The following is a 55978-nucleotide window of genomic DNA, read 5'->3' as shown; positions in this document are numbered from 1 at the left end:
TGCCGTCGGCGAACCGGTCCATATAGGCCAGCCGGTCGGGGATGTACCGGGCCGTGTGCTGGTAGAGCGTCCGGATCCGCACCCCGCGTTCGATCAGCGGCTTGTCGCGTTCCAGGGCCTCCAGGAGCCTGTTCTCAGGGCTGCGGCGGCCGCTCGGCTGGACCGCGAGCACCTCGGTCTGGCACTGGGCCGTCGCCAGGTCGAGTGCCGTGTTGATGCGGTCCAGGCCCTCCAGCACCGTGATCGCGTGGGTAGGGGCGGTGTCCTGGGCGCCGAGGGCCATGAATGGCTCGAAGGCTTCGGCGAGTGCGATGGACATCCGGCGCTGCTCGGTGATCTCGCGCTCGATGGGGTTGAGCCGCTGGGCCAGGGCGACCGACGGGGGAACTGGGCGCAGCCATTTCGCATCATCAGGATCGGGGTGAAGAAGGGCGAACTCCATCAGACATGGAGCAGGCTCGACATCCGCCCGCAGAATGCGCCCCGTGCGCAGCGCGCTCGCATAGAGGCGGCCACCTTCCTCGCACAGCTCGGTCATCGCATGGGGATGTGTCGCCTTTGTCCCATTTGTTTCCAAATCTCCACCCCCCAGGGTCCTGAACATGCAGGAACATGATGCACCGATCGTGTGGCCATGATGTGCCTGAATGAGCCATCGTCTTATCCGACGGGGGAAGAGGGGACCTTCAAGTGAGGACGAAGCCGACTATGCGTAAGAGAATGCTTCGCTCGGTACTTGTTGCCGCCTTCTCCGCCGTTGTGGCCTTCGGAACGCTGGCGGGCCTCTCCGGTGCGAAGAGTGACGCGCACAAGGTGGGTGATGCTCGGTCTGTGATCGTCGCGGCCGACGGCGACAACGGGCCGGTCGTCCCTCTGGACACCAGGTGGGACTGATCGCGATGACCACTCCTCCTGATGATCGCTCCTTCCGCCGAGAAATGGCCACCGCCTACCGCTCCGGCTGGCACTTCATCGACTTGGTCACCGCGATCCCCCACCCCGGTGACTCGCTGATGGTGACCGTCTTCGGAGAGCCGGTCGTCGTGACGCGGGACGAGGAGGAGGACGTACGGGCCTACCGGTGTCTGCGGCGGCCTCGGGGGGCGCCGCAGCCTGTGCGATGTGCCATCCGGTACGGAATGATCTTCGTCAACCTGGATCAGCGTGACCACCGGCTGGTGGAGCCGGAGGCCCCGGCCCCAAGGACCATCTCAGCCACCCCCCGCAGTGCCTGACGCGATTCCCCCGTCGTAACAGATCGCTCAGGTGCTTCCCCCCGCAGCGGCGTCACCGTGACCTGAACACGGTGACGCCGCTGCAGTTTTCCGGGGACATTTCCCGGTATCCGTCCGTTCCGCCGGTGGCTGAAACCGGGCGCCCGGTATCCAGCCACCCCTCCCGGCAGTCCGGTCACCCCCGCCCCATCGCCCGGGTCAGCTCGATCTCGATCACCACCCGGTCGGGATTGGGCGTCGGCGTCCGCCCGTACCGCTCCGCGTACCGCCGCTCCGCGTCCCCGACCCGCTCCGGCTCGGTCCGGACGTACGCCCGCCCTTCCAGCGTCGCCCACCGGCCGCCGTCCACCTGGCAGACCGCTACGCGTGCCCCGTCCGGGCCGGCGGCCAGTACATGGCGCACCTTGGCGCTCGACTTGAGCGTGATCACCCGAGCAAGTCGTGCCTCGGGGTCGTATGTCACTCCGACGGGCACGACGTGCGGGGTGCCGTCCGGGCGCAGGGTCGTCAGGGTGCACAGATGTCTCTGCTGCCAGAAGGTGAGGTACGGCGCGTCCGGCGCGCCAGGATCCTGGGGGTGAGCTGCCATGGCCCGGAACTCTAGGCCCTCCTGTCAGGGCCTGGCCGCCGCAGGCCTCCCGCGACTACCTTGAGCGGAATAGACTCAACTTTGTGTACGCTGACGCAGTCAGTACGGGAGACGCTGACGCCAGGAGGAGAAAGCGAACGTGGACGCCGAGCTGACCAACAGGAGCCGGGACGCGATCAACGCGGCCAGCAACCGTGCCCTGACCGAGGGACACGCGGACCTCACCCCCGCCCACCTGCTGCTGGCTCTGCTCCAGGGCCAGGACAACGAGAACATCATCGATCTTCTGGCGGCCGTCGACGCCGACCAGGCCTCCGTGCGCGCCGGCGCCGAGAAGGTGCTCGCCTCGCTGCCGAGCGTCACCGGCTCCACCGTGGCGCCGCCGCAGCCCAACCGTGAGCTTCTCGCCGTGATCGCGGACGCCCAGGCGCGGGCCAAGGAACTCGGGGACGACTACCTCTCCACCGAGCACCTCCTCATCGGCATCGCCGCCAAGGGCGGCCAGGCGGGTGACGTGCTCACCCAGCAGGGTGCCGGTGCGAAGAAGCTGCTGGACGCCTTCAGGAAGGCACGCGGCGGGCGCCGGGTGACCACCGCCGACCCCGAGGGGCAGTACAAGGCGCTGGAGAAGTTCGGCACCGACTTCACGGCAGCCGCGCGGGAGGGGAAGCTCGATCCCGTCATCGGACGGGACCAGGAGATCCGGCGGGTCGTGCAGGTGCTGTCCCGCCGTACCAAGAACAACCCGGTGCTCATCGGTGAGCCCGGCGTCGGCAAGACCGCCGTCGTCGAAGGGCTCGCCCAGCGGATCGTCAAGGGGGACGTGCCCGAGTCCCTCAAGGACAAGCGGCTCGTCGCGCTCGACATCAGTGCCATGGTCGCCGGGGCCAAGTACCGCGGTGAGTTCGAGGAGCGGCTGAAGACCGTGCTCGCGGAGATCAAGGACTCCGACGGGCAGATCATCACCTTCATCGACGAGCTGCACACCGTCGTGGGTGCCGGGGCCGGCGGCGACTCCGCCATGGACGCCGGGAACATGCTCAAGCCCATGCTCGCGCGCGGTGAGCTGCGGATGGTGGGCGCCACGACCCTCGACGAGTACCGCGAGCGGATCGAGAAGGACCCGGCGTTGGAGAGGCGCTTCCAGCAGGTGCTGGTCGCCGAGCCGACCGTCGAGGACACCATCGCGATCCTGCGCGGGCTCAAGGGGCGCTACGAGGCCCACCACAAGGTGCAGATCGCGGACAGCGCGCTGGTGGCCGCGGCCACCCTCTCCGACCGGTACATCACCTCCCGCTTCCTCCCGGACAAGGCCATCGACCTCGTCGACGAGGCCGCCTCCCGGCTGCGCATGGAGATCGACTCGTCCCCCGTCGAGATCGACGAACTCCAGCGCGCCGTCGACCGGTTGAAGATGGAGGAGCTCGCGCTGGAGAAGGAGACCGACCCGGCCTCGCGCGAGCGCCTGGAGCGGCTGCGCCGTGACCTCGCCGACAAGGAGGAGGAGCTGCGGGGCCTGACCGCCCGCTGGGAGAAGGAGAAGCAGTCCCTCAACCGCGTCGGTGAGCTGAAGGAACGGCTCGACGAGGCGCGCGGGCAGGCCGAACGCGCCCAGCGCGACGGCGACTTCGACAGCGCCAGCAAGCTGCTCTACGGCGAGATCCCCGCCCTGGAGCGGGACTTGGAGGAGGCCTCGCAGGCCGAGGAGGAGGCCGCCAAGGGCACGATGGTCAAGGAGGAGGTCGGCTCCGACGACATCGCCGACACCGTCGCCGCCTGGACCGGTATTCCGGCCGGGCGACTCCTGGAGGGCGAGACCCAGAAACTCCTGCGCATGGAGGAGGAGCTGGGCAAGCGGCTCATCGGGCAGACGGAGGCCGTGCAGGCGGTGTCCGACGCCGTGCGCCGCACCCGCGCCGGCATCGCCGACCCCGACCGCCCGACCGGCTCCTTTCTCTTCCTCGGCCCGACCGGCGTCGGCAAGACCGAACTCGCCAAGGCCCTCGCCGACTTCCTCTTCGACGACGAGCGGGCGATGGTCCGCATCGACATGTCGGAGTACGGCGAGAAGCACAGCGTGGCCCGGCTGGTCGGCGCGCCCCCCGGGTACGTCGGCTACGAGGAGGGCGGCCAGCTGACGGAGGCGGTGCGCAGGCGGCCGTACAGCGTGGTCCTGCTCGACGAGGTGGAGAAGGCGCACCCCGAGGTCTTCGACATCCTGCTGCAGGTGCTGGACGACGGGCGGCTGACGGACGGTCAGGGGCGTACGGTCGACTTCCGCAACGCGATCCTGGTGCTGACGTCGAACCTGGGCAGCCAGTTCCTGGTGGACCCGATCACCAGCGAGGCGGAGAAGAAGGAGCAGGTGCTGGAGGTGGTCCGGGCCTCCTTCAAGCCCGAGTTCCTCAACCGGCTGGACGACCTGGTCGTCTTCTCGGCGCTGGCGAAGGACGAGCTGGCCCGGATCGCCCGGCTCCAGATCGACCGCCTCGCCCAGCGGCTCGCGGAACGGCGCCTCAGCCTGGAGATCACCGACGAGGCCCTGGCCTGGCTCGCCGACGAGGGCAACGACCCGGCCTACGGCGCCCGCCCCCTGCGCCGCCTCGTCCAGACCGCCATCGGCGACCGCCTCGCCAAGGAGATCCTCTCCGGCGAGATCAAGGACGGCGACACGGTCCGGGTGGACGCCTTCGGGGACGGTCTGATCGTGGGGCCCGCGACCGGAAAGACGCTGTGATTTGCGGGTACCCGGTTGGTCCGGGTACCCGGATGGCCTGATCGGATCGAGTCAGCCGACGGCTGACAGGCCCGGCGGGGCTTGCCACCCCCCTCCCCGCATGGGGGAGGATGACGGAATCCGTACGAAGGGAAAATCACGGTGAGCATCGACCCGTCCTCGATTCCGAACTTCGGGGGGCAGCAGCCGCAGTCCGGGCCGCCGCCCGGCCCCGTTGTCCCGGATCAGGACCTCGTGAAGCAGCTCCTCGACCAGATGGAGCTGAAGTACGTCGTCGACGACGAGGGTGACCTCGCGGCGCCGTGGGAGCAGTTCCGTACGTACTTCATGTTCCGTGGCGAAGGTGACCAGCAGGTCTTCTCGGTGCGGACGTTCTACGACCGGCCCCACAAGATCGACGAGAAGCCCCAGCTTCTGGAGTCGATCGACGACTGGAACCGCCGGACGCTGTGGCCGAAGGTCTACAGCCACACGCACGACGACGGCACCGTCCGCCTGATCGGCGAAGCACAGATGCTGATCGGCACCGGCGTGAGCCTGGAGCACTTCGTCTCGTCGACGGTCAGCTGGGTGCGGGCCGCCATCGAGTTCGACAAGTGGCTCGTCGAGCAGCTCGGCCTCGAGCAGGAGATCAACGACGCGGAGAAGCCCGAGGAAGAAGAGTAGGCATCTCCGTCACGGCGCCAGGTCGGACATGGTGACCACGAACGCGCCGTAAGTGAACGAGAGCCCGGCAAGGGCCGCGACCAGCACGGACGCGCGCCATGGCCGGGCTTTCGCCGTCCGTGCGAGCACCCCCGCGAGAGGCAGCAGGAGGGGGAAGGCGGGCAGGACGAAGCGCGGCTTGGACGCCAGATAGCCGGAGCCGCCCACCGCGATCAGCAGCAGGACGCCGCTGTAGACCAGCAGGGGCAGGGGCGCGCGGCCGGCGATCAGCCGCCAGAACAGCAAAAGGCCTGCCGCCACGATCACGATCGCCACGGCGAAGAGCACAAGGTGGGTGGTGGGGAGCCGGCCCCCGTGCACGAGCATGTGCTTGACGAAGCGCATGGTGTGCAGACCGAAGTCGAAGCTCGATCCCCACAGCCGCTGCACCTCGAAGTACCCGCCGAGCGTGTCGCCCGTGCGTCGGCCGACCCACAGCACGTACATGCCCCAGCCGAGCGGCGCGAGCGCGGCGCCGATCCACAGCCTGTGGGAAACACCGTCGCCCCGGCGGCGGGCGCGCCAGACCTCGTACGCCGCCGCGGCGACCACCGCCGCCGCGACCGCGAGCCCGTTGGGCCGGGTGAGTCCCGCGAGAGCCGCGAGGGTGCCCGCCCACAGCCAGCGCCCGGTCAGCACCGCGTACAGCGACCAGGCCGCGAGCGCGGTGAGCAACGGCTCCGTGTACCCCATGGACAGCACGATCGAGTGCGGCAGCAGGCCCCAGAGCACCACCAGCGCGACGGCCACCGCCCGTCCGCGCAGCAGGTCGCCCACCGCGTAGATGCCCCAGGCGGCGGCCGCCGCCGCGAGCCACGCCACCACCAGCCCCGCCGCCCCGCCGCTCAGCGCGGTCAGTTCCGTCACGGCCCGCACGAGCCCCGGGTAGAGGGGGAAGAACGCCAGGTCGTTCGCGATGACACCGGCCCCCATGCGCAGGGTGAGGCCGTACCCCTCCGAAGCGATCGACAGGTACCAGAGGGAGTCCCAGGACCGGCCGAGCATCCCCAGCGTCTGCCTGTCCTCGCCGCGGGTGGCCAGGGCGAGCACGGCGACCCCGGCCAGCCGGGCGACCACGAACAGCCCGATGGCGATCCCCGCCGCCGTGAGGGACATCCGGCGACGGGCGCGCCCCTCTGCGCCGGGCTCCGCGCCGGTCTCGCCGTCGGCGCGCCGCGGCGCCGGGGTACTGACGGGGGTGAGGACAGGGGCGCCGTCAGGGGCACTGATATGCGTCACATCAACAGATTTACGGCTGAAAGGGGCACATGCGGGCGAGGCGCGTCCGGGCGTCCGAGGAATCGCGCGCTTGGCGTAGCCGAGTCCTGGAGCAGCCGAGTCCTGGAGCAGCAGAGTCCCGGCGCGGCAGTGCGCTGTGAACGGCCGCCGCTCTACGCCAGCGTCTTCAGGCGCCGCACCGCCTCCTCCAGGACGGTGGTCTGCTTGCAGAACGCGAACCGCACGAACGGCGCCCCCGCCTCCCGGTGGTCGTAGAAGACCGCGTTGGGGATGGCGACGACCCCGGCCCGCTCCGGCAGGGCGCGGCAGAAGGCGAAGCCGTCCGTCTCGCCGAGGGGGCGGATGTCGGTGGTGATGAAGTAGGTGCCGGCGGGCTTGAACACCTCGAACCCGGCCTCCGTCAGCCCCGTGGCCAGCAGGTCCCGCTTGGCCAGCATGTCCTCGCGGAAGGCCGCGAAGTAGCCGTCGGGGAGGGCGAGCGCCTCGGCGACCGCGTACTGGAACGGCCCCGACGACACGTACGTCAGGAACTGCTTCGCCGACCGTACGGCCGTGACCAGCGCGGACGGCGCGGTCACCCAGCCGACCTTCCAGCCGGTGAAGGAGAACGTCTTGCCGGCCGACCCGATCGTCACCGTCCGCTCGCGCATGCCCGGGAAGGTCGCCAGCGGCAGGTGCTCGGCGTCGTCGAAGACGAGGTGCTCGTACACCTCGTCGGTGACCACGAGCAGGTCGCGCTCCACCGCCAGCTCGGCGATCGCGGTCAGCTCCTCGCGGGTGAGGACCGTGCCGGTGGGATTGTGCGGGGTGTTGATCAGCAGGAGACGGGTGCGGTCGGTGACGGCGGCGCGCAGCTCGTCCAGGTCGAGCCGGAAGCGCCGGTGGGCCACTCCGTCGCGTGACTCCTCGCCCGGCCGCAGGGTGACCGGCACGCGGGTCCCGCCGGCCATCGCGATGCAGGCCGCGTAGGAGTCGTAGTACGGCTCGAAGGCGATCACCTCGTCGCCGGGCTCCAGCAGGGCCAGCAGGGCGGCGGCGATCGCCTCGGTGGCGCCGGCGGTGACCAGGACCTCCGTGTCCGGGTCGTACGACAGCCCGTAGCGCCACTCCTGGTGGGCGGCGACGGCGGTGCGCAGCTCGGGGACGCCGGGGCCCGGCGGGTACTGGTTGCCGCGCCCGTCGCGCAGCGCCCGTACCGCCGCCTCACGGACCTCCTCGGGTCCGTCGGTGTCGGGGAAGCCCTGGCCCAGGTTGATGGAACCGGTCCGCAGGGCCAGCGCGGACATCTCGGCGAAGATCGTCGTCCCGAACTCGGCGAGCCGGCGGTTGAGCAGGGGGCGGGAGGTGGAGGTCATGCCGGTCATCCTGCGCTCAAGCTCCGGGGTTCCTCAACCTGCGTTCACGGATGAGCACAAGATCGGCGGTCCGTGGGCGGCTACCCGGTTCGTCAGGACCGGCAGGGCCCTCACCGGCGCGGTCGTCCATTCCGGGCGGTGCGTATCGGGGCTGCACCCTCCTCGGCGGGCTGCGTAGAGTACCCGCGGTCATCGATTGGAGAAGACGTTGGACGCGGTCGAGTTCCCTCTCAGCGCTCGGGTGCGTGAGGCCCGGCGATGGCTCGTGGCCACGAGCGCGGCGGGTGCCGTACTCGTGGGAGCCGCCGTGGCGTCCGTGGTCGCCAACGCTTCCGGGTGGGTGTCGGTGCCGCGGGCGATCCAGGCGGGTCTGGTGCTGGTGACGCTGTTCCTGCTGCCCGTCGTATGGGTGGGAGTGCACGCCGTGTGGGCGTTGCGCGGGCGGGCCGAGCTGTTCATCGCCGCCGGAGAGCACCCGCGGCGGCGTCCCACCGACCGGCAGTTGGTCAACCACCTGCGCAACGAGCACCCGCTCATGCCCCTGTGGGGGATGGTTGCCGTCCTCGGCGGCCTCGGCACGCTCTGCCTCGGGGTCGCGCTTCCCTTCGCCCTGGCGGACGGCGCCGTACTGGCCGGTGTACTCCTCGGGACCGGGCTCGCCGTGTCCCTGGCCGCCCTGGCCCTGGCCGTGCCCGGTTTCCGCCGCGCCGCCCGCCAGGGCTCGGAGGACCGAAGGCGGCGTACCGAGCTGTGGTCCCTGCCCGACGCCGTCGAACGCCGGCTCACGATCCCCCTCCTCGGCGCCGGCGACGGGGCACACCCCGGAGCCTGAACATTCGTTGGACAAGATCACGGCCCGCAGACGGCCCAATGAGCCCCGGACGGCCCCTGAACTGCGCTTCTGTGCAGGTCAGGGGCTGTTCCTCCGTTCGAACCCTCTGAAGTTCCTCAACTCTGCTTTGGCTCGTGAGACGGCAGGGCATCTCACTCGCACGCACCGAGCGGGAGGCGCCCACGGGGGGACGCCTCGGTCCGCTTCGGGGGAACGGAAGGAGCTGACGCCATGGTCACGATCTTTATCGGGGCGCTCGTCGCAATGTTGTTCGTGGTGATCGTCGTGTCCATCGCTCGCGCCGGCGGACGTTCGAGCCACCGTTCGTCAGCGCGCCGGAGCAGCTCGTACGACAGCGGAAGCGGCGGCTGGTGGGCCGGCGGGGGAGACAGCGGCTCGGGGGGTTCGTCCTGCGGGGGCAGCTCGTCCTGCGGAGGCGGGTCGTCGTCCTGCGGAGGCGGCGGCGGAGGCGGCGGCGGATGCGGTGGCGGAGGCAGCTGACACGGGGCAGCTGAGCTCCCCGAGCAGGGGGAACCGCATCCGGACGGAGCGGGGCCGGTACCTGGGACCGGCCCCGCTTTCCTGTTCCCCGTACGGTCGTCCGACGGGGCTCACAGTGAGGACTTCTGCGCCCAGGCGTACGCCGGAGTTGAACAGTTGAGCTGATAAGCCCTCTGAGGGATGGAAAGCCCACGAACTTGGGTAAAAACGCTGTGGCGGCGCCACAGTTCATGATTCAGTTAATTTCCCCAACGCAGCCCCTCGGACGTCCCGCGGAAACCCTTCTGACCGGCCGACCGGGCTGACCGGGCCGACTCCCGGTGTCGGCCGGGGGTGCGCCGGAGACCGAAACCTCCCTCTCTTTGCGTGCTTGCGGAGCCGACCCATGCTCACGACCCTGAACACCGCCTATACCGACACGCGCGCGGCCGACCTCGCCTGGACCCTGGGGCGGGAGCCGCTGCCCGCGCTGGCCACGTTGGATCTCGAACTGACCGGTGCGAAACTCCAGTTGAGACTGCTCGGCGCATCCCATCAGGTGCTGCTGGAGGAGGAGCGGGGCGACTGTTCGGAGACGGTGGCCTGTATGCCCGGCAGCAGCACGCCGCTTCCGCTCGGGGTGGCCAAGCGGGCGGACGACTGGGAGTACGAGTTCGCGTCCCGCGTGGAGATTCTGTCTCCGGGTCAGTTCGCGGGTCGTGCCCAGGAGTTGCTGGCCCTGGTCGCCGACCACCCGCACGGCCTCGCCGGCGTGTTCCCCGGCAGCCCGCACGCGTTCACCGCGCTGCTCGCCCAATATCACGAGGGTCAGGTCCACTGGCGGACGTGGCACGCGTACCCGCAGGACGGGCAGTTGGTGGCGACGCGGACGCGGGTGGGGGTGAGGGAGCCGGCGGCCGCCGTTCGGCGCCGGGCGGGGAAAGTCAGCCCGTCCGGCGTTTGAGGACGAGGCCCTCCGGGCCGAGGCGGGGGTCCGGCGGCGGCAGCCCTCAGTGACGGTCACATAAACGCCGGGCGCTTGACTGACTGACAGTTCCACACGTGTGGGTGACATAGCGTGCCGGAGGCGTAACGTACCGTCGGCAACGTGATCGACCCGCACGCACCCGCACCGCCCGGCGCCCCGCCACCCTGGCCCGGCCCGGCGCGGCTGCCGGTGCGGCCGGGCACCGGGCGGTTCCTGGTTCTCGCGTGCGTCTTCGTCTGCGCCGCCTGCGGACTCGTGTACGAACTCGAACTCGTCGCCCTCGCCTCGTACTTGATCGGCGACTCGGTCACCCAGGCCTCCGTCGTCCTCTCCGTCATGGTCTTCGCGATGGGCATCGGCTCCCTGGTCGCCAAGCGCCTGCGCCCGCGCGCCGCGGCCGGCTTCGGCGCCGTCGAGGCCGTCCTCGCCCTGGTCGGCGGCTGCAGCGCGCTCGCCCTGTACGCCGTCTTCGCCTGGACCGGCGACTGGGGCGGCATGTGGGCCGACGGACCCCGCTACCTCCTCGTCGCCTTCTCCCTCACCATCGGCCTGCTGATCGGCGCCGAGGTGCCGCTGCTGATGGAGCTGATCCAGCGCATCCGGCGCCAGGACGCGGGCGGCGCGGTGGCCGACCTGTTCGCCGCGGACTACGTCGGCGCCCTGGTCGGCGGCCTCGCCTTCCCCTTCCTCCTCCTGCCCCTGCTGGGCCAGTTGACCTCGGCCCTGATCACCGGCGCCGTCAACGTCGTGGCGGGCGGCGCGCTGGTCCTCGGGCTGTTCCGGGGGGACCTCACCCACCGGGCCCGCTGGCTGCTGGTGATCGCCAACGTCACGGTGCTCGGCGTCCTCGCCTCCGCCGCCGTACTCGTCGACGACTTCGAACGCGCGGCCCGGCACGCGGTGTACGGGCGGGACGTACGGGTGGCGCTCCAGACGGACGTCCAGGAGGTCGTCATCACCGGCGGCACGCACGGCCGTCCGCTCGACCTCTTCCTCGACGGCCGTCTGAGGGTCAGCGGCCGGGACGCGCGCCGCTACCACGAGGCGCTGGTCCACCCCGCGATGAGCGGCGAGCACACGCGCGTGCTGATCCTCGGCGGCGGGGACGGGCTGGCGGCGCGCGAAGTGCTGCGCCATCCCGAGGTGCACCGGGTGGACGTCGTCGAAGTCGACGCCGAAGTGGTGCGGTTGGCGCGCAGCGACCCTCCGCTGTCCGAGCTCAACGGGCATGCGTACGACGACCCGCGCGTCCACGTCATGACCGGCGACGCCTTCCACTGGCTACGGGCGGCGCCGCCGGCGACGTACGACGTCGTGATCTCGGACCTGCCCGACCCCGGCATCACCGCCAGCACGAAGCTGTACTCGCAGGAGTTCTACGCCCTCGCCCGCCGCGCCCTGACCCCGCACGGCCGCCTCGCGGTGCACGCCGGGCCGGTCTCCGCCCGCCCCCGTGTCTTCTGGACGGTCGACACGACCCTGCGCGCCGCGGGCCTGCGCACCGCCCCGTACCGCGTCACGGGCCACGACTCCGGCTTCGCGTCCGGCCCGGACCGCACGGCGGGCCCGACGCGGGCGCCGCACGACTGGGGGTTCCTCCTGGCGAGCCAGGGCAGGCGGCCGGTGCTGCGGCTCCGGGAGGGGCAGGGGGCGCCGCGGCTGGGGACGTTGACGGAGACGGGGCTGGTGGCGGGCGCGCGGGCCGCGCAGGGGACGCGGGTCGGGGGGTTGGGGGCGTCGACGTTGGTGCATCCGCGGTACTGACGGGGGTGGGCAGGGGGCCGCGTGGCGGGGATGGAGGGTTCGCCCCGGGGGAGCGGGCGGGGAGGATACGCCCGGCGGGAGTGCGGGTGGGGCGAATCCCTGGATGCACGGGTGCGTTTCGCGCCGTGCTGGGTAGGCTCGGTGACCATGGAGCATGAGGTGTTCGTTCCGGTTGTGGCCGCGCGGCTCAGGGAGGTCCTGGCCGACCCCGCGCGGGTCGCCCGGGCGGTTCCCGGGCTCCAGCAGGACGCCGGCGCCGAGCCCGTGACCGGGCGGCTGAAGTTGCGGATCGGCGGTCACACCATCACGTACCGGGGGGTCGTACGGCTCTCCGAGCGCGAGGACGGTTCGTACGCCGTCGAGGGCGACGCGACCGAGGCCCGCGGTACCGGCACGGTGAAGCTCGCGCTCACGCTGCGGCTGGTGGATGCGGAGGGTGGCTCCACGGCGCGGTTCGAGGGGGCGGCCTCGGCGGACGGGCGGGTCTCGGAGTTGCCGGAAGAGGCGGTCGGGGCGGCCGTGACGCGGCTGCTGAGCCGGTTCGTGGAGAACCTGGGGGCCGCGGCGGGGGAGGAGCGGGTGGAGGCTGAGGCTGAACCTGCGGCTGAGTCGGGGCCTGGTGGGGGCGGGGACGTGTCTGTGGAGTCCGTGGAGGAGGCCCTGGCGCCCGGGGAGTTCGAGCCGCGGGTGACCAGTGAGTTCGAGACGACGCCGGATGCCGATGACGCGCCTGTGCCTGCGCCGGAGCGGGAGCGGGCGCAGGCACCTGTGGGCGGCGAGGGCGCGGGCGAGGGTGACGGCGACGGTGAAGCGCCCGTTGCCGAGGCGGCGCATGCTCGGCGGACGATGATCGGGCGTAGTGCGGAGGAAGTGGATCATGCGCCGCCTCGGGGGCGGTATGCGCCGGTTCCCGCGCCGCAGACGGTCGCGCCCAGCTCCACGTTGCGGTGGGCGGCTCCGGCGGCGGCGCTGGTGGTGGCTTCGGCGATCGTGGTGGGGCGGATGTTGCGGCGGCGTCGCTGAGGGGTTTTCTCGCCCCCGCCGCCCCTACCCCCCGTCCCTGGGGGCTGCCGCCCCCAGACCCCCGCTTCGGCCCTGAACGGGCCTCGTCCTCAAACGCCGGACGGGCTGAAATACCTGGGCCGGCGTGGAAGGGGGTGTGGCTCCTTGCGGGTTCATGCCCTTGATCACCCCAGTAGGGTCGTCCCGTGAGTAGCGAAGACATCACGCTGACCGCGGGTGACGCGGAGGTGGACGTGCTGCCGGGGAACGGCGGGCGGGTCGGGGGGCTGCGCGTCGGGGGGACGGAGTTGCTGCGGCAGGGGGAGCGGTTCGGGTGTTTCCCGATGGTTCCCTGGTGCGGGCGGATCCGGGACGGGCGGTTCCTCGACGGGGCCGTCGTGCGGCAGATGCCGCTCAACGCGCCGCCGAACGCCATCCACGGCACCGCGCGGGACGGCGCCTGGAGCGTCGCCCGGGTTGCCGACGGCGAGGCCGTCATCACGTACGACCTGGTCGAGCCGTGGCCGTACGCCGGTCGGGTCACCCAGGTCGTCGCGCTCACCCCGGACAGCCTCAGTCTCACCATGTCCGTCGAGACGTACGACGCGTCGTTCCCGGCCCAGATCGGCTGGCACCCCTGGTTCAACCGGAACCTCGGCGGCGAGGGCGCCCAGGATGTGCGGCTCGACTTCAGCCCGGCATGGCAGGAGGAGCGCGGGGACGATCACCTTCCGACCGGGAACCGGATCGAGCCCGAGCCCGGGCCCTGGGACGACTGCTTCGGCATGCCCGGCGGCGTCGACGTCACCCTCACCTGGCCGGGGCAGCTGGAGCTGAAGGTCGGCAGCCGGGAGGAGTGGGTCGTCGTGTACGACGAGCAGGAGGCCGCCGTGTGCGTCGAGCCGCAGACCGGGCCGCCCAACGGGCTGAACACCCTGCCGCGCCTGGTCACGCCCCTGGAGCCGCTGGAGGCGACGACCGTCTGGAGCTGGCGGAGGCTGTGAGCGGGGCGCTTAAGCTGGCCGCATGACTGACGTACGCGACGAGCTGCTGCAACAGATCAAGGACAAGGCCGTGGTGCACGGCAAGGTGACCCTGTCGTCGGGTCTGGAGGCCGACTACTACGTCGACCTGCGGCGCATCACCCTCGACGGGGAGGCGGCCCCCCTGGTCGGGCAGGTGCTGCTCGACCTGACCGCCGAGCTGGAGTTCGACGCGGTGGGCGGGCTGACCATGGGCGCCGACCCGGTGGCCGGCGCCATGCTGCACGCCGCCGCCGCGCGCGGGAAGCGGCTCGACGCCTTCGTCGTACGGAAGGCCGCCAAGGCGCACGGGCTGCAGCGGCAGGTCGAGGGGCCGGACATCGCGGGACGGCGCGTGCTCGTCGTCGAGGACACCTCCACCACCGGGGGCTCGCCGCTCACCGCCGTCGAGGCCGTGCGGGCCGCCGGCGCCGAGGTCGTCGCCGTCGCGACCATCGTCGACCGGGCCACGGGTGCCGCCGAGAAGATCCAGGAGGGGGCCGGGGTGCCGTACCTCTTCGCCTACTCCAAGGACGAGCTCGGTCTCGACTGACGGACGGGGCCGAGGAGCGCTCGGAGCATCCCGGTTCGTCTGGAAAGATGGGGCCGACGATGACGTCACACCCCCCAAGGTCTAGGTCAGGGCCGTAAGAAGAACGCCGTACGCAGTACGTCAACCCGCACACTCCAAGGAGCGGACAGATGCCCATCGCAACCCCCGAGGTCTACAACGAGATGCTCGACCGGGCGAAGGCAGGCAAGTTCGCCTACCCGGCCATCAACGTGACCTCGTCCCAGACCCTGCACGCGGCGCTGCGCGGTTTCGCGGAGGCGGAGAGCGACGGCATCATCCAGATCTCGACGGGTGGCGCCGAGTTCCTGGGCGGTCAGCACAGCAAGGACATGGTCACCGGCGCGGTCGCCCTGGCCGAGTTCGCGCACATCGTCGCCAAGAAGTACGACATCACCGTCGCCCTGCACACGGACCACTGCCCGAAGGACAAGCTCGACGGGTACGTACGTCCGCTGCTCGCGGTCTCCGAGGAGCGCGTCGCGCGCGGTGAGAACCCGCTGTTCCAGTCGCACATGTGGGACGGTTCGGCCGAGACCCTCGCCGACAACCTCTCCATCGCGCAGGAACTGCTGGAGCGCGCCCGCGCCGCGAAGATCATCCTCGAGGTCGAGATCACCCCGACCGGTGGCGAGGAGGACGGCGTCTCGCACGAGATCAACGACTCCCTCTACACGACGGTCGACGACGCCATCCGTACGGTCGAGGCCCTCGGTCTCGGCGAGAAGGGCCGCTACCTGCTCGCCGCCTCCTTCGGCAACGTCCACGGTGTCTACAAGCCGGGCAACGTCGTGCTCCGCCCCGACCTGCTCAAGGAGCTGAACGAGGGCGTCGCCGCCAAGTACGGCAAGGCCTCGCCCTTCGACTTCGTCTTCCACGGCGGCTCCGGCTCCTCCGAGGAGGAGATCGCGGTCGCGCTGGACAACGGCGTCGTCAAGATGAACATCGACACCGACACGCAGTACGCCTTCACGCGTCCGGTGGCGGCCCACATGTTCCAGAACTACGACGGTGTTCTGAAGGTCGACGGCGAGGTCGGCTCGAAGAAGACCTACGACCCGCGGACCTGGGGCAAGCTGGCCGAGGCGGGCATGGCCGCGCGTGTGACCGAGGCCTGCGCCAACCTGCGCTCCACGGGCACGAAGATCAAGTAAGCGGATCGAGTAAGCAGATCGAGTAACCTGCGGTCTCCGAAAACGAGCCCGGCGCCACGGCGCCGGGCTCGTTTGGTATGTGGGGTATATGTGGGTCATGCCCGATGTCCGGCTGGCCTCGCCGCAAGGCAAGTGGATCCTGCTCACCACCGTGCTCGGCTCCAGCATGGCCATGCTGGACTCGACCGTCGTCAACGTCGCCCTCCCGCGCATCGGCGAGGACCTGGACGCCGACCTCGCGGCGCTTCAGTGGACGGTCAACGCGTACATGCTCACGCTGGCCGGGCTGATCCTGCTGGGCGGCTCGCTGGGGGACCGGTACGGGCGGCGCCGGATCTTCGTCATCGGGGTCGTGTGGTTCGCCGCTGCCTCGCTGCTGTGCGGGCTCGCCCCGAACGCCGGGGTGCTCGTCGCCGCCCGGGCCCTGCAGGGCGTCGGCGGGGCGCTGCTCACACCGGGTTCGCTCGCGCTCATCCAGGCGTCCTTCCACCCCGACGACCGGGGTCGGGCCGTGGGCCTGTGGTCCGGGTTCGGCGGCATCGGCGCGGCGGTCGGCCCCTTCGTGGGCGGCTGGCTGGTGGACGGGCCGGGCTGGCGCTGGGTGTTCCTCCTCAACGTCCCGCTGGCCCTGCTGTGCGCACCGATCGCCGTACGGCACGTCCCCGAGTCGGGGGGAGGCGGCAAGCACGGCCGCTTCGACGTGCTCGGCGCGGTGCTGGGCGCCCTGTCCCTCGCCCTGGTCACGTACGCGCTGATCGAGGCCCAGGAGGGCGGGCTGGTAGTGGCCCTGACGGCGGTCGCGGGCGTGGCCGCGGGCGTCGCCTTCGTGGTCGTGGAGAAGCGCCGCCCCGACCCGATGATGCCGCCCGACATCTTCGCGTCCCGCCAGTTCACCGCGGTCAACCTCGTCACCCTGTGCGTGTACGCGGCCCTCGGCGGCTTCTTCTTCCTCGCCGCGCTCCAGCTCCAGGTCGTCTCCGGATACTCGGCCCTCGGCGCCGGTACGGCCCTGCTCCCGACGACCGCCCTGATGCTGCTGTTCTCCGCCCGCTCCGGCGCCCTGGCCGACCGGATCGGCCCGCGCATCCCGCTCACCGTCGGTCCCCTGCTGTGCGCGGCCGGCATGCTCCTGATGCTGCGGGTGGGGCCGGACGCCTCCTACGTCGCCGACGTACTCCCCGCCGTCCTCGTCCTGGGCTTCGGCCTGGTCACCCTGGTCGCCCCCCTGACCGCCACCGTCCTCGCCTCCGTGGACGTGTCCCGGGCAGGACTGGCCAGCGGCATCAACAACGCGGCGGCCCGCGCGGCCGGCCTCATCGCCGTGGCCGCGCTACCGCTGCTGACCGGCATGGGCCAGGAGGCATACCGCTCACCGAACGCCTTCGACGAGGCGTTCGACCAGGCGATGGCCCTGTGCGCGGGGCTGCTGGTGGCGGGAGCGGTACTGGCCTTCGCGACGGTACGCCGCCTGCCCCCGGACTGCACCCGGCCCGAGTGCCGCACGCATGGTGGTGTGATGGCGCCGCCGTTGGAGGGGGTGCGGAGCGGGGGGCGGCTGGAGGTGGACGGTGGGGATGCAGGCGGACGGTGAGGACAAAGGAGGACGGTGACGGAAAGCTCGTCCGGAGCTTCGTGGGTCGGGCTTTCTCGACTCCGGCCTCGTATTTCAGCCCGTCCGGCGTTTGAGGACGAGGCCCCTCAAGGGCCGAAGCGGGGGTCTGGGGGCGGCAGCCCCCAGGGCAGGGCCGGGGTCGAAGGGGCGGAGCCCCTGGAGGATGGGACGGGTGGGGGCAGCGGGGGCGAAAGAACCCGGCGGTCACGAAGGCGCACCGCGACCTGCCGTACCCGCCCGATGGGCCAGACTGGACCCCATGGCCATTCACGAAAACCTCCTCGGGGGCCCGCCCCCGACCCACCTCCCCGACGACCCCGGCCCGCGCGAACTGCTCGCCGCCGGCACCGCCCCCGCGGACGTCGCAGCGAAGTACCCCACCTCCTCGCTGGCCTGGGCCCAGCTGGCCGACGACGCCTTCGAGCGCGGCAGCGTCGTGGAGTCGTACGCCTATGCCCGTACGGGCTACCACCGCGGCCTGGACGCCCTGCGCCGCAACGGCTGGAAGGGCCACGGCCCCGTCCCCTGGGAGCACGAGCCGAACCGCGGCTTCCTCCGCGCCCTGCACGCCCTCGCCCGCGCCGCGGGATCGATCGGCGAGCAGGAGGAGTACGAGCGCTGCACGCAGTTCCTGAAGGACTCCTCGCCGACGGCGGCCCAGACGCTGGGCTAGACAGCCCCCAGCGGAAGCGACTGCCGCCAGGGCCCGCCCGGCCGATGTGACCAGGCGGGCCTTGCGAGGTCCCGGGGCGATCCCTGAGGATGCCGAGTGGGGACCGGGGCCCCTTTGCCGATAACGGCAGGGCGGACCGCTACCCGGAGTTACACAGGAGACAGCAATGTCCCAGCAGGCTCACCCACCCGCGGAGACGTCGGTGGAGACGTCCGCGGAGACGCACGAGCCCGAGACCCCGAATCTCGACTTCGCCGGCACGACGCCCTACGAGGACTACGTCAAGGCGGATGTGCTCACCCACCTCCAGCACACCCTCTCCGACGACCCCGGAGAGATGGTCTTCCTGGTCACGACCCAGGTGATGGAGCTGTGGTTCACGGTCATCGTCCACGAGTGGGAGACGGCGGCCCACGCCCTGCGCGAGGACCGTCCGGGCGTGGCGATCGACGCCCTGAAGCGTTCCGTGCGGGAGCTGGAGGCCCTCAACGCCTCCTGGAAGCCGCTCGGCCAGCTCACGCCGGCCCAGTTCAACGCGTACCGCAGCGCCCTCGGCGAGGGCTCCGGCTTCCAGTCGGCGATGTACCGCCGGATGGAGTTCCTGCTCGCCGAGAAGTCCGCGTCCATGCTGGTCCCGCACCGCGGCGCACCGCGCGTCCACGCGGAACTGGAGAAGGCGCTGCACGAGCCGAGCCTGTACGACGAGGTGCTGCGGTTCCTGGCCCGGCGCGGCTGCGACATCCCCGAGGCCGTCGTCAAGCGCGACGTCTCGCAGCGGTACGTACCGTCCGACGAGGTCGAGGCCGCCTGGACCGCGATCTACGCGGGCGACCAGAACTCCGAGCTCACCCGCCTCGGCGAGGCGCTGACCGACGTCGCGGAGCTGGTGTGGCGCTGGCGCAACGACCACCTGGTCGCCACCCGGCGCGCGATGGGCGCCAAGGCCGGTACGGGCGGTTCGGCCGGGGTGGCCTGGCTGGAGAAGCGGGCGCGGAAGAACGTCTTTCCCGAGCTGTGGACGGCGAGGTCCCATGTCTGAGCTCATGGCGAGGGCGGGCGCGCTGGACGCCGCCGACGAACTGGCCGGGGCCCGCAAGCAGTTCGTACTCGACACGGTGTCCGATCATGCGGCTGACGCCGCGGGCGTCTATCTCGACGGCAACTCGCTCGGCGCCCTGCCCGCGAACGTCCCCGGCCACGTCGAGGACGTCGTACGGCGGCAGTGGGGCGAGCTGCGGATCCGGTCCTGGGACGAGAGCGGCTGGTGGACCGCGCCCGAGCGGATCGGCGACCGGATCGCCCCGCTGGTCGGGGCGGCACCGGGCCAGATCGTGGTGGGCGACTCGACAAGCGTCAATGTTTTCAAGGCGGTTGTGGCGGCCGTGCGGATGGCTGAGTCCACCGGTTCCGGCCGCGACGAGATCCTCGTCGACGCGACGACCTTCCCCACCGACGGGTACATCGCCGAGTCGGCGGCCCGGATGACCGGCCGTACGCTGCGACCGGTCACGCCTGCGGAAGTGCCGGGGGCGCTGGGCGACCGTACGGCCGCCGTCCTGCTGAACCACGTCGACTACCGCACGGGACGGCTGCACGACCTGCCGTCCCTGACCGCCGCCGTGCACGCGGCGGGCGCGCTCGCCGTCTGGGACCTGTGCCACAGTGCGGGCGCGCTGCCGGTCGGGCTCGACGAGCACGGGGTCGACCTGGCCGTCGGCTGCACCTACAAGTACCTGAACGGCGGCCCGGGTTCACCGGCGTACCTCTACGTACGCCACGATCTCCAGGACCGCTTCGACTCCCCGCTGCCCGGCTGGAACTCGCACACCGAGCCCTTCGGTATGCGCCCCGCCTACGAACCGGCCTCCGGCGCCCTGCGCGGCCGCGTCGGTACGCCCGACATCCTCTCCATGCTCGCCCTGGAGGCGGCTCTGGAGGTCTGGGACGGCGTGTCGATCGACGCGGTACGGGCGAAGTCCCTCGCGCTGACGGACTTCTTCCTGGAGTGCGTCGGGGCGTATGTGGGGGAGGGGCGCGTGGAGTCGTTGACGCCGGTGGCCCATGAGGAGCGCGGCAGCCAGGTGGCGTTGCGGTGCGAGGGGGCGGGGGAGGTCATGAAGCGGCTCATCGAGCGAGGGGTCGTGGGCGACTTCCGGCATCCGGATGTGCTGCGGTTCGGTTTCACGCCGTTGTACGTGGGGTTCGCGGATGTGGAGCGGGCGGCGCGGGTGCTGGGGGAGGTGCTGACCGGGGAGGCGCCGCGCTGACCTCGCCCGCCCAGGTCGCTTTCTAGGTGACGTACGCCCCCGCCACGGCAGCCGCATGCGCGGCCCGCGCGGCACGCTCCGCGGCGGGGGCGTCCGGGACCACCCCGGTCGTCAGCAACTGGTAGTAGAGGGGCGCCGACACCGCCCGTACGACCGCCTCCGCATCCGTACCGGCGGGCAACTCGCCTCTGGCGACGCCCTGTTCCACGCACGGCGCCCACTCCGCCACCCGCACCTCGTAGAACCGCCGAAGCGCGCCCGCCGTACGTTCGTCGCACGTCGCCGCGGCGATGACGGCACGGAACAGCGCGCCCTGCCGGGGATCCGCCAGAGTCCGCCGCACCAGCGCCGCGTTGGCCCGCAGATCCCCCAGCACGGACCCGGTCTCCTCGCGCGGCGACGACTGCTCGGCCATGTCGGCGAGCAGGTCGGCCACCAGTCCCGTCACCGAGCCCCACCGCCGGTAGACGGTCGTCTTGCCGACCTCCGCGCGGCGGGCGACGTCCGCGAGGTCGAGGCCGTCGAAACCCTGCTCCGCCAGCACGTCCCCGGCCGCCCGCAGCACGGCCGCACGGACCCGCGCGGTGCGCCCTCCGGGACGTACGGTGCCGGGTTCGGCGGGCATATCGGCCTCCTTGTGCGCATACGATCTGCGGTGCGATCGCCGGTGCGATCAGCCCTGCCAGCGTAACGAAACAGCAGAACCGTTTAACCCTCACCGAGCGTGACATCCGCGTGTCGACGCACGTCACCCGCCTGGTACCGTCCCCGCCAACGGCCGAATCCCCACTCTGGTCCGTCACCCCCGCCGCCATCCAAATCCCCTACGTCGCTGAGAGGTTGGAGCATGCCGGACAACGTCGCAGCAGCCCGGGCCGCCGCAGAAGAGGAGTCGGCCTTCTCGCACCCGCCCGTCGACCCCGACGCCATCGCCACGTACGGCGACCATCCCGACCAGGTGATCGACTTCTACGCGCCACGCGGCGAGGCCGGTCCGGGCGGCCCGGCCCCGCTGGTCGTCCTGCTGCACGGCGGGGCGTGGCGGGCGCCGTACGACCGACGGCATGTCACGCCGTTCGCGGACTTTCTGGCGCGGCGGGGGTTTGCCGTGGCCAATGTGGAGTATCGGCGGGGGGCGGAGGTCGCGGACGGGGTGGACGCCGCGGGGCGCGGTACGGAGCGGGTGGGTGCGGTCGCCGGTCGCTGGCCGGAGACCTTCGACGACGTCGCCGCCGCGCTGGACGCGCTGCCCGCGCTGGCGCGGGAGGTACTCCCGCAGGCCGATCCGCGCCGGACCGTGCTCACCGGCCACTCGGCCGGCGGCCACCTGGCTCTGTGGGCCGCGGCCCGCCATGTCCTCCCCGCGGACGCGCCCTGGCGCGTCGACCGCCCCGCGCCCCTGCGGGGTGTGGTCGCCCTGGCCCCGATCGCCGACTTCACGGTCGCCGACAAGCTGGACGTGTGCGGGGGTGCCGCACGGCAACTCCTGGGCGGTGTCGAGGAGTTCGCCGAGCGCCGGCCGTACGCCGACCCGGCGCTCCTGCTTCCGACCGGCATCGCGACGACCCTCGTCCAGGGCCGCACGGACGACGTCGTTCCGCACGCCGTCGCCGAGTCGTACGCGGACGCGGCGGCGAAGGCGGGGGAGGTCGTCGGACTGACGTTGCTGGAGGACGTCGGGCACTTTCCGCTGATCGATCCGGCGGCGGACGCGTGTGCGGTGGTGGTGGAGGAGATCGCGCAGTTGGCGTGGTGAGCCGTCCCCTGCCTGCCCTGGCCCTCTGATACCCGTAATACCTGAGAGCTACGTCGCAGGTGAGCTCCCTGGCGTGACGCGGACGACGAGTCCGGATCCGTAGTTTCCCCACCAGACAGCCCGATGGCCGGGCGGACTGGAAGGGACGACGACCATGGGGCGTACGACGGGGGCGGCCGAGGCGAGCGCGCCGGCCGAGGCGAGCGCGCCGGCCGAGGCGAGCACGCCGGCCGAGGCGAGCACGCCGGCCGAGGCGAGCACGCCGGCCGAGGCGCAGGACCTGGAGGTGGCGCAGGGGCCAGGCGAACAACCGAGGAAGACCCGCGCACGCGAGTCCCCGCGTACCCACGGCTGGCGCCGAGCGCTCCTCGCCACCCTCATCACCGGCGCCGTGGTCGCCCCGCTGTCCGGCGCCGCGCGCCCCGAGACACCCGCCCCGGCCCCGGCCGCCGTCACCGCTGCGGTGACGGCGGCGACGCTGGATCAGACGTACGCGGCCAACCGTGCCAACGCCGCCGAGGCGTCCCGCATGGCCGAGGCCCACGGCAACGGTGAACGGGCCGCCGCGGACCGTGCGATGGCCGACCCGTCCCGCCACTTCCTCACCTTCGACGGCCGCGGCCCCGGCCTCGCGACGGAGGTCTTCGGCGACCTGGCCCACGCCGACCGCGTCGCGGTCCTCGTCCCGGGCTCCGACACGTCCATCGACACCTACGACCGCTTCCGCGACGCCGCCCGCGCCCTGCACGAACGGCTCACCCGGGAGGCCCCGCAGGGCACCCGCACCGCAGTCGTGGCCTGGCTCGGCTACGAAACCCCGGCCACGGTCGGCACCACGGTCGCGACGGCGGGCCGAGCGGAGGAAGCGGCCCCGCAACTGCGGGAGTTCATACGGCAGTTGCGCGCGCTCACGGACGCCGAGCCGACCGGCTCGGCCCACCGCAAGCCCCACATCTCCCTCCTCTGCCACTCCTACGGCTCGGTGGTCTGCGGCCGTGCGGCCTCCCACCTGGACGTGGACGACATCGCGCTGGTCGGCAGCCCCGGCACCGGCGCGGACACCGCCGCGGGCCTGCGCACCCCGGCCCGCGTCTGGGCGGCCCGCGGCGGTGACGACTGGGTCGCGGAGGTCCCGCACATCAGGCTCGACCTGTTCGGCACCACCGTCGGCTTCGGTACCGACCCGGTGTCCCCGTCCTTCGGCGCCCGGGTCTTCGCGGCGGGCGACGGCGGCCACAGCGACTACTTCAGGCCGGGCTCGACGTCCCTGGCCAACCTGACCCGCATCGTCCTGGGCGAGACCTCGGAGGTGACTCATGGCTGAGTCGATGTCTGCGTCTGTGCCTGTGCCTGTGCCGGCATCGGCATCGGCGCCTGCGCCTGCGTCTGAGTCCGCATCGTCGGCGTCCGCGTCGAAGCCCGAGCCCTCCGCCGACCCCGGTACCGCACGTCATCCGCGCGGGGCATGGAAGGGCATACGTGAGGGCGCCGCCCGTGTCGATGCCGCCACCCCCGCCGAGCGGGACCGCGCGGTCGACGCCCTGCGTGCCTTCGCCATTCTCGGCGTGGTCCTCGGCCACTGGCTGGTCACGGCCCTGGTGGCGGACGGCGACGGAGTGGGCCTGCACACGGCGAGCCCGCTCCAGCACATGCCCTGGCTGGCCCCGATCTCCTGGATCTTCCAGACCCTCGCGGTGTTCTTCCTGGTCGGCGGCCATGTGGCAACGCGCGGCTACGCGTCGGCCCGAGCGCGCGGCACGACGTACGGACAGTGGCTGAGGTCCCGTCTGTCCCGCCTGTTCAAACCGGTGGCGGCCGTCCTCACCCTGTGGACGGTGGCGTCGGTCCTGCTGCTCGTCTCAGGCACGGACACCGCCACGATCCACACGCTGCTCAAACTGGCCCTGTCCCCGCTGTGGTTCCTCCTGGTCTTCGCGGCACTGACGGCGGCGACTCCTCTCCTGCGGCGCCTGCACCCCCTCTGGCCCCTGGCCGTCGTCCTCCATGTGGATCTCCTCCGCTTCGGATTCGGCGCCCCCGACCGGCTCGGCTGGGTGAATGTGGCGGCCGGCTGGCTGGTGCCGTACACCTTGGGCGCGGCCTGGACCCGGGGCGAGCTGGAGCGCCGTCGTGCGGGCTGGATCCTGATGGCGGGCGGCGCGGTCTCGACGGCCGCGCTGGTCGCCTGGGCGGGCTACCCGGCGTCGATGGTCGGCGTCCCGGGTGCCGGAATCTCCAACCTCAACCCGCCTACGCTGGCCGCGGTCACCTTCGGCCTGGCCCAGTGCGGGCTGGCCCTGCTGCTGCGTGAGCCACTGCGCGGCGCGATGCGGCGTCCCCTGGCCTGGGCGGCGGTGGCCGTCGTCAACCTCTCCGCGATGACGATCTTCCTCTGGCACCAGACGGCCCTGATGGCGACCACGGCCACGCTTCTGCCGACCGGCCACCTGGCCGGCCTGCACACCGTCCCCGACCACCTCGGCTGGGTCGCGGCACGCCTGGCCTGGCTCCCGGTCCTCGCGCTGGCCCTCGCGGTCTGCTGGGCTGCCTTTCGCGTCTACGAGCAGGGCGGCAGGAGCGGCCGGAGGCGGGGCCGCTCGCGGATCGTCCGGGCGCACCGCCCGTCGGATCGGGCGGCGGCGACAGGCGTCCGGCGTGCCTAAGGTGGACGGCGTGACGGAAACGGGGATCCAGCGCCCGCTCGCGGGCCGAGTACGGCGCTGGCTGCGGGTGTTGCACGACGACCTGTGCACCGTCCGGGCGGATCCGCTGCCCCCGTCCACCTGGCTGCGCTGGTTGCCGCACGGCGTGCTGTGCCTGGTCGCGCTCGGCGTCACCTTGGGGGCTGTGGGGCAGCTGGACGACAACGGCGGGGCGAGCCTGCAGGTCGCCTTCGCCATCGGGCTCGCGCAGGGCGGCGCGGTGGTCCTCGCGTTGTGGCGGCCGGTACCGGGGTGGTGGCTCTCGATGGGGGCCATGGTGGCGGGTGCCGTCGAGGTGCGCCGCCATCTGCTGGCCGGTGTCGTGCACGACTTCACCTGGCCCTGGACCTCGGCCGGGATCATCGGGCAGATGGCCGTGCTGCTGCTGCTCGCCCTGAGGGTGCGCACCCGGGTGTCGGTCGAGACGCTGGCCCTGACCGTGCTCGTCACCTACATCATCCAGGGGGTGTGGGGCGCGGGCGGCTACGTGCCCACCGGGGTGCTCGCGGTCATCCTGTCCGCGGTCGTCGTGGTCCTCGGCGTCGCCCTGCGCGGCCGTCGCGAGGCCCGCGCGGAACTCGTCGAACAGACCACGCTCACCGCCGAGGAGCGCGCCCGGCGCACTCTGCTGGAAGAGCGCAGCCGCATCGCGCGCGAGCTGCACGACGTGGTCGCCCACCACATGTCCGTCATCTCGATCCAGGCCCAGGTCGCCCCGCATCTCGTCGAGAACCCGCCCGACGAGCTGAAGGAGAACCTCGACGGCATCCGGCAGAACGCGCTGGAGGCACTGACCGAGCTGCGCCGGGTGCTCGGCGTCCTGCGCTCCGAGCATCCCGACGGCGCGGACGCGCTCGACGAGCCCGGCACCGGAGCCGCCCCGCACACCCCGCAACCCACCCTCGACCGGCTCGACGCGCTCGTCGACAACACCCGCGCCGCGGGCCTGGACGTGATCGTCGAGGTCAAGGGCGAGCGGAAACCGCTGCCGCCCGGCGTCGAGCTGTCGGCGTACCGGATCGTGCAGGAGGCGCTGAGCAACGCACTGCGCCACGCGCCGGGCGCGACCGCCCGCGTCGGCCTCAGGCACACGCCCTTCGGGCTTAGTGTGCAGGTCGTCAACTCGCGCCCGACGCACCCGGCACCGCCGTCGCCCGGCGTCGGCCACGGGCTGCTCGGCATGCGGGAGCGAGTCGCGATGCTCGACGGCTCCATGACGGCGCACCCCCTGCCGGACGGCGGCTTCAAGGTGATGGCGTTCCTCCCGGCGACTCCGGACGCCACAGCCCTGGATGCCACAGCCCTGGACGCCACAGTCCCGGATGCCACGGCCGCGGACTCCACAGGCCCGGACCCCGCAGCCCCGTACCCCGACGTCCACGTCTCCGACGCCTCGGATCGCGCTGCCCGCACCGCCGACGACCCCAAGAAGGACACCGCATGACGAGCAGCTCCATCCGTGTACTCATCGCCGACGACCAGCAGATGGTCCGGCAGGGATTCACCGTGCTGCTCAACACCAAGCCCGACATCGACGTGATCGGCCAGGCGGTCGACGGCCTGGACGCGGTGGCGCAGGTCGCCGAACTCGCCCCCGACGTCGTCCTGATGGACATCCGCATGCCCGAGCTCGGCGGCATCGAGGCCACGCGCCGCATCACCACCGCGACACCGCACATCAAGGTGCTGGTCCTGACCACCTTCGACCTCGACGAGTACGTGTACGAGGCCCTGCGAGCCGGCGCCTCGGGCTTCCTCCTCAAGGACGCCTCCGCGGACCAACTGGCCGAAGCGGTACGGGTGGTGGCGGCCGGCGACGCGCTGCTCGCGCCCGGCATCACCCGCCGGCTGATCTCCGAGTTCTCCCGCCTGGACAACCGGCCCCGCGCCCCGCTCAAGGACCGCGTCGGCGACCTGACCGAACGCGAGACGGAGGTGCTCGCCCTGATCGCCCAGGGGTTGTCGAACGCGGAGATCGCCGAACGCCTCGTCGTGGCCGAGCAGACCGTGAAGACCCACGTGGGCCGCATCCTGGTGAAGCTGGGCCTGCGGGACCGGACACAGGCGGCGGTGTTCGCGTACGAGTCGGGACTGGTCCGGCCCTCCGGGTACTGAGGCACGGCCTCTGGGTACTGAGGCACGGCCTCCCGGTTGAGGCACGGCCTCCCGGTACCGAGGCACGGCCGACGGCCGGCGTGGCCATGGGCGGTGTGACCTGCACGGCTACCCGTAGTACCTGAGAGGGACCTGCGGGAACCCCTCTCACTGGGGACGACCGCGACACCGCCCTGCGCCTACCGTTCTGTACGTGACCGAGACGACTCACATGCAGACGCCGCCACCGGGGGACGGGGCCAAGCCCCGCAGCCCGGAGTACCGGCTGGCCGCGAACGCCCTGCACGGGCTGCGGCAGGATCTGTTCCACGACGCCTTCGCCTACCGTCCGCTGGCCCGCATGCGGGTCGACGGCCCGCTGACCCGGCGGCTCCCCCGCCTCCTGCGCGAATACGCGGCCTGGGCACCGCATGCCGTGATCTCCACGGCTGCCTTGTTCGCGCTGCTCATGGCCGCGGTCGACAACGAAGGCGCGGCCGTGCTGCTCGGCCCGCTCGCCGTGCTCCCGATCCTGCTGACCATGCTCCGGCCGGTCGGAGCGTTCTGGCTGTCTATGGCGGCCACCCCGGTCAGCCAGGTCTTCGGCAGCACCATGGACGGCTATCCCTGGCTGCCCGCCAGCTTCGTCTGTCATCTGACCGTGCTGACGGTCGTGGCCATACGCACCAGGCCGCGCACGGCCGGGTACATGTGGGCCATCACCACGGCGTACGCCTTCGTGGTGGACGTGGTCTTCGGCCCTGGTTACTACTACCCCGACGACACCGCCCCCATGGTGGTCTTCTCCGCGCTGATCCTGCTCGTCGTCGCCGTCTGGCACACCCGCAAGGAGGCCAAGCAGGAGGTCACCGCCCAGCAGACGGTGACCGCGCAGGAGCGTTCTCGGCGCGCCCTGCTGGAGGAGCGCACGACGATCGCCCGCGAGTTGCACGACGTGGTGGCCCACCACATGTCGGTCGTCGCCATCCAGGCGGAGGCCGCGCCCTACCGGGTGGAGAACCCGCCGCCGGAGCTGGAGCGCGCCTTCGCCACCATCCGGGAGAACGCGGTGGCGGCCCTCACCGAACTGCGCCGCGTCCTGGGCGTCGTCCGCGCCGAGGACTACGAGGCCCCGGACGCCCCGCAGCCCACCCTCGCCGACCTGGACGGCCTGCTGGCGAACGTGCGGGACGCGGGGCTGGCCGTCGAGAAGGCGGTGACCGGCGCGGTGCGCGAGCTGCCGCCCGGGGTGGAGCTGTCGGCGTACCGGATCGTGCAGGAGGCGCTGAGCAACAGCCTTCGGCACGCGCCCGGCGCGAGCGCCCGCGTCGAGATCGGGTATGTGCTCGGTGGCCTGGGCCTGCGCATAGTCAACGGCCCGCCGCCCGCGCCCGCCCTGGTGAAACCCTCACCCGGCGCAGGGCACGGCATCACCGGTATGCGGGAGCGCGTCTCCATGCTGAACGGCGAGATGACGGCGGGCCGGACGGATGACGGCGGCTACGAGGTGGCGGTGTTCCTGCCGGTCACCACGATCACAGAGGACGGCTCATGAGCATCCGCGTGCTGATCGCGGACGACCAGATGATGGTGCGCGAGGGCTTCTCGGTCCTGCTGAACGCGATGCCGGACATCGAGGTCGTCGGCGAGGCGGTCAACGGACGCGAGGCGGTGGAGCGGGTCCGCGAGCTCACCCCGGACGTCGTGCTGATGGACATCCGCATGCCGGAGCTGAACGGCATCGAGGCGACCCGGGAGATCGTGGCGGCCGACGGCGCGGCGAAGGTGCTGGTGCTGACCACCTTCGACCTCGACGAGTACGTGTACCAGGCGCTGCGCGCGGGAGCCTCGGGCTTCCTGCTGAAGGACGCCTCGGCGCGCCAGCTCGCCGACGGTGTGCGGGTGGTGGCGGCCGGCGAGGCGCTGCTCGCCCCCTCGGTCACCCGGCGGCTGATCACGGAGTTCTCGAAGCTGTCCGACTCCCCGCGCCTGATGTCCTCCGCGCACGCGGCGTACGGGGAGCTGACCGAGCGCGAGACGGAGGTGCTGGTGCTGATCGCCCAGGGCCTGTCGAACGCGGAGATGGCCGAGCGTCTGGTGGTCGCCGAGTCGACGATCAAGACCCACGTCAGCCGCATCCTGGTGAAGCTGGGCCTGCGGGACCGCACCCAGGCGGCGGTGTTCGCCTACGAGGCCCGGCTGGTCACGCCGGGCTGACAGCCTGACGTGGCGGGAGCCTCGGTGGACGTACGGTGAGGGCATGGAACAGCGCATCACTCTGATCACGCTGGGAGTCTCCGATCTGGCCCGGTCCAAGGCGTTCTACGAGGCCTTGGGCTGGCGGGGGCAGGAGGTCGAGGAGACCGTGTTCTTCCAGGCGGGCGGCCTGGGGCTGGTTCTGTGGGGCCGGGAGAAGCTGGCGCGGGACTGCGGTCTGGAGCCGGGGCGGGCCGGCGGTTTCGGCGGGATCGTCCTCGCGCACAACGTCCGGTCCGAGGCGGAGGTCGACGCGCTCCTCGCGGCCGTGGAACGGGCGGGCGGGACCGTCACCAAGCCGGCGGCGGTCAACGCCATCGGCTTCTACTCCAGCGCGTTCGTCGACCCCGACGGCCACGCCTGGGAGGTCGCCCACAACCCCGGATTCCCGCTCGCCGAGGACGGCTCGGTCACGCTTCCGGACTTCGGCGCGGCCTAGGAACAGGGACACGAGGGGCCGGAACCGGGACGGGACAGGTCCTGGACCCCTGGTCAGGGAGGGGGACGGCGTTCTAACGTCCGTGCATGGCAGCTCCTTCCGACCTCGCTTTCGACCCGTGGGACCCGGCGTTCCTGGCCGACCCGTACCCCGCGTACGCCGAGCTGCGTGCCCGGGGCCGGGTGCACTACTTCGAGCCGACGAACCAGTGGTTGGTGCCGCACCACGCGGACGTCTCGGCACTGCTGCGGGAGCGCAGGCTGGGCCGGACGTATCAGCACCGCTTCTCGCACGAGGACTTCGGCCGGACCCCGCCCCCGGCGGAGCACGAGCCGTTCCACGTCCTCAACGACCACGGGATGCTCGACCTGGAGCCGCCGGACCACACTCGGATCCGGCGTCTGGTGTCGAAGGCGTTCACGCCGCGGACGGTGGAGCAGCTGAAGCCGTATGTGCGGGACCTGGCGGGCGAGCTGGTGTCCGGTCTGGTCGAGGCGGGCGGCGGTGACCTGCTGACCGACGTCGCGGAGCCACTGCCGGTCGCGGTGATCGCCGAGATGCTGGGCATTCCGGAGGCGGACCGGGCGCAGTTGCGGCCCTGGTCGGCGGACATCTGCGGGATGTACGAGCTGAACCCGTCGCAGGAGACGGCGGCCAAGGCGGTCCGGGCCTCGGTCGAGTTCTCGGAGTACCTCCAGGAACTGATCGCCGCCCGCCGCAAGGAGCCCGGCGAGGACCTGATCTCGGGTCTGATCGCGGCGCACGACGAGGGCGACCGGCTCACCGAGCAGGAGATGATCTCGACGGCCGTCCTGCTCCTCAACGCCGGCCACGAGGCCACGGTGAATGCCACGGTCAACGGCTGGTGGGCGCTGTTCCGCAACCCCGGCCAGCTGGCCGCCCTGCGCGCCGACCACTCCCTGGTCCCGTCCGCGATCGAGGAGCTGATGCGCTACGACACCCCGCTCCAGCTCTTCGAACGCTGGGTCCTGGACGAGATCGAGATCGACGGCACGACGATCCCCCGCGGTGCGGAGATCGCCATGCTCTTCGGCTCCGCGAACCATGACCCGCAGGTCTTCGAGGCCCCGGACAAGCTGGACCTCACCCGCAAGGAGAACCCGCACATCTCCTTCAGCGCGGGCATCCACTACTGCATCGGCGCACCGCTGGCCCGTATCGAGCTGGCGGCATCGATGACGGCGCTGCTGGAGCAGGCACCGACACTGAGGCCGGCCGCCGAGCCGGAGCGCAAGCCGAACTTCGTGATCCGGGGTCTGGAGGGGCTAGCGGTCGAGGTCTGAGCGGCGGGGGTGGGCGCGGCGCCGGCCGGCCAGGACGGCGACGACCGCGCAGGCCAGGGCCGGGAGGGCGGCTCCGGCGAGGGCGACGAGGGGCATTTCGGTGATGAGCACCGTGTAGTCGGTGCCCTCGCCCTCGAAGCCGCCGCCCATGTGGCGCCGGGTGCGGGCCGAGGAGGCCCAGGCGTAGGTGGCCACCGCCGCGCCCGCTGCCGACAGCACGCAGCCCCCACACGCCGGCGCGTTCCGCCGCTCCCGTGGATCTCGCTGGTCCATGACCGCAGGGACGCGGCAGACGCCTTCCCGGTTCGCCCTCTGGTGGGCGGGCTCCTTCTCGGGCACTGAGGGCGATCACTGATGGTGCTTCAGTTCTCGGGGTCGCTCCAAGTGGAAGCCCTGCGGCCCCTCCAGCTCACCGGCCCCTCCGCGCGGGCACCGCGTGTCCTTCGACCGGTTCACGGCCGTTGAGGAGGCCCCGGACAGGATCGCCCGAGGCCCTCACACATCGGTCGAGCCACCGTCAGGTCGTCATGTCGCGCCGCCGCAACCCTGCCAGCCCGACGGCCACCAGCACCCCCGCCAGCCCCAGCAGCGCCGGCACCGGCCCCCACTCCATCTCCCCACCCGGCAGCTTCGGCAGATGCCCGAACGGCGACAGATCCAGCACCGCCTGCGGGACGTCCAGCGCGGGGCCGACCCAGCCGATCAGCAGCACCGCCCCGGCCACACCCCACGCCGCCGTCGCGGCGCGCGGCAGCACCCCGTACAGCAGCACCGCCAGCCCTCCGACGACCCACACCGCCGGGAGCTGGACCATGCAGGCGCCCAGGATCGGGCCGACCTCCTTGCCGTGGCCGACGGCGAAGCCGAGGCCGGCGAGGAGCATGATCAGACCGGCACCGGCGAAGGCGATCACCAGATGGCCGGAGGCCCAGCGCAGGCGGCTCACCGCGCCCGCCAGGATCGGCTCGGCCCGCATCGAGGTCTCCTCGCCGTGCAGCCGCAGGACCGAACCCACCACGTACAAGGCGGCGATCAGGCCCAGCATGCCGACCATCGACGCCAGGAACGCGTCCGTCAGCCCCGCCTGGCCGCCCATGCGCTCGAAGATCTCCCGAGCGTTGTCGTTGTCGCCGACCAGGTCGGCCACCCCGTCGGTCAGCCCGCCGTAGACGACGCCCGCGAGGAAGAAGCCGATGCTCCAGCCGAGCACGCTGCCCCGCTGCAGCCGCCAGGCGAGCGCGCCCGCCGTGCCGAGGCGGCCCAGGGCGGGCCCCGGCCGGGTGGGCAGGAAGCTCATCCCCACGTCCCGGCGCCCGGCGAGTTCGTACGCCACCATGCCCTGCACCAGAGCCGCCCCCGCGAACAGCAGCAGCACCCACCACCTCTCCTCCGCGAAGGACCGCAGGTTCTCCAGCCAGCCCAGCGGTGACACCCACGTCAGCGCCGACGAACCGTCGTCCGACGCCGAGTCGCCCGCCGCCCGCAGCACGAACGCGGCGCCCAGCAGCCCCGCCGTCAGTCCTCGCGCCGGCCGGGCGCTCTCCGTGAACTGGGCGACGATCGCCGCCAGCGTGGCGAACACCATGCCGACCCCGGCCAGGCCCAGCCCGAAGGCCAGCGCCCCGGAGACGCCCTGCCCGGCCAGTCCGGCCGTCACCAGCAGGGCCAGTACGGCGTTCGCGACGGCCGCCGTCAGCAGCGCGGCCGTCAGCGAGGCCCGGCGTCCCACCATCCCGGACGCCACCAGCTCGTGGCGGCCGCTCTCCTCCTCGTCCCGGGTGTGCCGTACGACGAGGAGCAGGCTCACCACGGCCGCGAGGGCGCCCGCGTAGACGCCGACGCGCCAGGCCGTCAGGGCGCCGATCGAGTCGTCGAAGACGGGGCCGATCAGCGCGCGGAAGGAGGCGTTGCCGGCCGTGTCCCGCAGCAGCCCCGCGCGGTCGGCCGGGGAGTCGTACAGGTTCTCCAGCGTGTTCGGCATGGAGAGGATCATGAGCGCGTTCACGCCCACCCAGACCGGGATCATCAGCCGGTCGCGGCGCAGCGCGAAGCGCAACAGCGTTCCGGTGCCCGCCAGTTGGCGCGAGCCTGCCGGGCGTGCGTCGAAGGCGGTGGCGGTCATCGTGCGGCCACCTCTTCCGGCACGTCGTCCTGGTAGTGCCGCAGGAACAGTTCCTCCAGCGTCGGCGGCGTCGACGTCAGGGAGCGCACGCCGGACTCGCTCAGCGAGCGCAGTACGGCGTCCAGCTTGTCGGTGTCGACCTGGAGGCGGACGCGACGGCCCTGGCCCCGCTCGATCGACTGAACGGCGAGGTCGTGGACGCCCGGCAGACGGGACAGCCCGTTGGGCGCGCCCGCCAGCTCGGCCGTGACGCTCGTGCGGGTCAGATGGCGCAGGTCGGTGAGCGAACCGCTCTCGACCGTACGGCCCTTGCGGATGATGCTGACCCGGTCGCAGAGCTCCTCGACCTCGCTGAGGATGTGCGAGGAGAGCAGGACCGTACGGCCCCTGTCCCGCTCCTCCTCCACGCAGCGCTGGAAGACCTCCTCCATCAGCGGGTCCAGGCCCGAGGTCGGCTCGTCGAGGATCAGCAGGTCCACGTCCGAGGCGAACGCGGCGACGAGGGCGACCTTCTGCCGGTTGCCCTTCGAGTACGTGCGGCCCTTCTTCGTCGGGTCCAGCTCGAACCGCTCGATCAGCTCGGCGCGGCGGTGGGTGTTCAGGCCCCCGCGCAGACGGCCGTAGAGGTCGATGACCTCGCCGCCCGACAGGTTCCGCCACAGCGTCACGTCCCCCGGTACGTAGGCGATCCGGCGGTGCACCTCCACCGCGTCCGCCCAGGGGTCGCGGCCGAGTACCTGCGCGCCGCCCGAGTCGGCGCGAAGCAGGCCGAGCAGGACGCGGATGGTGGTGGACTTGCCGGCGCCGTTGGGGCCGAGGAAGCCGTGGACCTCGCCGGCCTCGACGTCCAGGTCGAGCCCGTCGAGCGCGTGAGTCTTGCCGAACGACTTGTGCAGTCCGGAGACGGTGATGGCCTTCGTCATGCTTCAGAACGTACGCTTCTTTCAGAAATTTGTGAAGTTAAGGAAGCGTATAAAGGCCGGATAGGATGGCGCCATGACGGAAACAGCTGGTGGCGGGCGGGACGCGGAGGCCGTGTCGCAGTTCGTGGAGTCCTTCGCGGCCCAGCTCGTCGAGGCCGGGATGCAGCGCATGGCCGCCCGGGTCTTCGCGGCGCTCCTCGCCTCCGACAAGGGCGTGCTGACCTCCGCCGAGCTGGGCGAACAGCTGCGGATCAGCGCCGCGGCGGTCTCCGGCGCGGTGCGCTACCTGGCCCAGACGCACATGGTCTCCCGCGAACGGGAGCCCGGCTCACGCCGCGAGCGCTACCGGGTGCACGGCGACCAGTGGTACGAGGCCCTGACCAACCGTGAAGCCGTCCTCAAGCGGTGGGAGAGCGCCCTGCGCGAGGGCGTCACCAGCCTTGGCGCCGACACCCCGGCAGGCCGCCGCCTCGCCGAGACGCTCGCCTTCTTCGAGTTCGTCGAGGGCGAGGTCGCGGCCATGATGGAGCGCTGGCGGGTGCACCGCGAGAAGACGTTCGGGCAGGGCTGACCCACGGTCCGCCGCGGCAGGGTCAGACCGGCATACGGCCGGACAGGGCCCCGGCCCACTCACGCAGCGTGGCCCACCAGGCCTCGTGACCGGGCATCGGCACCTGCACGTCCGACCGGCCCTCGTAGCCGGACGGCTCCGGCCACCGCACCTCGATACGGGCACGCTCGGCGAGGACGAGGACGGTGGCGGTGAACCCGCGTGAGAGCGCGTCGATCACATGGTGCGAACTGCTGTCGTGCCAGCGCAGCAGGGTGTTCACGAACGTCTCGAAGGCCGCCGGATCGATCTTGCACTCGTCGTTCTCCATCGGCCCGAACCCCGAGGGAACGCCCAGTTCCTCCTCGTACAGGCGCACATACCGCAGGAACAGCCGGGCCGCCCCGTTGGACGGGTTCCACAGGGTCTCGTCCCCGATGTCGAAGTACTGGCTCATCGCGCCCCCCCATGATCGACGGCCGGTCAGCGTAAACCTGGCCCGCCCCGGGACGCCCGCGATTTACCGCTCACCGCCCGGCAGCACCAGCCGCAGCCCGCCTTCCCCCACGGTCCACGTCCGTCTCCGCAGCGGCCCCGACACCGCCGTGTCCGCCCCGTACCGGAAGTGCGCGCCCGACACCGTCACGGTCCGTCCCTCGGCTCGCAGCGGTGTGGCCTCCGCGCCCACCGACACCGGCCGCACCTCCACCGCGGCCACCCCGGCCACCCCCGGCGTCACCGACACCGCCTCCACCGGCTGGTCGAGGTCCACCAGCGTCGACCCGTCCACCTCGACCCGCAGCCGTGACGGCCCGGAGCCGGACCCGGCTGAGGCGGGGCGCGCCGGCACCAGTGTCCGTACGAGCGACTGGCACGTCCGCAACCACGGCCGCCCGGCACCGGCCCCCGCACCCGGCCCGCCGGCCGGTCCCGCACCGGCGCCCTCCCCGTCGGCACCGTCCGGCGCCAGGGGCTCCCGTACCGGTGGGATGCGCAGCGTGCCCAGCACCACGCCGTCGCTGTCGTCCACGAGCAGATCGAGCCGCCGCTCCACGCCCTCCAGCACGGCCCGGGCCGCCGCCACCGCCCCCGTCGGCACCCCGAGGGACCGGGCCAGCGACAGCGCGCCCCCGACGGGCACCACCGACAGCACGCATTCGGCCAGCTCCCGCTGCCGGTGCAGCAGGGTCACCGTCCGCGTCAGCGTCCGGTCGTCGCCGACGACCACCGGCCGGCGCGACCCGCGCCGCGCCAGTGCCCGGGCGAACTCGTCGGGATCCTCCGGTAGGCACACTTTCGTGGCCGCACCCGCGCTGAGCACGTCTTTCGCGATCCTGACGGACTCCCCGTCCATCATCCGAGCGACCGGATCGATCACCACCAGCAGCTGGTCGGACATCGCGAAAGTCGCCACCTCGGCCATGCCTCGCTTCCTCGGGTAGCATCTTTGTGCAAGAGCCCCTTGCGCTATTGCGCCAGGGGCTTCGTCTATTCCGGGGCCATCCGGTCCGACGGTGCGCGGCCAACGACGGTCGCGGCCGGTCGTGGTACACGCGGCGAGACACCTTACGCGTGCACCCCTGACCTTGGACATGCCCCGCCCGGAAGGGGTGTACGCGCGTGCCCGCACTTGTGCTGCTCGGTGCTCAGTGGGGTGACGAAGGCAAGGGAAAGGCGACGGACCTGCTAGGCGGATCCGTCGACTATGTGGTGCGCTACCAGGGCGGCAACAACGCCGGCCACACGGTAGTCGTGGGTGATCAGAAGTACGCCCTGCACCTGCTCCCTTCCGGAATCCTCTCGCCGGGGTGTACCCCGGTCATCGGCAACGGTGTCGTCGTCGACCCGTCGGTCCTGCTCTCCGAGCTGAGCGGTCTGAACGAGCGTGGCGTCGACACGTCCAAGCTCCTCATCAGCGGAAACGCGCACATCATCACGCCTTACAACGTGACGGTGGACAAGGTGACGGAACGCTTCCTCGGCAAGCGGAAGATCGGCACCACCGGGCGCGGTATCGGCCCGACCTACGCCGACAAGATCAACCGCGTCGGTATCCGCGTCCAGGACCTCTACGACGAGTCGATCCTGACCCAGAAGGTCGAGGCGGCCCTCGACGCCAAGAACCAGATCCTCACCAAGCTCTACAACCGTCGCGCGATCGCCGCCGACCAGGTCGTCGAGGAGCTGCTGGGCTACGCCGAGAAGATCAAGCCGTACGTCGCCGACACGGTCCTGATCCTCAACCAGGCCCTCGAGGACGACAAGGTGGTCCTCTTCGAGGGCGGCCAGGGCACGCTCCTGGACATCGACCACGGGACCTATCCCTTCGTCACGTCGTCCAACCCCACCGCCGGTGGTGCGTGCACGGGCGCGGGCGTCGGCCCCACGAAGATCAGCCGTGTCATCGGCATCCTCAAGGCGTACACGACCCGTGTCGGCTCCGGCCCCTTCCCGACCGAGCTGTTCGACGAGGACGGCGAGGCGCTGCGCCGCATCGGCGGCGAGCGGGGCGTCACCACCGGCCGTGACCGCCGCTGCGGCTGGTTCGACGCGGTCATCGCCCGCTACGCCACCCGCGTCAACGGCCTGACCGACTTCTTCCTCACCAAGCTGGACGTCCTGACCGGCTGGGAGGAGATCCCGGTCTGCGTGGCGTACGAGATCGACGGCAAGCGCGTCGAGGAACTCCCGTACTCCCAGTCCGACTTCCACCACGCCAAGCCGGTCTACGAGATGCTGCCCGGCTGGTCGGAGGACATCTCGAAGGCCAAGTCGTTCTCCGACCTCCCGAAGAACGCGCAGGCATACGTCAAGGCGCTGGAGGAGATGTCCGGCGCTCCGATCTCCGCGATCGGTGTGGGTCCGGGGCGGGACGAGACGATCGAGATCAACTCGTTCCTGTAGGGCAGGGACCTGGTAGGGCAGGGACCTGGTAGGGCAGGGGCCTGGCAGAGCAAGGTCTTGGCAGAGCAAGGCCCTGGTGGAGCAGGGCCCCTGCAGAACCCGGAGCACGAGCGCCCGGCCGGTTCTCCGGCCGGGCGTTTTCGTGCACATCCATCGGACGTTTATGCATTCAAGCAACCCTGGTCCCATGCGTACTCAGTCATTCGGGGGAGGCCCGGCGGCTGCCGCCGGGGGGACGGAGTCAGCGCACCCGGCCGGCCACGGCGTCGTGACGGTCCGGGGCGCCAAGGCGTGGGCAGAGGTGCTGAGCGGGCTGTACGGGCCGGTCGGCGTCCGCCCCGGCCAGGGAGTGCAGGGGCTGCGCGCGACCGTGCGGGCGCGGGAGCTGGGCGTCGTACGGGTGTCCGCGGTGGACTGCCCGGCCGCGGAGGTACGGGGGACGGCCGGGCCGTGCGGGGCGCGCGCGGCCCGGTATCACCTCGTCCTGGTGCCGGGCGGCGAGGCGGTGCTCGACCAGTCGGGGCGCAGCGTGCGGGTCGGGGCCCACGGGCCGGTGCTGCTCGACACGGACCGGCCGTTCCGCCTGCACCTGACCCGACCGCGGAACACGGTGGTCACCGCGCACCTGCCGTGGGCGGAGCGGGACGACCTGGGGCGACTGGTCGCGCGGGAGTTACCGGGCCGTGAGCACCTCGCGGTACTGGCGGCGGAGTTCCTGGCGGGCCTCGCGCGGGACGCGACGCCGTACGGGCCGGTCGGTGAGCTGCGGCTGGGCGCGGTGGTGACCGAGCTGGTGCGGGCGCTGCTCGACCATCGGCCCGGCGACGAGAAGGCCACGGCCGCCGCCCCGGTCCTGCTGCGCCGGATCCAGCTGTACATCCTGGACCACCTCGACGACCGGCGGCTGACGCCGGACCAGGTGGCCGCCGCGCACCACATCTCCACCCGCTATCTGCACCGGCTCTTCCAGGGGCAGGAGCTGACCGTCGCCGCCTGGATCAAGGCCCAGCGGCTGGAGCGGTGCCGACGCGACCTGACCGACCCGGCGCTGCGCCATCTGCCCGTCCACAGCATCGGCGCGCGCTGGGGTTTCGCCCAGCCGGCCGACTTCAGCCGGGCGTTCCGCGCCGCGTACGGCATCACGCCGACGGGTCTGCGCGCGGGTGCGCTCCCTGCACACAAACAGTGCGCGCCACGCCAACGACAGATGTCCGCCACCCCAGCAGACTCAACTACCTGAGGAGAAACGGCAGTTGCCGGGCTCCTCGCAACTCCCGAGCAAATTCCGAGCAGCTTCCGACCGGACTCATGGGGGACAGAGTGACCGAATCCGAAGTGCAGGTGACAGCGGCGGCGGCCGCACCGAGGGCCGTGGAGCCGCGTGGCGGCGCCGGGATCTTCGATGTCGACCCGGACCAGAGCAAGGTGAGCCAGGACCCGAAGGTCGTCGTCAAGGGAGACATCGACGCCTTCCCCGAGAACGGGCAGGTGTGACATGGGGTCCGTGGAGGGGATGCTCGCGCAGATGCGCAAGCTGATCGGCACCGGTGAGAACCCGCCCGGTTCCAACAACAACTTCATCACCGACTGGTACGGCTTCGACGACGCATGGTGCAACATGACCGTCAGCTACGCCGCCGCCAAGTCGGACAACCTCGACGCGATCTTCGGCAAGCACGCGTGGACGGTCGCGCACGCCAAGAAGTTCCAGTCCAAGGGTCGCTGGCACTACGGGGTCGGCGGTATCCGCGCGGGCGACGTCGTGTTCTTCGACTGGGGCGGCAGTCGGTCCATCGACAGGATCGACCACGTCGGCGTGGTCGAGGCCGTGCACTCCAACGGCAAGATCACCACCATCGAGGGCAACACCAGCGACAAGGTGCTGCGCCGCGACCGCTACTCCTCGGAGATCGTGGGCTACGGCCGCCCCGCCTACGGCAACGCCAAGCCGCTGCCGCCCACCGACGGCATCCTGCGCCGGGGCTCCAAGGGCGCGGCGGTGAAGACCCTCCAGGGCAACCTGAACAAGGTCATGGGCTCGAAGCTGGTCGTCGACGGGGACTTCGGCCCCGCCACCGAGTCGGCGGTGAAGGCCTTCCAGAAGAAGTACGGCCTCACGGTCGACGGTGAGTACGGGCCCGCCTCGGACAAGATGATGCAGTCCGCCCTCAAGGGCGGCACCAAGCCGCAGCAGCCGACTCCGCGTCCGCCGGCGGCCGGGAAGCTCGTCGTCGACGGCCAGTTCGGCCCCGCGACCTGTGCCGCGCTCCAGCGTGCGCTGAACTCGCACGGCGCCAAGCTGTCCGTGGACGGTTCCTTCGGGCCGCTCACGAAGAAGGCGCTCCAGAGCTACCTGAAGGTGACCGCGGACGGCGCCATCGGTCCGCAGACGGTCAAGGCCCTCCAGAAGAAGGTGGGCGCGGGCGTCGACGGCCAGTGGGGCCCCGACACCACCCGTCACCTCCAGCTGGCCCTCAACGCGAACAAGTTCTGACACGAGGAGACCGGCCCGGGCCCACCGAAGACGGTGGGCCCGGGCCGCCTGCGCCCCGCCGACGCGGAACGCCGCCAATTTCCCGCCGTCAACAACTTCCCTTTGAAACATGAGAGTTGGGCGTTCACACCGGCAACTGGCGACAACGCCGCCTTCTTGACAGGCGGCAGCCGCGCCGGTGGCCTGAAGAGGTGGACCCCATCGCGTCGGACGACACCGCGCAAATCGTCGCGCTCATACGCGGCGCTCTCGATTTCACGGACTCCGGTTCCAAGAAGTTCGCCTCACCACTGTTCCGCGCCGCCCGCCTCGCCGAGAAGCGGATGTTCGCCGCGCGGAACGACACCGACCGGCTGCGCTACGCATGGCTGCGCGGCACCGCCCTGCACCCGCTCGTGGTCATCTGGGCCCACCTCGGCAAGCCGACGGTCAGCATGGCGCACGCGCAGCCGGCCCTGGCCTCCTACGACCTCGTGCGCCTCAGCGGCTTCGCTCCGCCGAGAGAACTGGTCATCCCGCACATAGGCCTCTCCGAGCAGGCCGTCGAGCAGGCCGAGCACCCTTCCCCGCATCTGCCGGTCCTGGCCCACGCCGACCTGCACGCACGGTTCACCCTGCTCCTGATCCGCCACGCGAAGTACGACGATCCCGGCCGCCCCTACCGCCGGGGCATCAAGCGCCCGGCGCCTCCCGCGCCCTACGCCGGCCTGTGGCTGCCCCGCGAGGTGCTCCAGCGGATGCAGGACATCAACGCGACCGTCGGTGACCTGGATGTCCCGCCGTTCGACAAGTCCCGGATCAACAGTGTCCTGTTCGAGGTCGGGGCGGCGCTGAAGGAACGCCTCGGCGCGTAGTGGCGGGTCTCCGGTTCCGTAATCCGTAATTCCGCTTGGTTCGAAGTTCTGCGTGTGCGGACAGAAACCGACAGCTGGCTGAAAGGTTTTAAAAAGATCTCCCCCCCCCGAAGCAACCTGGCATGAACACGCGCCCTCATTCATGACGAGAAGGACACGGGGAGGACCGCACTGAATTGCGGTCCGCTGCTCATGGGGGAAAGTCTTGTCACAGAACAGACTTGTTCGTGCCCTGGTCGCCACGGCGACCGCGGGAGTCATGGTGGGGATCGCGGCAGGTGAGGCCAGTGCCGCCACTCCGTCCCGTTCCAAGGGCGTGAAGAACGCCGTGTATTTCGTGCACGGCCTCGACGGGAAGCACCTCGAAGTCGGCAATGCCAAGCAGGACTGCAAGGCAGTCTGGGGCAAGGCGATGTCCGACCTCCGTGCGAAGGGCTGGAAGGGAAAGTTCGTCACCTGGGGGTACTACAAGAAGAACGTCAACTGCACCCGTAAGGTGAACGGAAACCTGGATACCCGAATCCAGGAACTCGGTCGCCTGCTCGCCTGGGACATCTACAAGAATTACTCCCGGCACGGAAAGAAGGTCGACGTCGTCGGCCATTCCATGGGCGGCCAGGTAATCCGCGCCGCCATCACCGGCGTGAACAAGTACGGCTCATCGAGCAAGTGGCCGGACTACCTCTATGTCGAGGACGTGGTCACCCTCGGCAGCCCGTTCAAGGGCGCCGGCATAGCGCGGACATGCGCCGCCCAGGGGCACAAGCAGTGCAGCGACCTGAAGCCGGGCAGCAACTTCCTCTCGTGGGCAGGGCAGAACCCGCAGTCCAGGATGAAGACGGACTGGACCCTCATCGGCTCCAGCGACGACGACGCCGTTCACAGCGGCTCCGCCATCGGCATGAAGGCCAAGCACAAGGTCGTCTACTACGTCAACCAGGGGCTTGAGCACAGCAGCATCAAGAGCGCCGGCGGCAACAAGAAGTACAAGTACAAGTGGACCGACGACTACGGCTCGCACTGGATATCGAACACCGATCGGCCCACCAACCAGCGCGCCCCGCTGCGCTACGCGTACGAGGCGCTGAAGGATCCCTCGATCTGGTAGGCCGGTGACGAGATGAAGGCGGCCCAGGCCTTGCCGGAGACGGTGAGGTTTGGGCCGTCGGGGTTCTTGGAGTCGCGGATGTGGATGGTGGTGGCGTGGGGGCAGGGGGCGACTTCGACGCAGGCGCCGCCGCCGCTGTCGCTGTAGCTCGACTTGAACCAGCGAAGGCTTCCGGTGCCGCTCATCGTTCCTCTCCTGCCAACCGCTCGATGAAGGCCAGTGATTCGTCGGGACTCAGGGCCTGTGCTCGGATACTCGCATAGCGGCGCGCGAGATGGGACACCTCGGCCGGATCGTTGATCAGAATGCCCTGGTCCTCGATCTCCATGTAGACGACGTGCTCGTGGTCCCTGGTCTCCACGAGGTGCATGCCGCCCCGGTCGCCCGCGTACGTTCCACGCAGCCCCCGGTCCAGGGGCAGCACCTGCACGAAGACATTGTCCCGCTGGGCGTCCTCGGCGAGCGAACGCAGTTGCCCGCGCATGATGTCCCAACTGCCGAACGGCCGCCGCAGCACGCTTTCTTCGAGGATCAGCTCGATGTGCGGGGCCGGGTCCCGGTCGAAGAGCGCCCGACGGGCCAGCCGGGCACCCACCAGCTCCTCGCGCCTCTGCTCTGATACAGCTGGATAGCCACCGCCGATCAGCGCCCGCGCATAGTCCTCGGTCTGGAACAGGCCGTCGACGACCAGCGTCTCGTACGAGCACAGCGTGACCGCCCCGGCCTCCAGCTCCGAGAACCCCCGGAACCGAGCCGGGTACTTCTCCAGCAGCATCCACTTGCGCGCCTCCTCGAAGACGCCCAGCCCGCCCCCGATCTCCACCTCCAGTCCCACCAGCATCTGATCGCTCGCGGGCTGCGCACACGTCTCCATCGCACTGATCGCCGCTGCCGTGTACCCGAGCTTGTCGCCCAACTGCGGCTGAGTCAGCCCCTGTTGCTCCCGCAACGCCTTCGCCAAGGCCGCGACCAGATGGGCCGTACCGCCTGCCTTCACCTTGTTCTCCGCCCGCGCCATTGCGGCCACCTCCGAACTCAACCGAACTCAACCGGTCACAACTCGCAGGCGCCCGTGCCCAACCGTGGTCGACCGGCGACTCAGAGTCATGGATCACGCTAGCTCCGCACCCGCAAACTGACCCCGTGAACACGCAAAGTGACCTGACCTGGCTCCCGGCAACCGGCGTTCAACTCCGCAAGGCAGGCGTTCAGTTCGACGCGATCAGAGTCGACGGCGAGCAGGGCCGGAGCGTCGCCGACTGGCTCGCACGCATGACCGGGGGTGATCCGGGACCGATCGTCGAGACGGCGACGGGCCGACGCGGGGTCTACTTCCTTGTGCCGGTGGGCAGTACGTCCCACCGCGCCTGGCCCGACGGCATCACCCGCTTCATCGCGGGCCCGGGCCATGTCTCGTACATCCCGGTGCCCGCCCTCAACGGTCTGACCTGGCCCTTGAGTTGGCGCTACCGTCCGTCGACCCCCGACCGCCTCGTCCACACGCGTCTGCTGTGCACCGCCCTTCACTCGCAGGAGTGAAGAACGCGAACTTCCGCCTGGGAAAAGGTGGTTTCGACTTGCAATCGTCGCTCTGCGTGGCTTTAGAGTCACGCCAACAAACGAAATGCCCCCGCGGTGCGCCAACACCCGGGGGCTCGACACCCAGGAGCTAGACCTCCGGATGCGTTCTCATCGTACGACGCCTGCGCGCGTCTTTTCAGGCCTCTCCGCTGCCCTTCTCCGCGACCGGGGCATCTCCTGGCGCGCGGTGAGCGTACTGACGTACCTGTTGGCCCTCCCGAACCGCACCCGCGTCACCCTCCGCGCGCTTGCCGCGCCCGGCGCCGAGGGGCGGTCGCGGGTCGTCGCCGCCCTGCGTGAGCTGGAGGAACGGCGGTATCTGCGGCGGGTGGTGCGTGAGGGGCGCGAGGGTGGGGCCGCGGGGCAACTCTCCGTCGTTTACGAGGTGTTCGACGCCCCGTACGAAGTCGCGCCACGAACGGGTGAATCCGAAAAAGTTCCGGGTCGGCCGGCGTCTGGGGGCGGGCGTACCGCTGACGCCGCGCATCTGCTGCTCTCGCTCGGGGGGTTCGATCGGCGCCTCGCGCTCGACGCCGCCGAGGCGCTGCGGCTCGCGCCGCTGGTGGAGGAGTGGTGGCGGAGGGGTGCGAGCAGTGCCGAGGTGCGGGCGGCGGTGACGGGTGGGTGGCCTCGGTGGCTGCGGTCGGCGTACGGCCATATCGAGGCTCGGTTGCGGAGTGGGCGGTGTCGTCCGGTAGCGCCAACGGCCTTGCCTGTCACGGACGTTGAGATTGATTTCCGTAAGTCGGGCGGCCTCGCCCGGCGGTTCCTTCGAGAGAAATGGAGCGTTTTCGATGACCGTCGTACTTGAACGGCCTGAGGTGGTATACCGCCGGTATACTGCGCTCATGGCTGACACCACCGTCAAGGTCGATCCCGCTGTCCGTGACCGTCTCATGGTCCTCGCCCGAGAGCGCGGGATGACCATGCGTGACCTGATCGCCGAGCTGGCGGGGGCCACGCCGACCCAGGAGGAGCTGCGGAAGCGGTACGAGGCGACCAAGGCGTACTGCGAGACGCACTTCGGTGTGACGCTCACGGACGAGGACCACGACAGGGTGGAGAAGGTCTGGCAGGACCTTGAGGCCGGTCGGCCCGTGGACAGCCTGTGAGCGCGACGAGGGCCGGGTCGACCGGCGTCGTCTTCGACGAGTCGGCCTTGCTCGCGCTCGGCTCGGGGAACTCGTTGGCCTCTCAGTTCGTCGCGAACACCGAGCACGGGCCCGTCCGGCACGTGTACGTTCCGGCGTTGTGCCTGGCCGCTGCCGACGGTATGCGCAAGGGGCTCGCCGAGCATGTCGGAGCGCTGCCCGCCGTGGAGATCGTCGAGTTGGACTTCTCCGGGGCGTCCACCGTGGGTGCGCTGTTGCGTGACGGGGTGGAGTGGCGGCTCGGCCACGCGATCCATCTGTCCCGGCCTACGCCGGACTGGCCGGACGGGCGCCATGTGCTGACCGTCGAACCCGACCAGTACGCGGACATGCCCCTCGTACGGACCATCAGGTTGCCGCACCAGCGATAACGCGAGGCGGAGGGCGCCCGCCGGGTGCCCTCCCCGTTCCGGTCCGCCCAGGTGGAGCAGTGAGCGGGCGAAGTGCGCATGGCACTCATAGCGTGAAGCCGTACGGCTCAGGCTCCGTACGTGTCCACTTCCACGCGGCTTCAGAAGAAGGTAAGTGTCATGCGCGTACTGCTCCAGGCCCATCTCGACACGGAGAAGACGAACGAGGTCATCCGTAGCGGCAAGATGCCCCAGGTCATGCAGGAGATCATGGAGGCGTTCAAGCCGGAGGCCTCCTACTTCAGCCCGGACAACGGGGTCCGCACGATGTTCATGGTCTTCGACATGCAGGACTCCTCACAGTTGCCACCGCTCACCGAGCCGCTCTTCGAGAAGTTCGACGCCAAGGTGGACTACACGCCGGTGATGAATCTCGAGGACCTGCAGAAGGGGCTGTCCCAGCTGAAGTAGGGCCGAACCGAACCGCGAACCTCAGCTGAAGACGATCATCGACCCCTGCGCCAGACTCCGCGTCGCCGCCGCGTGCAGCCCCAGCCACACGTGCCGTTCGCGGGCGAAGGGGCTCGGGTCGTAGGGAGCGGGGACGGCCGGTTCCTCCAGGGCCGTGGGGGCCGCCGGGGCCTGGGGGGCCGCGGGAGGATTGGCCGGATCGATGCCGATCACCGGGGCCACGAACTCCAGCTCGCGCAGGAGCGACTGCGAGGAGCCCAAGGGGCCGCCGCCGGCCAGGAGTTCCTCGCTGGAGAGCGGGGCCGGGAAGTCGACGGGGACGTAGGCGCCCGCGTGGTCGTAGTGCCAGACCAGGTGCGACTGCTGGGCCGTCGACTCGAACATCTCCAGCAGCTGCTCGTAGTCACCGCCCAGGTCGTCGACCGGGGTGACCGCGAGCCCGCAGACCTGGAGCAGGTAGGCGCGGCGCAGGAAGTGCAGCGCGTCGTAGTCGAAGCCCGCGACCGGGGCGACGTCGCCGGACAGGCCCGGCATGTACTGGTACACCGGCACCGGCGGCAGCCCGGCCTCGGCCAGCACCTTGTTGTATTGCGCGAGTTCCTCGGCGAAAGGGTTGTCGGGGGTGTGGCACAACACGTCGACGAGCGGCACCAGCCACAGGTCACAGGCCAAAAGAGGGCTCCTCACGTAGCACAGTGGTCAGGGAAGGGTAATCGGTGCGGGTCGGGGACGGACCCCCTGTGCGAGCTCATCGTCCTGATCCGAGCCCTGAGCGAGTCCCTGAGTGAGTACCTGCTGGTGCAGGTCCCATACCCACACTCCGTCGACCCATCTCCCCGGCGCGCCCACCAGCTTCTCCACGGTCTCACGCAGCGCACCGTCGTGCGGCTGCGGTGCCAGCACCAGCCCGCCCGCCCGCCAGGTCAGGCCCTCCGCCTCGGCGTGGCCGCCACCCGCGGCCGCCGCGTGCCGGTCACCGACGCCGATCTCGCGACGCCGATCGAGGAACTGGAACGGCTCGACAAGGCCCTCTCCGAGGGCAACTGCGCGGCGACCGGCTCCCGTTCGGTCCCCGGCGCCACGATCGGCGACCGCCAGCACCGGCTGCGCGAACTGCTGGGCCGCGCCGGTGACGTCGGTGACGTCGGCTAAGTCGGTGAGGTCGGGGCTCTTGGCGGGGTCGGGGGTCTCCGGCCGCTCCCGCTCGTGGCTCATCCCGACGCCAGCCGCTCGATCAGGGCGAGGGAGTCCGCGTCCTGCGCGGCGATGATCGAGCGGGCCCCGGGCAGGTCGCGGCGCATCAGGGCGTCGACCAGGTCGGTGTGCCGGGACCACAGGTGGCCGCGCAGGTCGTCGAGGCGGCGCAGGTGCTGGACCGCGCAGACCCAGGACTGCACGCGCAGCCGGTGCAGGAAGTCGGCGAGGTAGGGGTTGCCGAAGAGGGCGCCGAGTTCGCGCCAGAAGCGCAGGTCGTAGCCGATCAGCACGGTGAGGTCGCCCGCGGTGGCGGCGCGCTGGGCCTCCTCGGCGCGGCGGCGTACACCGACCACGGAGGCGAGGACGCGGGGGTCGTCCGGGTCGCGGTGGCCGGGGCGGTCGCCGGCGAGGACCTGGAAGATGCCGTCGATGACCAGGCCGCGGGCCTCGATGATGCCGCGGTAGTCCTCGACGGAGTACTCGTGGACGCGGAAGCCGCGGTGCTGGTCGGCTTCCAGCAGGCCCTGCGCGGAGAGATCGACGAGGGCCTCGCGCACGGGGGTCGCGGAGACGCCGTACTGCTCGGCGATCTCCTTGACGGTGAACTCCCGGCCTGCCTGGAGCCGTCCGGCCAGCACCTCGTCCCGCAGAGCGTCCGCGAGCTGCTGCCGCAGGGTGCTACGGGTCACGGAGCCGTTGCCGCCGGTGCCGGGCATGGTCAGGGCGTCTCCCGTCGTCGCGATGAGGTGGCGTGCGCGTATATGTCTACGAGCACGCCACCTTACGCGTTCGGTTTGCGGGGACGTTTCCTGCGGGGCTCGCCTTTTTCGCCCCCGCCGCCCCTACCCGTCCCGTCCCTGGGGGCTGCCGCCCCCAGACCCCCGCTTCGGCCCTTAAAGGGCCTCGTCCTCAAACGCCGGACGGGCTGACATGCCTGGGCCGACGCAGAGAGGGGGAGCCCCTTCACGGTGCCGGTGGCTACTCCGTGAACTCGTCCGCCACAGCCAGCGCGGCGTCCAGCGCTGCCAGGCCCTCCTTCAGTTCGGCCTCGCTCGCGTTGCACGGCGGTACGACGTGGGTGCGGTTCATGTTGATGAACGGCCAGATGCCGGCCGCCTTCGCGGCGGAGCCGAACGCAGCCATGGGGGCGTTCGCCTCGCCGGCCGCGTTGTAGGGGACCAGCGGCTCCCGGGTCTCCCGGTTCCGTACCAGTTCGAGCGCCCAGAACATGCCGACGCCGCGCACGTCGCCCACGCTGGGGTGACGTGCGGCCAGCTCGCGCAGCCCCGGTTCGATCACCTCCGTGCCCAGCCGGGCGGCGTTCTCGACGACGCCCTCCTCGGCCATGACCTCGATCGTCGCCACGGCGGCCGCACAGGCCAGCGGGTGCCCGGAGTAGGTCAGGCCGCCCGGGTACGGGCGCTTGCCGAAGGTCTCCGCGATGGCTCCCGAGATGGCGACACCGCCCAGCGGCACGTACCCGGAGTTCACGCCCTTCGCGAAGGTCATCAGGTCGGGGGTCACGTCGAACAGGTCCGCCGCGAACCACTCACCGGTCCGCCCGAAGCCCGCCATGACCTCGTCCAGGACGAAGACGATCCCGTACTTGTCGCAGATCTCCCGGACCCCGGCGAGGTAACCGGGCGGCGGCACCATGATCCCGGCCGTCCCGGGCACCGTCTCCAGGATGATCGCGGCGACGGTCGACGGCCCCTCGAAGGCGATCGTCGTCTCCAGGTACTCCAGCGCCCGGGCGCACTCCTGCTCCTCGGTCTCGGAGTAGAAGCGGGAGCGGTAGAGGAAGGGCGCCCAGAAGTGCACGACACCGGCAGTGGCGCTGTCGGACGCCCAGCGGCGCGGGTCACCCGTGATGTTCACGGCCTGCTGGGTGCCGCCGTGGTAGGAGCGGTACGCCGACAGCACCTTCGCGCGGCCCGTGTGCAGCCGCGCCATGCGCACCGCGTGCTCCACGGCGTCCGCGCCGCCGTTGGTGAAGAAGATCTTGTCCAGGTCGCCCGGCGTCCGCTCGGCGATCAGCCGGGCCGCCTCCGACCGCGCCTCGATCGCGAACGCGGGAGCGAAGGTCGTCAGGCGCGCCGCCTGCTCCTGTATCGCCGCGACGACCTTCGGGTGCTGGTAGCCGATGTTCGTGAAGACGAGCCCGCTGGTGAGGTCCAGGTAGCGCCTGCCGTCGTAGTCCCAGAAGTACGACCCCTCCGCGCCGGCGACGGCGAGCGGGTCGATGAGCTCCTGCGCGGACCAGGAGTGGAACACATGCGCACGGTCCGCGGCCTTCACGGCGGCGCCGACCTCGGGATTTGGCTGAGGGGTCATGCGGGCGAGCGTAGGAGCGGGGGGCGGGGGCGAGATATCGGCGTCATGTCTGTGGTCGGGGGGTTTCCGCGACAGGTTGTCGACAGGGGAGGCGGGCGGATGAGGGTAGGTCCCGCGGGAACTCCTCGACATCATTGACAGCAAGCTGTCTAAGTGACAGCATGTTGTCATCTTCGAGGCGTCCAGGAGGAGCCATGAGCAGCAGCACCGGCACCACCCGCAAGCCCGTGTACCTCGCCGTCTACGACACCTACGCCGACTGGGAGACCGGTCATGCCACGGCCTACCTCGCGCGCGCCGGGTACGAGATCCGCACCGTCGGCCCGGTCGGGGGCGACGAGCGGTCCGTGCGGAGCATCGGCGGACTGAGCGTCCGGCCCGACCTCGCCCTGGACGACGTACGGCCCGAGGACGGCAGCCTGCTGATCCTCCCGGGCGCCGACCTCTGGGACACGTCCGACGACCTCGCGCCCTTCGCCCGCAAGGCGCGGGAGTTCCTCGACGCCGGCGTGCCCGTCGCCGCGATCTGCGGGGCCACCGCCGGGCTGGCCCGCGAGGGACTGCTCGACGACCGCGCCCACACCAGCGCCGTCTCCTTCTACCTCGCGGCCACCGGCTACGGCGGCGGCGAGCGGTACGTCGACACCGACGCCGTCACCGACATCGGCGACGGCACGCTGGTCACCGCCGGGCCGACCGAGCCCGTCGCCTTCGCCCGGGAGATCTTCCGGGTGCTCGGGGTGTACGAGGGCGAGGTGCTGGACGCCTGGTACCGGCTGTTCCACGACTCCGACGCGGAGGCGTACGCGGTGCTCGAGAAGGCGGGAGCCGAGTGAGCCGCGAACGCCAGGACCTGCTCAGCCGCAGCGCGCTCGGTGTCTTCAGGCTCAACGGCCAGTTCCTCGCGGTCGCCGAGGAACTGGCCCGGCCGGCCGGGCTGACGGCGGCCTGGTGGCAGGTCCTGGGCGCGGTGCTCGGCGAACCCCTCCCCGTGTCCGGTGTCGCCCGTGCCATGGGCATCACCCGGCAGAGCGTGCAGCGCATCGCCGACCTGCTGGTGGCCAAGGGGCTGGCCGAGTACCGGCCCAACCCCGCCCACCGCCGTGCGAAGCTCCTCGCGCCGACCGAGGAGGGGCGGGCGGCGGTCTCCCGGATCGGCCCCGGTCACGCGGTCGTCGCGGACAAGCTGGCGGACGCCTTCGGGGAGGCGGAACTCGCCGATGCCGTACGGGTTCTGGAACGGTTGTCCAAGGTGCTCGACGACCTCGGCGTTCCTGTTACGGAACCGTAGACGCCGACCCGCTCACCTCCCCATATGCCGCACTATCGTGGGGCCGTCGCGTAGGCGGGGGTTTGCGTAGGCGGGGTGGGGGCGTGGGTGCGATGGAGAAGCCGGGGGCGGGGGATCCGACGGGGATCCCTCCGGGTGTTGGGCACCGGGGGCAGATCGGGGCGTACCGGTTGCTGGCGCGGCTGGGCGCGGGCGGCATGGGGGAGGTCTATCTCGCCCGGTCGGATCGCGGCCGTACCGTCGCCGTGAAACTCGTCCGGCGTGAGCTGGCCGCCCAGGAGGAGTTCCGGGCCCGCTTCCGGCAGGAGGTGCGGGCCGCGCAGCGGGTCGGCGGATTCTGGACCGCGCCGGTGCTCGACGCGGACACCGAGGCCGAGGTGCCCTGGGTCGCCACCGGGTATGTCGCCGGGCCCAGCCTCCAGCAGGTCGTGGGACGCGACCACGGGGCGCTGCCCGAGCGTTCGGTACGGATCCTGGCGGCGGGCCTGGCGCACGCGCTCCAGGACATCCATGCGGCCGGGATCGTGCACCGGGACCTGAAACCCTCCAACGTCCTGGTCACCATCGACGGACCCCGCGTCATCGACTTCGGGATCGCCCGGGCGCTGGAGACGGTCGACGAGAGCGGGCTCACGCGCACCGGCGCGCTCGTCGGGTCACCCGGGTTCATGGCGCCCGAGCAGGTGCGCGGCGACCGGATCACGCCCGCCTGCGACGTGTTCTGCCTGGGCTCGGTCCTCGCGTACGCCTGCACCGGCAACCTCCCCTTCGGCTCCGTCGACAGCGGCGCCCACGCCGTGATGTTCCGGATCGCCCAGGAGGAACCCGATCTGGAGGGCGTGCCCGAGGGCATCGCCGAGCTGGTCCGGGACTGTCTGCGCAAGGACCCCGGGGCCAGGCCGACGCTGGAGCGGATCCTGGCGCGTACAGGGGCCGAGGACACCGTCTCGGACGGGCGGTCCCGTGATCCCTGGCTGCCGAGTGCGCTGGTGGCGCAGTTGGGGCGGCATGCGGTGCGGTTGCTGGACGCGGAGGATCCGGTGGGGCCGGGGCCGGGGCCGGGACCAGGGCAGAGGGAGGGGCAGGGGCAGGGTGGTTCGGGTTCGCCGGAGGCGGGCTCCATGGAGCCGACCCCCGCCGCCTCCCCCGAGCACGCTCCCGCCGCCGGCGGGACACCGCCGGACCAACTCCCCACCATCGCCGCCCCACAGAACGGCCGGACCTCCCCGCAACAGCACCCGCAGCAGCCGGCGTACGGCTACCCGCCGTCCGGCCCGACCCCACCGGCCGGCCCGCCCGCGCCGTACGGCCAAAGTCCGTCGTACGGCCCGAACTCGCCGTACGGGCCGAACTCGCCGTACGGGCACGCTCCGTCGTTCGGCCCGAACCCGTCGTTCGGCCCGCCTCCGTCGTACGGCGGCCCCACCCCGCCGTACGACCCACACCCGCCGTACGACCCGACCCCGCCTTACCTCCCCACCACCCCACCCGAACCACCCCACCGAAGCGGCCGCTCCACCCTGGCCCTCGTCCTCGTCGCGCTGGTCGTGGCACTCGCGGCCGGTGGCTCGGTGTACGCCCTCATGAACGGCGGCGGTGACGACAGGGCGGGCGGTGATCCGACCACCACCCCGACCGTCACGACGACCACCACCGGCGATCCCACCGGCCCCACGCCGTCCCCCACTCCCACTCCCACTCCCACCCCCTCGAAGTCGGCGGAGGGCGTGATCCCGGCCGACTACCTGGGCACCTGGACGGCGTCGATCGACAACGCGGCCGGTGAGAACACCCGTCGGCTCACCATCAGGCAGGGCGAGGTGGGCGATCCCGTCCTCTCGCTCGTCGCCGACGGCCCGGCCGGCACCGGTACCTACCACTGCGAGTTCGAGGCGCCACTGGCCGAAGCGCCGGGCGACGAAGGCCCGGTGGCGATCGGCCCCTCGACCGTGACGACCGGCGAGCCGGCCACCGCGTGCTCGCCGGGGGAGGCCACCGAGATCACGCTGCTGCCGGACGGCAGGCTGGAGCGCGTGAACCCGAGCAGCGGGGAGAAGCTGACGTACACCAGGAGGTAACGCCAAATACCCTTGCCCGTAAGGCGGTTGAGCTCAGGCGAACCTACTGTGACGCGGTGGAGTGGCTGAGCGCGGAGAACATCGTGGCCGTCGGCACCGCGGTGCTCGGCGTCGCCGCGTCCGGCGTCATGGTCTGGTACGAGCGGAGGGTGCCGCGCAAGAAGCGCATCGGCTACCGCGTCCAGATGGACAACCCCATAGGCGACGACGTGCGTTCGGGCCGGGCCAACGTCCGGCTCGGCCTGTTCGACGCGGACATGGACGACGCGACCCTCGTCCTGCTGCGCGTCGAGAACGACGGCTCGCAGAGCATCGACCGCGACGACTACACCGGCCCCGAACCCCACGGCCTCACCGCGGTGTTCACCGACCGCACCATCCGGGGTGTCTCGGTCACGCAGCCGACCGACATCGACCACCTGATGGACCACTTCACCGCGCAACGGGGCTTCGGCTACGAGGACAACCGGCTGCGCATCCCGCGCGTCCCGCTCAACCCCGGCGACCACTACAAGCTGCTGGTGATGCTCTCCGGCGGCGACGTCGGCCGTGACATCCGGGTGCGCGGCGGCATCCGGGGCGGCGAGGTGCACCCCAACCGCAGTGCGACGCCGGACGACAAGGCACCGGTGTTCAGCCTCCCGGCGAGGATCTTCACCGGACTGCTCACGCTCTCCGTCCTCGCGCTCGCGGGCATCGTCGTCTTCCGCGACGGCAATCCGATCGAGTGCGAGCAGGGCGAGCTGACGGTGATCGGCTCGACCGCCTTCGAGCCGGTGATCGAGGCGCTGGAGAAGAGTTACGAGCACAAGTGCGCGGGCGCCGAGATCGACGTCGAGACCCGCGGCAGCGAGGCCGGCGTCGCCGAACTCGCCGCTCTGGCCGACCGGTCGAAGGCGGGGGCACGGTCGGTGATCGCGTTCTCCGACGGCCCGCTGGGCGACCGGCTGGGCCTGAAGGGGAAGAAGGTCGCGCTGTCCGTCTTCACGCTCGTCGTCAACGACGGGATCGATCTCGGGCCGGCCGGCCTGACCGTACGGCAGGTGCGGGACATCTACGAGGGCAAGTACCGGCGCTGGGGCGAGGTGATCCCCGGGGCCGGCAAGGAGACCGCCGACCTGCCCATCGTCCTCGTCAGCCGGAGCGACAGCTCGGGGACTCGGCAGGTCTTCCAGGACCGGGTGCTCGGGCAGTGGGAGCAGGCGCAGAGCACGTCACTGGACTGCCGACCGCCTGGTGGCGCGGTCACCGTCGTGACGCGGTGCGAACTCGCCGGCACCAGCGAGGTCCTGGACAAGGTCGCCGGCCAGCCCGGCGCCATCGGCTACAGCGAGCTGGGTGTCGCCGCCCGGCACAAGGGCGTGCGGACGGTGGCGCTCGACGGCGACCGCGCGAACGTGGACGAGATCGAGCGCGGCGACGGCGCCTACCCGTACCGCGACATCGAGTACGCCTACACCTACGGCACACCGCCCGACGACTCCCTGGCGGCCGGGTTCCTCGCCTACCTGGACAAGGAGAGCAGCCGACAGGTGATCCGCACCCGGGGCCATCTGCCGTGCGGGACTCCGGTAGGCGTGCGGTTGTGCAACTGAGGCGCTCTTGCTGTCTGTTGGTGCATCTGTTGTTGTGTCCACAACCAAGACGAACGACCGAATGAATGAACGGACGGACGGACGTCGGTCGGCATCGGCAGCCTCGGGAGGACACATGCGTCCCAGCCCTACCAGGAGAACGGTTCTGACCACGACGGCGGCGACGAGCGCCGCCGCGTTGGGAGCGGCGGGTCCGGCAGCCGCGGCACCGCAACCGCCGACCGAGGACCACTCGTCCACCGATCCCCACCCGCCCGCCACCGCCCAGCGCCCCACCCGCGAACTCCGCGCCCTCCTCCGCGAGATCGACCCGGCCCGTATCGAGGCCACGACCCGCAAACTGGTCTCCTTCGGCACCCGGCACACCCTCTCCGCCCAGGACGACCCCGTGCGCGGCATCGGCGCGGCCCGCGACTGGCTGGCGGCGGAGCTGAGGTCGTACGCGGCGGCCTCCGGCGGCCGGATGACGGTGGAACTCCAGTCGTACGTCCAGGAACCGGCCCCACGTATCCCTGCCCCGACCCGCATCACGAACGTGATCGCGACACTGCGCGGCGCGGTGACGCCCGACCGCGTCTACGTCGTCTCCGGCCACTACGACTCCCGCGTCACCGACGTCATGGACGCCACCTCCGACGCGCCGGGCGCGGACGACGACGCGTCGGGCGTGGCCGTCGTACTGGAGCTGGCTCGTGTGCTGGCCAAGCGCCGCCCGGCGTCGACGATCGTGTTCGCGGCGGTGGCGGGGGAGGAGCAGGGCCTGTACGGATCGGCCTACATGGCCCAGCAGTTGAAGTCGGTCGGCGCGGACGTCCAGGCCATGTTCACGAACGACATAGTCGGCAGCTCGACGGCGGACGACGGCACCCGCGACCCGTACACGGTCCGCCTGTTCGCCGAAGGCGTCCCCTCCTCCGAAACGCCCGAACAGGCGGCGATCCGCCGCTCGGTGGGCGGCGAGAACGACTCACCGACACGCCAACTGGCGCGATTCGTGAAAGACGTGGCAGAGAACGACGCGACGGCCGCGCACATCCGGATCGTCTACCGCAGGGATCGCTACCGCCGGGGCGGCGACCACATCCCCTTCCTCGAACGCGGCTACCCGGCCGCCCGCTTCACCGAACCGGCCGAGGACTTCGCCCACCAGCACCAGGACGTCCGCGTCGACGACACCGGCAAGCAGTACGGCGACCTGCCGGAGTTCTGCGACTTCGCCTACACGACGAGGGTGGCGAAGGTGAACGCGGCAACCCTGTGGACCCTGTCCCAGGCCCCCGACACCCCGACAGGCACCAGAATCCTCACCACCGACCTCACCAACTCCACCCACCTGGTCTGGACGAGAGGCCCGGAACCCGACCTCGCCGGCTACGAGATCGTCTGGCGCGAAACGACGTCCCCCAACTGGACCCACGTCCTCCCGGCGGGCGACGTGACGACCCACGAGATCGACCTGTCGAAGGACAACGTGTTCTTCGGGGTGAGAGCGGTGAACCGGGCGGGCTTGCGGAGCCCGGTGGCTTTCCCGGCCCCACAGTCCTGAACGAGCGACCCAGGGGATGCAGCCCGTCCGGCGTTTGAGGACGAGGCCCTTCGGGCCGAAGCGGGGGTCTGGGGGCGGCAGCCCCCAGGGACGGGACGGGTAGGGGCGGCGGGGGCGAGGAAAACCCCACCCCACCCCACCTCACCTCACCGAGGCTCAGGCGGCCGCTGCCGAGGCATGTTGGGCCGTGCCCCATTCCCCGGGGGCACCGAGAACCGCCCCACCCCCACCCCCGCATCCTGCCGCCCCCCAGCGGCCACCGCCGACTGGATCCCCATGGGCGCGGACCCGGTCCGGAACTCCACCATCCAGTCCGCCGTCTCGGCCCGCACCAACTCGGTCACATCCTCCGAGAACCGCCGCAACACCCCCAGGCACCGCTCCGCCGCCTCCCCGGCCGTCCCCTCCGCCGGCCCCAGAACCTCCCGCACACTCTCCGTCGCCCAGTCGAACTGCAACACCTGCAGCCGCCGCTGCACCGCCTGCGCCGTGGCGACGTCCCTTATCCACCCGGACGTCACGCCGAAGAACCGGTCGACCGCCACACACGCCACCCCCAGCAGCAGCGAGAGATACCCCCACGGCGCCGTCCCGCTCGCCACCCCCGTCAGATCCAGCAGCGGAAGAGCCGCCCCCACGACCGCCCCCACCGC

At 71.2% G+C, this 55978-nt stretch carries 56 protein-coding genes and 1 pseudogene (1 of these 57 only partly in view); 41 read left to right on the top strand and 16 right to left on the bottom strand.

Going from position 1 to position 55978, the window contains the following annotated elements; all coding sequences use genetic code 11:
* On the bottom strand, nt 1-538 hold the 5' portion of the coding sequence (locus ABD932_RS20770) for a helix-turn-helix transcriptional regulator (protein WP_345014910.1). It extends 434 nt beyond the left edge of the window; only the first 538 of its 972 coding nucleotides appear in the window; its start codon is at nt 536-538; the stop codon falls past the left edge of the window.
* A 361-nt stretch (nt 539-899) separates the two neighbouring features.
* On the opposite strand from ABD932_RS20770, the gene ABD932_RS20765 reads away from it, so the two are divergent.
* Nucleotides 900-1235, top strand: a complete 336-nt coding sequence (locus tag ABD932_RS20765) for a Rieske (2Fe-2S) protein (protein WP_250088631.1) — start codon at nt 900-902, stop codon at nt 1233-1235.
* Between the two features lie 175 nt (nt 1236-1410).
* Here the strand turns inward: ABD932_RS20765 and ABD932_RS20760 are convergent, their stop codons facing one another.
* Nucleotides 1411-1824, bottom strand: coding sequence for a pyridoxamine 5'-phosphate oxidase family protein (locus tag ABD932_RS20760; RefSeq protein WP_345014907.1), 414 nt, complete (start codon nt 1822-1824; stop codon nt 1411-1413).
* Nucleotides 1825-1963: 139 nt separating this feature from the next.
* On the opposite strand from ABD932_RS20760, the gene clpB reads away from it, so the two are divergent.
* On the top strand, nt 1964-4561 hold the full coding sequence (clpB, locus tag ABD932_RS20755; RefSeq protein WP_345014905.1) for an ATP-dependent chaperone ClpB: 2598 nt from the start codon (nt 1964-1966) through the stop codon (nt 4559-4561).
* A gap of 141 nt (nt 4562-4702) precedes the next feature.
* A complete protein-coding gene (locus ABD932_RS20750; RefSeq protein ID WP_126393866.1) occupies nt 4703-5227 on the top strand; it encodes a YbjN domain-containing protein in 525 nt (174 codons plus the stop codon).
* Nucleotides 5228-5236: 9 nt separating this feature from the next.
* On the opposite strand, the gene ABD932_RS20745 is transcribed toward ABD932_RS20750, so the two are convergent.
* Nucleotides 5237-6505, bottom strand: coding sequence for a hypothetical protein (locus ABD932_RS20745; RefSeq protein WP_345014903.1), 1269 nt, complete (start codon nt 6503-6505; stop codon nt 5237-5239).
* A 152-nt stretch (nt 6506-6657) separates the two neighbouring features.
* Nucleotides 6658-7869, bottom strand: coding sequence for a pyridoxal phosphate-dependent aminotransferase (locus ABD932_RS20740; RefSeq protein WP_345014901.1), 1212 nt, complete (start codon nt 7867-7869; stop codon nt 6658-6660).
* Between the two features lie 187 nt (nt 7870-8056).
* On the opposite strand from ABD932_RS20740, the gene ABD932_RS20735 reads away from it, so the two are divergent.
* The 11 genes from ABD932_RS20735 (at nt 8057) to kynU (ending at nt 20225) form a co-directional block, all read left to right on the top strand.
* On the top strand, nt 8057-8692 hold the full coding sequence (locus tag ABD932_RS20735) for a hypothetical protein (RefSeq protein WP_345014899.1): 636 nt from the start codon (nt 8057-8059) through the stop codon (nt 8690-8692).
* 886 nt (nt 8693-9578) lie between these two features.
* Nucleotides 9579-10136: a DUF2617 family protein gene (locus ABD932_RS20730; RefSeq protein ID WP_345014897.1), complete on the top strand. Its 558-nt coding sequence runs from the start codon at nt 9579-9581 to the stop codon at nt 10134-10136.
* A gap of 144 nt (nt 10137-10280) precedes the next feature.
* Complete coding sequence (locus ABD932_RS20725; RefSeq protein WP_345014894.1) at nt 10281-11924, top strand: polyamine aminopropyltransferase; 1644 nt, start codon at nt 10281-10283, stop codon at nt 11922-11924.
* A gap of 147 nt (nt 11925-12071) precedes the next feature.
* Nucleotides 12072-12947 carry an SRPBCC domain-containing protein gene (locus ABD932_RS20720; protein WP_345014892.1) on the top strand — a complete coding sequence of 292 codons (876 nt, stop codon included), beginning with the start codon at nt 12072-12074 and terminating at the stop codon, nt 12945-12947.
* 185 nt (nt 12948-13132) lie between these two features.
* Nucleotides 13133-13930: an aldose epimerase family protein gene (locus tag ABD932_RS20715; RefSeq protein WP_345014890.1), complete on the top strand. Its 798-nt coding sequence runs from the start codon at nt 13133-13135 to the stop codon at nt 13928-13930.
* Between the two features lie 22 nt (nt 13931-13952).
* Complete coding sequence (pyrE, locus tag ABD932_RS20710; RefSeq protein WP_345014888.1) at nt 13953-14501, top strand: orotate phosphoribosyltransferase; 549 nt, start codon at nt 13953-13955, stop codon at nt 14499-14501.
* 149 nt (nt 14502-14650) lie between these two features.
* Nucleotides 14651-15673: a class II fructose-bisphosphate aldolase gene (fbaA, locus tag ABD932_RS20705; protein WP_345014886.1), complete on the top strand. Its 1023-nt coding sequence runs from the start codon at nt 14651-14653 to the stop codon at nt 15671-15673.
* A gap of 97 nt (nt 15674-15770) precedes the next feature.
* Nucleotides 15771-17264, top strand: a complete 1494-nt coding sequence (locus tag ABD932_RS20700; protein ID WP_345014884.1) for an MFS transporter — start codon at nt 15771-15773, stop codon at nt 17262-17264.
* Between the two features lie 280 nt (nt 17265-17544).
* Nucleotides 17545-17958: a DUF3151 domain-containing protein gene (locus tag ABD932_RS20695; RefSeq protein WP_345014882.1), complete on the top strand. Its 414-nt coding sequence runs from the start codon at nt 17545-17547 to the stop codon at nt 17956-17958.
* A gap of 166 nt (nt 17959-18124) precedes the next feature.
* On the top strand, nt 18125-18997 hold the full coding sequence (locus ABD932_RS20690) for a tryptophan 2,3-dioxygenase family protein (protein ID WP_345014880.1): 873 nt from the start codon (nt 18125-18127) through the stop codon (nt 18995-18997).
* Nucleotides 18990-20225 carry a kynureninase gene (kynU, locus tag ABD932_RS20685; protein ID WP_345014878.1) on the top strand — a complete coding sequence of 412 codons (1236 nt, stop codon included), beginning with the start codon at nt 18990-18992 and terminating at the stop codon, nt 20223-20225. Before ABD932_RS20690 ends, kynU begins: the two co-directional genes overlap by 8 nt.
* A gap of 22 nt (nt 20226-20247) precedes the next feature.
* Here the strand turns inward: kynU and ABD932_RS20680 are convergent, their stop codons facing one another.
* Entirely contained in the window at nt 20248-20850 is a 603-nt protein-coding gene (locus tag ABD932_RS20680; protein WP_345014876.1) for a TetR/AcrR family transcriptional regulator, read from the bottom strand.
* A 222-nt stretch (nt 20851-21072) separates the two neighbouring features.
* Between ABD932_RS20680 and ABD932_RS20675 the strand changes: the two genes are divergently transcribed.
* The 9 genes from ABD932_RS20675 to ABD932_RS20635 all read left to right on the top strand — a co-directional run bounded on the left by ABD932_RS20675 (nt 21073) and on the right by ABD932_RS20635 (nt 30776).
* On the top strand, nt 21073-21981 hold the full coding sequence (locus ABD932_RS20675; protein WP_345014874.1) for an alpha/beta hydrolase family protein: 909 nt from the start codon (nt 21073-21075) through the stop codon (nt 21979-21981).
* A gap of 154 nt (nt 21982-22135) precedes the next feature.
* Nucleotides 22136-23305, top strand: coding sequence for an alpha/beta hydrolase (locus ABD932_RS20670; protein WP_345014872.1), 1170 nt, complete (start codon nt 22136-22138; stop codon nt 23303-23305).
* 151 nt (nt 23306-23456) lie between these two features.
* Complete coding sequence (locus tag ABD932_RS20665; RefSeq protein ID WP_345015393.1) at nt 23457-24644, top strand: acyltransferase family protein; 1188 nt, start codon at nt 23457-23459, stop codon at nt 24642-24644.
* A 10-nt stretch (nt 24645-24654) separates the two neighbouring features.
* Nucleotides 24655-26127: a sensor histidine kinase gene (locus ABD932_RS20660; RefSeq protein WP_345014870.1), complete on the top strand. Its 1473-nt coding sequence runs from the start codon at nt 24655-24657 to the stop codon at nt 26125-26127.
* Nucleotides 26124-26798, top strand: a complete 675-nt coding sequence (locus ABD932_RS20655; RefSeq protein WP_345014868.1) for a response regulator — start codon at nt 26124-26126, stop codon at nt 26796-26798. The genes ABD932_RS20660 and ABD932_RS20655 overlap by 4 nt, the downstream gene beginning before the upstream one ends.
* A gap of 193 nt (nt 26799-26991) precedes the next feature.
* Nucleotides 26992-28332, top strand: a complete 1341-nt coding sequence (locus tag ABD932_RS20650) for a sensor histidine kinase (RefSeq protein WP_345014866.1) — start codon at nt 26992-26994, stop codon at nt 28330-28332.
* Nucleotides 28329-28994 carry a response regulator gene (locus tag ABD932_RS20645; protein ID WP_345014864.1) on the top strand — a complete coding sequence of 222 codons (666 nt, stop codon included), beginning with the start codon at nt 28329-28331 and terminating at the stop codon, nt 28992-28994. Before ABD932_RS20650 ends, ABD932_RS20645 begins: the two co-directional genes overlap by 4 nt.
* A gap of 43 nt (nt 28995-29037) precedes the next feature.
* On the top strand, nt 29038-29472 hold the full coding sequence (locus ABD932_RS20640) for a VOC family protein (protein ID WP_345014862.1): 435 nt from the start codon (nt 29038-29040) through the stop codon (nt 29470-29472).
* 86 nt (nt 29473-29558) lie between these two features.
* Complete coding sequence (locus ABD932_RS20635) at nt 29559-30776, top strand: cytochrome P450 (protein WP_345014860.1); 1218 nt, start codon at nt 29559-29561, stop codon at nt 30774-30776.
* On the opposite strand, the gene ABD932_RS20630 is transcribed toward ABD932_RS20635, so the two are convergent.
* The 3 genes from ABD932_RS20630 to ABD932_RS20620 form a co-directional block, all read right to left on the bottom strand.
* Entirely contained in the window at nt 30759-30995 is a 237-nt protein-coding gene (locus ABD932_RS20630; RefSeq protein ID WP_345014858.1) for a hypothetical protein, read from the bottom strand. The genes ABD932_RS20635 and ABD932_RS20630 overlap by 18 nt on opposite strands.
* 298 nt (nt 30996-31293) lie before the next feature.
* Nucleotides 31294-32898 carry an ABC transporter permease gene (locus tag ABD932_RS20625; protein ID WP_345014856.1) on the bottom strand — a complete coding sequence of 535 codons (1605 nt, stop codon included), beginning with the start codon at nt 32896-32898 and terminating at the stop codon, nt 31294-31296.
* Nucleotides 32895-33821 (bottom strand): ABC transporter ATP-binding protein, encoded by a 927-nt coding sequence (locus ABD932_RS20620; RefSeq protein ID WP_345014854.1) that lies wholly within the window; start codon nt 33819-33821, stop codon nt 32895-32897. Before ABD932_RS20620 ends, ABD932_RS20625 begins: the two co-directional genes overlap by 4 nt.
* 73 nt (nt 33822-33894) lie before the next feature.
* Between ABD932_RS20620 and ABD932_RS20615 the strand changes: the two genes are divergently transcribed.
* Complete coding sequence (locus tag ABD932_RS20615) at nt 33895-34392, top strand: GbsR/MarR family transcriptional regulator (protein ID WP_345014852.1); 498 nt, start codon at nt 33895-33897, stop codon at nt 34390-34392.
* 22 nt (nt 34393-34414) lie between these two features.
* Here ABD932_RS20615 and ABD932_RS20610 read toward each other — a convergent pair whose 3' ends face one another.
* Together ABD932_RS20610 and ABD932_RS20605 are read right to left on the bottom strand one after the other, a co-directional pair.
* The gene (locus tag ABD932_RS20610; protein ID WP_345014850.1) at nt 34415-34828 is read right to left on the bottom strand and encodes a DUF6086 family protein; all 414 of its coding nucleotides are present in this window, start codon (nt 34826-34828) and stop codon (nt 34415-34417) included.
* A gap of 63 nt (nt 34829-34891) precedes the next feature.
* Entirely contained in the window at nt 34892-35794 is a 903-nt protein-coding gene (locus tag ABD932_RS20605) for a diacylglycerol kinase family protein (RefSeq protein WP_345014848.1), read from the bottom strand.
* Nucleotides 35795-35991: 197 nt separating this feature from the next.
* Here ABD932_RS20605 and ABD932_RS20600 point away from each other — a divergent pair, with 197 nt between their 5' ends.
* The 6 genes from ABD932_RS20600 (at nt 35992) to ABD932_RS20575 (ending at nt 41731) form a co-directional block, all read left to right on the top strand.
* On the top strand, nt 35992-37275 hold the full coding sequence (locus tag ABD932_RS20600) for an adenylosuccinate synthase (RefSeq protein ID WP_345014846.1): 1284 nt from the start codon (nt 35992-35994) through the stop codon (nt 37273-37275).
* A 187-nt stretch (nt 37276-37462) separates the two neighbouring features.
* Complete coding sequence (locus tag ABD932_RS20595) at nt 37463-38515, top strand: helix-turn-helix domain-containing protein (RefSeq protein WP_345014844.1); 1053 nt, start codon at nt 37463-37465, stop codon at nt 38513-38515.
* An 80-nt stretch (nt 38516-38595) separates the two neighbouring features.
* Complete coding sequence (locus tag ABD932_RS20590) at nt 38596-38769, top strand: hypothetical protein (RefSeq protein ID WP_345014842.1); 174 nt, start codon at nt 38596-38598, stop codon at nt 38767-38769.
* A gap of 1 nt (nt 38770) precedes the next feature.
* On the top strand, nt 38771-39769 hold the full coding sequence (locus ABD932_RS20585) for a peptidoglycan-binding protein (RefSeq protein ID WP_345014841.1): 999 nt from the start codon (nt 38771-38773) through the stop codon (nt 39767-39769).
* Nucleotides 39770-39960: 191 nt separating this feature from the next.
* A complete protein-coding gene (locus ABD932_RS20580; RefSeq protein WP_345014839.1) occupies nt 39961-40623 on the top strand; it encodes a hypothetical protein in 663 nt (220 codons plus the stop codon).
* 205 nt (nt 40624-40828) lie between these two features.
* Nucleotides 40829-41731 (top strand): esterase/lipase family protein, encoded by a 903-nt coding sequence (locus ABD932_RS20575; protein ID WP_345014837.1) that lies wholly within the window; start codon nt 40829-40831, stop codon nt 41729-41731.
* Here ABD932_RS20575 and ABD932_RS20570 read toward each other — a convergent pair.
* Both ABD932_RS20570 and ABD932_RS20565 read right to left on the bottom strand, forming a co-directional pair.
* Nucleotides 41692-41916: a DUF397 domain-containing protein gene (locus ABD932_RS20570; RefSeq protein ID WP_345014835.1), complete on the bottom strand. Its 225-nt coding sequence runs from the start codon at nt 41914-41916 to the stop codon at nt 41692-41694. The genes ABD932_RS20575 and ABD932_RS20570 overlap by 40 nt on opposite strands.
* The gene (locus ABD932_RS20565) at nt 41913-42749 is read right to left on the bottom strand and encodes a Scr1 family TA system antitoxin-like transcriptional regulator (protein ID WP_345014833.1); all 837 of its coding nucleotides are present in this window, start codon (nt 42747-42749) and stop codon (nt 41913-41915) included. The genes ABD932_RS20570 and ABD932_RS20565 overlap by 4 nt, the downstream gene beginning before the upstream one ends.
* A gap of 125 nt (nt 42750-42874) precedes the next feature.
* Here ABD932_RS20565 and ABD932_RS20560 point away from each other — a divergent pair, with 125 nt between their 5' ends.
* The 5 genes from ABD932_RS20560 (at nt 42875) to ABD932_RS20540 (ending at nt 45284) form a co-directional block, all read left to right on the top strand.
* Nucleotides 42875-43270 (top strand): hypothetical protein, encoded by a 396-nt coding sequence (locus ABD932_RS20560; protein ID WP_345014831.1) that lies wholly within the window; start codon nt 42875-42877, stop codon nt 43268-43270.
* A gap of 229 nt (nt 43271-43499) precedes the next feature.
* Nucleotides 43500-44123 (top strand): hypothetical protein, encoded by a 624-nt coding sequence (locus ABD932_RS20555; protein ID WP_345014829.1) that lies wholly within the window; start codon nt 43500-43502, stop codon nt 44121-44123.
* Nucleotides 44124-44160: 37 nt separating this feature from the next.
* Nucleotides 44161-44424 (top strand): hypothetical protein, encoded by a 264-nt coding sequence (locus tag ABD932_RS20550; RefSeq protein WP_345014827.1) that lies wholly within the window; start codon nt 44161-44163, stop codon nt 44422-44424.
* Complete coding sequence (locus tag ABD932_RS20545; RefSeq protein ID WP_345014825.1) at nt 44421-44834, top strand: PIN domain-containing protein; 414 nt, start codon at nt 44421-44423, stop codon at nt 44832-44834. Before ABD932_RS20550 ends, ABD932_RS20545 begins: the two co-directional genes overlap by 4 nt.
* Nucleotides 44835-44993: 159 nt before the next feature.
* On the top strand, nt 44994-45284 hold the full coding sequence (locus tag ABD932_RS20540; protein WP_345014823.1) for a DUF3303 family protein: 291 nt from the start codon (nt 44994-44996) through the stop codon (nt 45282-45284).
* Between the two features lie 21 nt (nt 45285-45305).
* Here the strand turns inward: ABD932_RS20540 and ABD932_RS20535 are convergent, their stop codons facing one another.
* Nucleotides 45306-45956 (bottom strand): phospholipase D-like domain-containing protein, encoded by a 651-nt coding sequence (locus tag ABD932_RS20535; protein WP_250086919.1) that lies wholly within the window; start codon nt 45954-45956, stop codon nt 45306-45308.
* A 240-nt stretch (nt 45957-46196) separates the two neighbouring features.
* On the opposite strand from ABD932_RS20535, the pseudogene ABD932_RS20525 reads away from it, so the two are divergent.
* Nucleotides 46197-46421, top strand: a pseudogene (locus ABD932_RS20525) (hypothetical protein); the annotation flags it as partial.
* A 74-nt stretch (nt 46422-46495) separates the two neighbouring features.
* On the opposite strand, the gene ABD932_RS20520 reads toward ABD932_RS20525, so the two are convergent.
* Both ABD932_RS20520 and ABD932_RS20515 read right to left on the bottom strand, forming a co-directional pair.
* A complete protein-coding gene (locus tag ABD932_RS20520; protein WP_345014819.1) occupies nt 46496-47197 on the bottom strand; it encodes a GntR family transcriptional regulator in 702 nt (233 codons plus the stop codon).
* Between the two features lie 262 nt (nt 47198-47459).
* On the bottom strand, nt 47460-48815 hold the full coding sequence (locus ABD932_RS20515) for an aspartate aminotransferase family protein (RefSeq protein WP_345014817.1): 1356 nt from the start codon (nt 48813-48815) through the stop codon (nt 47460-47462).
* A 194-nt stretch (nt 48816-49009) separates the two neighbouring features.
* On the opposite strand from ABD932_RS20515, the gene ABD932_RS20510 reads away from it, so the two are divergent.
* The 5 genes from ABD932_RS20510 to ABD932_RS20490 all read left to right on the top strand — a co-directional run bounded on the left by ABD932_RS20510 (nt 49010) and on the right by ABD932_RS20490 (nt 55325).
* A complete protein-coding gene (locus ABD932_RS20510; protein ID WP_345014815.1) occupies nt 49010-49651 on the top strand; it encodes a DJ-1/PfpI family protein in 642 nt (213 codons plus the stop codon).
* Nucleotides 49648-50106 carry a MarR family winged helix-turn-helix transcriptional regulator gene (locus tag ABD932_RS20505; RefSeq protein ID WP_345014812.1) on the top strand — a complete coding sequence of 153 codons (459 nt, stop codon included), beginning with the start codon at nt 49648-49650 and terminating at the stop codon, nt 50104-50106. The genes ABD932_RS20510 and ABD932_RS20505 overlap by 4 nt, the downstream gene beginning before the upstream one ends.
* A 92-nt stretch (nt 50107-50198) precedes the next feature.
* Nucleotides 50199-52184 carry a serine/threonine-protein kinase gene (locus tag ABD932_RS20500; protein WP_345015392.1) on the top strand — a complete coding sequence of 662 codons (1986 nt, stop codon included), beginning with the start codon at nt 50199-50201 and terminating at the stop codon, nt 52182-52184.
* A 56-nt stretch (nt 52185-52240) separates the two neighbouring features.
* Entirely contained in the window at nt 52241-53779 is a 1539-nt protein-coding gene (locus ABD932_RS20495; RefSeq protein ID WP_345014810.1) for a PstS family phosphate ABC transporter substrate-binding protein, read from the top strand.
* A gap of 115 nt (nt 53780-53894) precedes the next feature.
* Nucleotides 53895-55325 carry a M20/M25/M40 family metallo-hydrolase gene (locus ABD932_RS20490; RefSeq protein ID WP_345014808.1) on the top strand — a complete coding sequence of 477 codons (1431 nt, stop codon included), beginning with the start codon at nt 53895-53897 and terminating at the stop codon, nt 55323-55325.
* Nucleotides 55326-55471: 146 nt separating this feature from the next.
* Here the strand turns inward: ABD932_RS20490 and ABD932_RS20485 are convergent.
* The coding region (locus ABD932_RS20485) for an SLATT domain-containing protein (protein ID WP_345014805.1) at nt 55472-55978 on the bottom strand (507 nt) is incomplete at its 5' end.

This window comes from Streptomyces shaanxiensis, assembly GCF_039537145.1.
Classification (GTDB): domain Bacteria; phylum Actinomycetota; class Actinomycetes; order Streptomycetales; family Streptomycetaceae; genus Streptomyces; species Streptomyces shaanxiensis.
Note: the sequence above shows the minus strand (reverse complement) of the source record. Positions and strands in the feature narration are given on the sequence as shown.

What these genes read in the sequence shown, in the direction of transcription:
- ABD932_RS20765 (WP_250088631.1), top strand. Translation starts at nt 900, where the DNA reads ATGACCACTCCTCCTGATGATCGCTCCTTCCGCCGAGAAATGGCCACC.
- ABD932_RS20760 (WP_345014907.1), bottom strand. Translation starts at nt 1,824, where the DNA reads ATGGCAGCTCACCCCCAGGATCCTGGCGCGCCGGACGCGCCGTACCTC.
- ABD932_RS20740 (WP_345014901.1), bottom strand. Translation starts at nt 7,869, where the DNA reads ATGACCGGCATGACCTCCACCTCCCGCCCCCTGCTCAACCGCCGGCTC.
- ABD932_RS20730 (WP_345014897.1), top strand. Translation starts at nt 9,579, where the DNA reads ATGCTCACGACCCTGAACACCGCCTATACCGACACGCGCGCGGCCGAC.
- ABD932_RS20720 (WP_345014892.1), top strand. Translation starts at nt 12,072, where the DNA reads ATGGAGCATGAGGTGTTCGTTCCGGTTGTGGCCGCGCGGCTCAGGGAG.
- pyrE (WP_345014888.1), top strand. Translation starts at nt 13,953, where the DNA reads ATGACTGACGTACGCGACGAGCTGCTGCAACAGATCAAGGACAAGGCC.
- fbaA (WP_345014886.1), top strand. Translation starts at nt 14,651, where the DNA reads ATGCCCATCGCAACCCCCGAGGTCTACAACGAGATGCTCGACCGGGCG.
- ABD932_RS20700 (WP_345014884.1), top strand. Translation starts at nt 15,771, where the DNA reads ATGCCCGATGTCCGGCTGGCCTCGCCGCAAGGCAAGTGGATCCTGCTC.
- ABD932_RS20695 (WP_345014882.1), top strand. Translation starts at nt 17,545, where the DNA reads ATGGCCATTCACGAAAACCTCCTCGGGGGCCCGCCCCCGACCCACCTC.
- ABD932_RS20690 (WP_345014880.1), top strand. Translation starts at nt 18,125, where the DNA reads ATGTCCCAGCAGGCTCACCCACCCGCGGAGACGTCGGTGGAGACGTCC.
- kynU (WP_345014878.1), top strand. Translation starts at nt 18,990, where the DNA reads ATGTCTGAGCTCATGGCGAGGGCGGGCGCGCTGGACGCCGCCGACGAA.
- ABD932_RS20680 (WP_345014876.1), bottom strand. Translation starts at nt 20,850, where the DNA reads ATGCCCGCCGAACCCGGCACCGTACGTCCCGGAGGGCGCACCGCGCGG.
- ABD932_RS20675 (WP_345014874.1), top strand. Translation starts at nt 21,073, where the DNA reads ATGCCGGACAACGTCGCAGCAGCCCGGGCCGCCGCAGAAGAGGAGTCG.
- ABD932_RS20670 (WP_345014872.1), top strand. Translation starts at nt 22,136, where the DNA reads ATGGGGCGTACGACGGGGGCGGCCGAGGCGAGCGCGCCGGCCGAGGCG.
- ABD932_RS20655 (WP_345014868.1), top strand. Translation starts at nt 26,124, where the DNA reads ATGACGAGCAGCTCCATCCGTGTACTCATCGCCGACGACCAGCAGATG.
- ABD932_RS20645 (WP_345014864.1), top strand. Translation starts at nt 28,329, where the DNA reads ATGAGCATCCGCGTGCTGATCGCGGACGACCAGATGATGGTGCGCGAG.
- ABD932_RS20640 (WP_345014862.1), top strand. Translation starts at nt 29,038, where the DNA reads ATGGAACAGCGCATCACTCTGATCACGCTGGGAGTCTCCGATCTGGCC.
- ABD932_RS20635 (WP_345014860.1), top strand. Translation starts at nt 29,559, where the DNA reads ATGGCAGCTCCTTCCGACCTCGCTTTCGACCCGTGGGACCCGGCGTTC.
- ABD932_RS20625 (WP_345014856.1), bottom strand. Translation starts at nt 32,898, where the DNA reads ATGACCGCCACCGCCTTCGACGCACGCCCGGCAGGCTCGCGCCAACTG.
- ABD932_RS20620 (WP_345014854.1), bottom strand. Translation starts at nt 33,821, where the DNA reads ATGACGAAGGCCATCACCGTCTCCGGACTGCACAAGTCGTTCGGCAAG.
- ABD932_RS20615 (WP_345014852.1), top strand. Translation starts at nt 33,895, where the DNA reads ATGACGGAAACAGCTGGTGGCGGGCGGGACGCGGAGGCCGTGTCGCAG.
- ABD932_RS20610 (WP_345014850.1), bottom strand. Translation starts at nt 34,828, where the DNA reads ATGAGCCAGTACTTCGACATCGGGGACGAGACCCTGTGGAACCCGTCC.
- ABD932_RS20605 (WP_345014848.1), bottom strand. Translation starts at nt 35,794, where the DNA reads ATGGCCGAGGTGGCGACTTTCGCGATGTCCGACCAGCTGCTGGTGGTG.
- ABD932_RS20595 (WP_345014844.1), top strand. Translation starts at nt 37,463, where the DNA reads ATGCGTACTCAGTCATTCGGGGGAGGCCCGGCGGCTGCCGCCGGGGGG.
- ABD932_RS20585 (WP_345014841.1), top strand. Translation starts at nt 38,771, where the DNA reads ATGGGGTCCGTGGAGGGGATGCTCGCGCAGATGCGCAAGCTGATCGGC.
- ABD932_RS20570 (WP_345014835.1), bottom strand. Translation starts at nt 41,916, where the DNA reads ATGAGCGGCACCGGAAGCCTTCGCTGGTTCAAGTCGAGCTACAGCGAC.
- ABD932_RS20565 (WP_345014833.1), bottom strand. Translation starts at nt 42,749, where the DNA reads ATGGCGCGGGCGGAGAACAAGGTGAAGGCAGGCGGTACGGCCCATCTG.
- ABD932_RS20550 (WP_345014827.1), top strand. Translation starts at nt 44,161, where the DNA reads ATGGCTGACACCACCGTCAAGGTCGATCCCGCTGTCCGTGACCGTCTC.
- ABD932_RS20540 (WP_345014823.1), top strand. Translation starts at nt 44,994, where the DNA reads ATGCGCGTACTGCTCCAGGCCCATCTCGACACGGAGAAGACGAACGAG.
- ABD932_RS20520 (WP_345014819.1), bottom strand. Translation starts at nt 47,197, where the DNA reads ATGCCCGGCACCGGCGGCAACGGCTCCGTGACCCGTAGCACCCTGCGG.
- ABD932_RS20515 (WP_345014817.1), bottom strand. Translation starts at nt 48,815, where the DNA reads ATGACCCCTCAGCCAAATCCCGAGGTCGGCGCCGCCGTGAAGGCCGCG.
- ABD932_RS20510 (WP_345014815.1), top strand. Translation starts at nt 49,010, where the DNA reads ATGAGCAGCAGCACCGGCACCACCCGCAAGCCCGTGTACCTCGCCGTC.
- ABD932_RS20500 (WP_345015392.1), top strand. Translation starts at nt 50,199, where the DNA reads ATGGAGAAGCCGGGGGCGGGGGATCCGACGGGGATCCCTCCGGGTGTT.
- ABD932_RS20490 (WP_345014808.1), top strand. Translation starts at nt 53,895, where the DNA reads ATGCGTCCCAGCCCTACCAGGAGAACGGTTCTGACCACGACGGCGGCG.